Annotated in this window: 71 protein-coding genes and 2 pseudogenes (1 of these 73 running past the window's edge); 49 read left to right on the top strand and 24 right to left on the bottom strand. The window is 47.4% G+C overall.

Annotated elements, in window-relative coordinates; genetic code table 11:
- From ACK5NH_RS06970 to ACK5NH_RS07000, 7 genes and pseudogenes are all read right to left on the bottom strand, one after another.
- Positions 1–469: pseudogene (locus tag ACK5NH_RS06970) on the bottom strand (topoisomerase DNA-binding C4 zinc finger domain-containing protein); the annotation flags it as partial.
- 247 nt (positions 470–716) lie between these two features.
- Entirely contained in the window at positions 717–1,673 is a 957-nt protein-coding gene (locus ACK5NH_RS06975; protein WP_416918662.1) for a tyrosine-type recombinase/integrase, read from the bottom strand.
- Between the two features lie 35 nt (positions 1,674–1,708).
- Positions 1,709–2,449, bottom strand: a complete 741-nt coding sequence (locus ACK5NH_RS06980) for a hypothetical protein (RefSeq protein ID WP_416918664.1) — start codon at positions 2,447–2,449, stop codon at positions 1,709–1,711.
- Positions 2,450–2,813: 364 nt separating this feature from the next.
- Positions 2,814–3,290, bottom strand: coding sequence for a hypothetical protein (locus ACK5NH_RS06985; protein WP_416918666.1), 477 nt, complete (start codon positions 3,288–3,290; stop codon positions 2,814–2,816).
- Between the two features lie 168 nt (positions 3,291–3,458).
- Positions 3,459–3,719 (bottom strand): hypothetical protein, encoded by a 261-nt coding sequence (locus tag ACK5NH_RS06990; RefSeq protein ID WP_416918668.1) that lies wholly within the window; start codon positions 3,717–3,719, stop codon positions 3,459–3,461.
- Entirely contained in the window at positions 3,712–3,966 is a 255-nt protein-coding gene (locus tag ACK5NH_RS06995; protein WP_416918670.1) for a hypothetical protein, read from the bottom strand. Before ACK5NH_RS06995 ends, ACK5NH_RS06990 begins: the two co-directional genes overlap by 8 nt.
- Before the next feature lie 40 nt (positions 3,967–4,006).
- Positions 4,007–4,705: a helix-turn-helix domain-containing protein gene (locus ACK5NH_RS07000; protein WP_416918672.1), complete on the bottom strand. Its 699-nt coding sequence runs from the start codon at positions 4,703–4,705 to the stop codon at positions 4,007–4,009.
- 258 nt (positions 4,706–4,963) lie between these two features.
- Here ACK5NH_RS07000 and ACK5NH_RS07005 point away from each other — a divergent pair, with 258 nt between their 5' ends.
- The 3 genes from ACK5NH_RS07005 to ACK5NH_RS07015 are packed head-to-tail and all read left to right on the top strand — an operon-like array spanning position 4,964 to position 5,736.
- Complete coding sequence (locus ACK5NH_RS07005; RefSeq protein ID WP_416918674.1) at positions 4,964–5,215, top strand: helix-turn-helix domain-containing protein; 252 nt, start codon at positions 4,964–4,966, stop codon at positions 5,213–5,215.
- 10 nt (positions 5,216–5,225) lie between these two features.
- A complete protein-coding gene (locus ACK5NH_RS07010; protein ID WP_416918676.1) occupies positions 5,226–5,510 on the top strand; it encodes a hypothetical protein in 285 nt (94 codons plus the stop codon).
- Positions 5,503–5,736 (top strand): hypothetical protein, encoded by a 234-nt coding sequence (locus ACK5NH_RS07015; RefSeq protein ID WP_416918678.1) that lies wholly within the window; start codon positions 5,503–5,505, stop codon positions 5,734–5,736. Before ACK5NH_RS07010 ends, ACK5NH_RS07015 begins: the two co-directional genes overlap by 8 nt.
- On the opposite strand, the gene ACK5NH_RS07020 is transcribed toward ACK5NH_RS07015, so the two are convergent.
- Entirely contained in the window at positions 5,730–6,044 is a 315-nt protein-coding gene (locus ACK5NH_RS07020; protein WP_416918680.1) for a DUF1889 family protein, read from the bottom strand. The genes ACK5NH_RS07015 and ACK5NH_RS07020 overlap by 7 nt on opposite strands.
- An 81-nt stretch (positions 6,045–6,125) precedes the next feature.
- Here ACK5NH_RS07020 and ACK5NH_RS07025 point away from each other — a divergent pair, with 81 nt between their 5' ends.
- From ACK5NH_RS07025 to ACK5NH_RS07080, 12 genes are all read left to right on the top strand, one after another.
- Positions 6,126–6,371 carry a hypothetical protein gene (locus ACK5NH_RS07025; RefSeq protein ID WP_278892141.1) on the top strand — a complete coding sequence of 82 codons (246 nt, stop codon included), beginning with the start codon at positions 6,126–6,128 and terminating at the stop codon, positions 6,369–6,371.
- Positions 6,372–6,393: 22 nt separating this feature from the next.
- Entirely contained in the window at positions 6,394–6,591 is a 198-nt protein-coding gene (locus ACK5NH_RS07030; protein ID WP_416918682.1) for a hypothetical protein, read from the top strand.
- A 39-nt stretch (positions 6,592–6,630) separates the two neighbouring features.
- Positions 6,631–6,987: a hypothetical protein gene (locus ACK5NH_RS07035; RefSeq protein ID WP_416918684.1), complete on the top strand. Its 357-nt coding sequence runs from the start codon at positions 6,631–6,633 to the stop codon at positions 6,985–6,987.
- 16 nt (positions 6,988–7,003) lie between these two features.
- Positions 7,004–7,219 (top strand): hypothetical protein, encoded by a 216-nt coding sequence (locus ACK5NH_RS07040; RefSeq protein WP_416918686.1) that lies wholly within the window; start codon positions 7,004–7,006, stop codon positions 7,217–7,219.
- Between the two features lie 259 nt (positions 7,220–7,478).
- Complete coding sequence (locus tag ACK5NH_RS07045; RefSeq protein ID WP_416918688.1) at positions 7,479–7,724, top strand: hypothetical protein; 246 nt, start codon at positions 7,479–7,481, stop codon at positions 7,722–7,724.
- Complete coding sequence (locus ACK5NH_RS07050; RefSeq protein ID WP_416918690.1) at positions 7,721–7,990, top strand: hypothetical protein; 270 nt, start codon at positions 7,721–7,723, stop codon at positions 7,988–7,990. Before ACK5NH_RS07045 ends, ACK5NH_RS07050 begins: the two co-directional genes overlap by 4 nt.
- Complete coding sequence (locus ACK5NH_RS07055; RefSeq protein ID WP_416918692.1) at positions 7,987–8,226, top strand: hypothetical protein; 240 nt, start codon at positions 7,987–7,989, stop codon at positions 8,224–8,226. Before ACK5NH_RS07050 ends, ACK5NH_RS07055 begins: the two co-directional genes overlap by 4 nt.
- Positions 8,223–8,522, top strand: coding sequence for a hypothetical protein (locus ACK5NH_RS07060; RefSeq protein WP_416918694.1), 300 nt, complete (start codon positions 8,223–8,225; stop codon positions 8,520–8,522). The genes ACK5NH_RS07055 and ACK5NH_RS07060 overlap by 4 nt, the downstream gene beginning before the upstream one ends.
- Positions 8,523–8,608: 86 nt before the next feature.
- Positions 8,609–9,823 carry an exonuclease domain-containing protein gene (locus ACK5NH_RS07065; RefSeq protein ID WP_416918696.1) on the top strand — a complete coding sequence of 405 codons (1,215 nt, stop codon included), beginning with the start codon at positions 8,609–8,611 and terminating at the stop codon, positions 9,821–9,823.
- Positions 9,823–10,104, top strand: coding sequence for a hypothetical protein (locus tag ACK5NH_RS07070; protein WP_374927484.1), 282 nt, complete (start codon positions 9,823–9,825; stop codon positions 10,102–10,104). Before ACK5NH_RS07065 ends, ACK5NH_RS07070 begins: the two co-directional genes overlap by 1 nt.
- 19 nt (positions 10,105–10,123) lie before the next feature.
- Complete coding sequence (locus ACK5NH_RS07075) at positions 10,124–12,409, top strand: replication endonuclease (protein ID WP_416918698.1); 2,286 nt, start codon at positions 10,124–10,126, stop codon at positions 12,407–12,409.
- Positions 12,406–12,636 carry a PapB/FocB family fimbrial expression transcriptional regulator gene (locus ACK5NH_RS07080; RefSeq protein ID WP_416918700.1) on the top strand — a complete coding sequence of 77 codons (231 nt, stop codon included), beginning with the start codon at positions 12,406–12,408 and terminating at the stop codon, positions 12,634–12,636. The genes ACK5NH_RS07075 and ACK5NH_RS07080 overlap by 4 nt, the downstream gene beginning before the upstream one ends.
- Before the next feature lie 68 nt (positions 12,637–12,704).
- Here ACK5NH_RS07080 and ACK5NH_RS07085 read toward each other — a convergent pair whose 3' ends face one another.
- The 5 genes from ACK5NH_RS07085 to ACK5NH_RS07105 form a co-directional block, all read right to left on the bottom strand.
- Positions 12,705–13,400, bottom strand: a complete 696-nt coding sequence (locus ACK5NH_RS07085) for a hypothetical protein (RefSeq protein WP_416918702.1) — start codon at positions 13,398–13,400, stop codon at positions 12,705–12,707.
- Positions 13,375–14,367 carry a hypothetical protein gene (locus ACK5NH_RS07090; protein WP_416918704.1) on the bottom strand — a complete coding sequence of 331 codons (993 nt, stop codon included), beginning with the start codon at positions 14,365–14,367 and terminating at the stop codon, positions 13,375–13,377. Before ACK5NH_RS07090 ends, ACK5NH_RS07085 begins: the two co-directional genes overlap by 26 nt.
- Positions 14,368–14,505: 138 nt before the next feature.
- A complete protein-coding gene (locus ACK5NH_RS07095) occupies positions 14,506–15,078 on the bottom strand; it encodes a hypothetical protein (RefSeq protein WP_416918706.1) in 573 nt (190 codons plus the stop codon).
- 459 nt (positions 15,079–15,537) lie between these two features.
- Positions 15,538–16,584 (bottom strand): phage portal protein, encoded by a 1,047-nt coding sequence (locus tag ACK5NH_RS07100; RefSeq protein WP_416918708.1) that lies wholly within the window; start codon positions 16,582–16,584, stop codon positions 15,538–15,540.
- Positions 16,584–18,341: a terminase ATPase subunit family protein gene (locus ACK5NH_RS07105; RefSeq protein WP_416918710.1), complete on the bottom strand. Its 1,758-nt coding sequence runs from the start codon at positions 18,339–18,341 to the stop codon at positions 16,584–16,586. Before ACK5NH_RS07105 ends, ACK5NH_RS07100 begins: the two co-directional genes overlap by 1 nt.
- A 152-nt stretch (positions 18,342–18,493) precedes the next feature.
- Between ACK5NH_RS07105 and ACK5NH_RS07110 the strand changes: the two genes are divergently transcribed.
- The 12 genes and pseudogenes from ACK5NH_RS07110 to ACK5NH_RS07165 all read left to right on the top strand — a co-directional run bounded on the left by ACK5NH_RS07110 (position 18,494) and on the right by ACK5NH_RS07165 (position 24,799).
- Positions 18,494–19,303: a GPO family capsid scaffolding protein gene (locus ACK5NH_RS07110; RefSeq protein WP_416918712.1), complete on the top strand. Its 810-nt coding sequence runs from the start codon at positions 18,494–18,496 to the stop codon at positions 19,301–19,303.
- Positions 19,304–19,312: 9 nt separating this feature from the next.
- The gene (locus ACK5NH_RS07115; protein ID WP_416918714.1) at positions 19,313–20,317 is read left to right on the top strand and encodes a phage major capsid protein, P2 family; all 1,005 of its coding nucleotides are present in this window, start codon (positions 19,313–19,315) and stop codon (positions 20,315–20,317) included.
- Between the two features lie 2 nt (positions 20,318–20,319).
- The gene (gene gpM, locus ACK5NH_RS07120) at positions 20,320–21,021 is read left to right on the top strand and encodes a phage terminase small subunit (RefSeq protein ID WP_416918716.1); all 702 of its coding nucleotides are present in this window, start codon (positions 20,320–20,322) and stop codon (positions 21,019–21,021) included.
- A 100-nt stretch (positions 21,022–21,121) separates the two neighbouring features.
- On the top strand, positions 21,122–21,583 hold the full coding sequence (locus ACK5NH_RS07125; RefSeq protein ID WP_416918718.1) for a head completion/stabilization protein: 462 nt from the start codon (positions 21,122–21,124) through the stop codon (positions 21,581–21,583).
- Entirely contained in the window at positions 21,583–21,801 is a 219-nt protein-coding gene (locus ACK5NH_RS07130; RefSeq protein ID WP_278891855.1) for a tail protein X, read from the top strand. The genes ACK5NH_RS07125 and ACK5NH_RS07130 overlap by 1 nt, the downstream gene beginning before the upstream one ends.
- Before the next feature lie 2 nt (positions 21,802–21,803).
- Complete coding sequence (locus ACK5NH_RS07135; protein WP_109285748.1) at positions 21,804–22,181, top strand: putative holin; 378 nt, start codon at positions 21,804–21,806, stop codon at positions 22,179–22,181.
- Positions 22,181–22,480 carry a phage holin family protein gene (locus ACK5NH_RS07140; RefSeq protein WP_317520617.1) on the top strand — a complete coding sequence of 100 codons (300 nt, stop codon included), beginning with the start codon at positions 22,181–22,183 and terminating at the stop codon, positions 22,478–22,480. The genes ACK5NH_RS07135 and ACK5NH_RS07140 overlap by 1 nt, the downstream gene beginning before the upstream one ends.
- A gap of 10 nt (positions 22,481–22,490) precedes the next feature.
- Positions 22,491–23,318 (top strand): N-acetylmuramidase domain-containing protein, encoded by an 828-nt coding sequence (locus tag ACK5NH_RS07145; protein ID WP_416918721.1) that lies wholly within the window; start codon positions 22,491–22,493, stop codon positions 23,316–23,318.
- On the top strand, positions 23,302–23,772 hold the full coding sequence (gene lysB / locus ACK5NH_RS07150; protein WP_416918723.1) for an Rz-like lysis system protein LysB: 471 nt from the start codon (positions 23,302–23,304) through the stop codon (positions 23,770–23,772). The genes ACK5NH_RS07145 and lysB overlap by 17 nt, the downstream gene beginning before the upstream one ends.
- Positions 23,672–23,896 (top strand): annotated as a pseudogene (lysC, locus tag ACK5NH_RS07155) (Rz1-like lysis system protein LysC); the annotation flags it as partial. The gene lysB and the pseudogene lysC, both read left to right, overlap by 101 nt.
- The gene (locus ACK5NH_RS07160; protein WP_416918725.1) at positions 23,889–24,359 is read left to right on the top strand and encodes a phage tail protein; all 471 of its coding nucleotides are present in this window, start codon (positions 23,889–23,891) and stop codon (positions 24,357–24,359) included. The pseudogene lysC and the gene ACK5NH_RS07160, both read left to right, overlap by 8 nt.
- Positions 24,344–24,799, top strand: a complete 456-nt coding sequence (locus ACK5NH_RS07165; protein ID WP_416918727.1) for a phage virion morphogenesis protein — start codon at positions 24,344–24,346, stop codon at positions 24,797–24,799. Before ACK5NH_RS07160 ends, ACK5NH_RS07165 begins: the two co-directional genes overlap by 16 nt.
- 92 nt (positions 24,800–24,891) lie before the next feature.
- Here ACK5NH_RS07165 and ACK5NH_RS07170 read toward each other — a convergent pair whose 3' ends face one another.
- The 3 genes from ACK5NH_RS07170 to ACK5NH_RS07180 form a co-directional block, all read right to left on the bottom strand.
- Positions 24,892–25,452, bottom strand: coding sequence for a YkgJ family cysteine cluster protein (locus ACK5NH_RS07170; protein ID WP_416918729.1), 561 nt, complete (start codon positions 25,450–25,452; stop codon positions 24,892–24,894).
- Between the two features lie 93 nt (positions 25,453–25,545).
- Positions 25,546–25,779: a hypothetical protein gene (locus tag ACK5NH_RS07175; RefSeq protein ID WP_416918731.1), complete on the bottom strand. Its 234-nt coding sequence runs from the start codon at positions 25,777–25,779 to the stop codon at positions 25,546–25,548.
- 114 nt (positions 25,780–25,893) lie between these two features.
- Positions 25,894–26,367, bottom strand: coding sequence for a GIY-YIG nuclease family protein (locus tag ACK5NH_RS07180; RefSeq protein WP_416918733.1), 474 nt, complete (start codon positions 26,365–26,367; stop codon positions 25,894–25,896).
- A gap of 214 nt (positions 26,368–26,581) precedes the next feature.
- Between ACK5NH_RS07180 and ACK5NH_RS07185 the strand changes: the two genes are divergently transcribed.
- From ACK5NH_RS07185 to ACK5NH_RS07255, 15 genes are all read left to right on the top strand, one after another.
- A complete protein-coding gene (locus ACK5NH_RS07185) occupies positions 26,582–27,208 on the top strand; it encodes a phage baseplate assembly protein V (protein ID WP_416918735.1) in 627 nt (208 codons plus the stop codon).
- On the top strand, positions 27,205–27,561 hold the full coding sequence (locus tag ACK5NH_RS07190) for a GPW/gp25 family protein (protein WP_416918737.1): 357 nt from the start codon (positions 27,205–27,207) through the stop codon (positions 27,559–27,561). The genes ACK5NH_RS07185 and ACK5NH_RS07190 overlap by 4 nt, the downstream gene beginning before the upstream one ends.
- Complete coding sequence (locus ACK5NH_RS07195; RefSeq protein WP_416918739.1) at positions 27,554–28,483, top strand: baseplate J/gp47 family protein; 930 nt, start codon at positions 27,554–27,556, stop codon at positions 28,481–28,483. The genes ACK5NH_RS07190 and ACK5NH_RS07195 overlap by 8 nt, the downstream gene beginning before the upstream one ends.
- Positions 28,476–29,228, top strand: coding sequence for a phage tail protein I (locus tag ACK5NH_RS07200; RefSeq protein WP_416918741.1), 753 nt, complete (start codon positions 28,476–28,478; stop codon positions 29,226–29,228). The genes ACK5NH_RS07195 and ACK5NH_RS07200 overlap by 8 nt, the downstream gene beginning before the upstream one ends.
- Positions 29,228–29,764: a hypothetical protein gene (locus ACK5NH_RS07205; RefSeq protein WP_172587210.1), complete on the top strand. Its 537-nt coding sequence runs from the start codon at positions 29,228–29,230 to the stop codon at positions 29,762–29,764. The genes ACK5NH_RS07200 and ACK5NH_RS07205 overlap by 1 nt, the downstream gene beginning before the upstream one ends.
- Positions 29,761–30,993: an SUMF1/EgtB/PvdO family nonheme iron enzyme gene (locus ACK5NH_RS07210; protein WP_416918744.1), complete on the top strand. Its 1,233-nt coding sequence runs from the start codon at positions 29,761–29,763 to the stop codon at positions 30,991–30,993. Before ACK5NH_RS07205 ends, ACK5NH_RS07210 begins: the two co-directional genes overlap by 4 nt.
- Before the next feature lie 28 nt (positions 30,994–31,021).
- Positions 31,022–31,300, top strand: a complete 279-nt coding sequence (locus ACK5NH_RS07215) for a hypothetical protein (RefSeq protein ID WP_416918746.1) — start codon at positions 31,022–31,024, stop codon at positions 31,298–31,300.
- Positions 31,301–31,418: 118 nt separating this feature from the next.
- A complete protein-coding gene (locus ACK5NH_RS07220) occupies positions 31,419–32,588 on the top strand; it encodes a phage tail sheath protein (protein WP_416918748.1) in 1,170 nt (389 codons plus the stop codon).
- A 9-nt stretch (positions 32,589–32,597) separates the two neighbouring features.
- Entirely contained in the window at positions 32,598–33,113 is a 516-nt protein-coding gene (locus ACK5NH_RS07225) for a phage major tail tube protein (protein WP_261737741.1), read from the top strand.
- Between the two features lie 92 nt (positions 33,114–33,205).
- Positions 33,206–33,487: a phage tail assembly protein gene (locus ACK5NH_RS07230; RefSeq protein ID WP_278891491.1), complete on the top strand. Its 282-nt coding sequence runs from the start codon at positions 33,206–33,208 to the stop codon at positions 33,485–33,487.
- A gap of 26 nt (positions 33,488–33,513) precedes the next feature.
- On the top strand, positions 33,514–33,642 hold the full coding sequence (locus ACK5NH_RS07235; RefSeq protein WP_416918750.1) for a GpE family phage tail protein: 129 nt from the start codon (positions 33,514–33,516) through the stop codon (positions 33,640–33,642).
- An 8-nt stretch (positions 33,643–33,650) separates the two neighbouring features.
- Positions 33,651–36,977 carry a phage tail tape measure protein gene (locus tag ACK5NH_RS07240; protein WP_416918752.1) on the top strand — a complete coding sequence of 1,109 codons (3,327 nt, stop codon included), beginning with the start codon at positions 33,651–33,653 and terminating at the stop codon, positions 36,975–36,977.
- Positions 36,978–36,979: 2 nt separating this feature from the next.
- Positions 36,980–37,429, top strand: a complete 450-nt coding sequence (locus tag ACK5NH_RS07245) for a phage tail protein (protein WP_416918754.1) — start codon at positions 36,980–36,982, stop codon at positions 37,427–37,429.
- Positions 37,426–38,553: a phage late control D family protein gene (locus ACK5NH_RS07250; protein WP_416918756.1), complete on the top strand. Its 1,128-nt coding sequence runs from the start codon at positions 37,426–37,428 to the stop codon at positions 38,551–38,553. The genes ACK5NH_RS07245 and ACK5NH_RS07250 overlap by 4 nt, the downstream gene beginning before the upstream one ends.
- 138 nt (positions 38,554–38,691) lie before the next feature.
- On the top strand, positions 38,692–38,976 hold the full coding sequence (locus ACK5NH_RS07255) for an ogr/Delta-like zinc finger family protein (RefSeq protein ID WP_416918788.1): 285 nt from the start codon (positions 38,692–38,694) through the stop codon (positions 38,974–38,976).
- Positions 38,977–39,151: 175 nt separating this feature from the next.
- On the opposite strand, the gene ACK5NH_RS07260 is transcribed toward ACK5NH_RS07255, so the two are convergent.
- From ACK5NH_RS07260 to ACK5NH_RS07270, 3 genes are all read right to left on the bottom strand, one after another.
- Positions 39,152–39,628, bottom strand: coding sequence for a DUF494 family protein (locus ACK5NH_RS07260; protein WP_011620868.1), 477 nt, complete (start codon positions 39,626–39,628; stop codon positions 39,152–39,154).
- A gap of 2 nt (positions 39,629–39,630) precedes the next feature.
- Entirely contained in the window at positions 39,631–40,647 is a 1,017-nt protein-coding gene (gene dprA, locus ACK5NH_RS07265) for a DNA-processing protein DprA (RefSeq protein WP_416918758.1), read from the bottom strand.
- 83 nt (positions 40,648–40,730) lie between these two features.
- The gene (locus ACK5NH_RS07270) at positions 40,731–41,855 is read right to left on the bottom strand and encodes a LysM peptidoglycan-binding domain-containing protein (protein WP_416918760.1); all 1,125 of its coding nucleotides are present in this window, start codon (positions 41,853–41,855) and stop codon (positions 40,731–40,733) included.
- A 125-nt stretch (positions 41,856–41,980) separates the two neighbouring features.
- Here ACK5NH_RS07270 and def point away from each other — a divergent pair, with 125 nt between their 5' ends.
- Genes def through ACK5NH_RS07295 form a run of 5 tightly spaced genes read left to right on the top strand, consistent with a single transcriptional unit; the run spans position 41,981 to position 47,627 of the window.
- Complete coding sequence (gene def, locus ACK5NH_RS07275) at positions 41,981–42,487, top strand: peptide deformylase (protein WP_416918762.1); 507 nt, start codon at positions 41,981–41,983, stop codon at positions 42,485–42,487.
- Positions 42,488–42,502: 15 nt separating this feature from the next.
- Positions 42,503–43,459: a methionyl-tRNA formyltransferase gene (gene fmt, locus ACK5NH_RS07280; RefSeq protein ID WP_416918764.1), complete on the top strand. Its 957-nt coding sequence runs from the start codon at positions 42,503–42,505 to the stop codon at positions 43,457–43,459.
- 2 nt (positions 43,460–43,461) lie between these two features.
- Positions 43,462–44,748: a 16S rRNA (cytosine(967)-C(5))-methyltransferase RsmB gene (gene rsmB / locus ACK5NH_RS07285; protein ID WP_416918790.1), complete on the top strand. Its 1,287-nt coding sequence runs from the start codon at positions 43,462–43,464 to the stop codon at positions 44,746–44,748.
- A gap of 15 nt (positions 44,749–44,763) precedes the next feature.
- Positions 44,764–46,173, top strand: coding sequence for a Trk system potassium transporter TrkA (gene trkA, locus ACK5NH_RS07290; RefSeq protein ID WP_011620862.1), 1,410 nt, complete (start codon positions 44,764–44,766; stop codon positions 46,171–46,173).
- Positions 46,174–46,184: 11 nt separating this feature from the next.
- Entirely contained in the window at positions 46,185–47,627 is a 1,443-nt protein-coding gene (locus tag ACK5NH_RS07295; protein ID WP_416918766.1) for a TrkH family potassium uptake protein, read from the top strand.
- Between the two features lie 46 nt (positions 47,628–47,673).
- On the opposite strand, the gene hemG (ACK5NH_RS07300) is transcribed toward ACK5NH_RS07295, so the two are convergent.
- Positions 47,674–48,228, bottom strand: coding sequence for a menaquinone-dependent protoporphyrinogen IX dehydrogenase (gene hemG / locus ACK5NH_RS07300; protein ID WP_416918768.1), 555 nt, complete (start codon positions 48,226–48,228; stop codon positions 47,674–47,676).
- A gap of 199 nt (positions 48,229–48,427) precedes the next feature.
- Here hemG (ACK5NH_RS07300) and ACK5NH_RS07305 point away from each other — a divergent pair, with 199 nt between their 5' ends.
- The gene (locus ACK5NH_RS07305; protein ID WP_011620859.1) at positions 48,428–48,736 is read left to right on the top strand and encodes an ArsR/SmtB family transcription factor; all 309 of its coding nucleotides are present in this window, start codon (positions 48,428–48,430) and stop codon (positions 48,734–48,736) included.
- Between the two features lie 54 nt (positions 48,737–48,790).
- Here ACK5NH_RS07305 and hemG (ACK5NH_RS07310) read toward each other — a convergent pair whose 3' ends face one another.
- The 4 genes from hemG (ACK5NH_RS07310) to pepQ form a co-directional block, all read right to left on the bottom strand.
- Positions 48,791–49,315: a menaquinone-dependent protoporphyrinogen IX dehydrogenase gene (gene hemG, locus ACK5NH_RS07310; protein WP_416918770.1), complete on the bottom strand. Its 525-nt coding sequence runs from the start codon at positions 49,313–49,315 to the stop codon at positions 48,791–48,793.
- A 1-nt stretch (position 49,316) separates the two neighbouring features.
- Positions 49,317–50,774, bottom strand: a complete 1,458-nt coding sequence (locus tag ACK5NH_RS07315; RefSeq protein ID WP_144346140.1) for a TrkH family potassium uptake protein — start codon at positions 50,772–50,774, stop codon at positions 49,317–49,319.
- A 77-nt stretch (positions 50,775–50,851) separates the two neighbouring features.
- On the bottom strand, positions 50,852–51,466 hold the full coding sequence (locus ACK5NH_RS07320; RefSeq protein WP_416918772.1) for a YigZ family protein: 615 nt from the start codon (positions 51,464–51,466) through the stop codon (positions 50,852–50,854).
- A 15-nt stretch (positions 51,467–51,481) separates the two neighbouring features.
- Positions 51,482–52,801 carry a Xaa-Pro dipeptidase gene (gene pepQ / locus ACK5NH_RS07325; protein ID WP_416918774.1) on the bottom strand — a complete coding sequence of 440 codons (1,320 nt, stop codon included), beginning with the start codon at positions 52,799–52,801 and terminating at the stop codon, positions 51,482–51,484.
- Between the two features lie 443 nt (positions 52,802–53,244).
- On the opposite strand from pepQ, the gene fadB reads away from it, so the two are divergent.
- Positions 53,245–54,137, top strand: the 5' end (the start) of a protein-coding gene (fadB, locus tag ACK5NH_RS07330) for a fatty acid oxidation complex subunit alpha FadB (protein ID WP_089066599.1). Its footprint extends 1,258 nt past the window's final position; 893 of the gene's 2,151 nt are visible here — the first part of the coding sequence; its start codon is at positions 53,245–53,247; its stop codon lies beyond the right edge, outside the window.

A 54,137-nucleotide genomic window follows, 5' to 3' on the forward strand; every position in this document is an offset into this window, starting at 1 on the left:
TCGGGCAAGTTTCGGCAACGGGAGGATAATTCACGATGAATTTGCATTTGGGATACGCACTGCAAGCATAAAAACTCTTACCAAAACGGCTGGTGCGATGCTCAAGCTTACCGGTTTTGCATTCGGGACATGCCACCTCAGGTTTACCGCTCTCCTGATCTGGCCTTTCTATGTGGGTACAACTGGGATATAGAGTGCAACCGATAAAGATACCAAAACGCCCCGATTTGACCGCTAACTCATGGCCACATTCATGACACTAGGAACCTTCAAACACTTGTGTTTCAATCGATTCATGCTGCACTAAGGGACGGGTATATTGGCAGGTGGGATAGTTGTTACAACCAATAAAACTCCCATGTTTGCTATGTTTTACCGACAACTCGCTGCCACACTCAGGGCATAGCTCAAATTCTTTTTCCAGTGCGTGCTCATGGGCACTAAATAGTTGTTCATCGATCTTAGACATAATCATTACCACCAGTCATTGCGTCTAATCCGCAGATAACTCACCACACAGGTATTAACAAGCTTATGGCATCAAAAAAGGAGGGCTAGCCTCTTATTACACCATTTAGCGTATAAAACATAAATACATGATTTTAGACAACTTATGCTTTTATAACAGCGAGTTAATTCATTTTATCGCAAACAACAAAACCAATCTAAATCAAAGCAAATCAAACTAACAAAAACCAATGTGGGCATTTTGTGGATCATGCCAACGGATTAAAGCGCGTTGCTTCGAATAAGTGGTCAGGTGCCAAATGGGCATAGCGCATAGTCATTTGAATCGAACCATGCCCCAGAATTTTTTGCAATGTGAGGATATTGCCACCGTTCATCACAAAGTGCGATGCAAACGTGTGGCGCAATACGTGACTTGCTTGACTCTTGGGTAGCTCAATACCTGAGGATTTTAACACAGCTAGAAACGGCTTGTAGCAATCAGCAAACAAACGGCCATTGCCACTGGGTAGTTCTGCGCGCAGCTCGCGAGTGATCGGAACAGTGCGATTTTTGCCATTCTTGGTATCTATAAAATTAATACGGTCTTTTAGCACCTGTGAGCTGGTAAGGTTCTGCGCCTCACTCCAGCGCGCTCCCGTGCTCAGGCAGATTTTTACAATCAGCAACATATCACCAGAGAGCAAACTGAGCAGATGTTCAATTTGCGGCTTAGTCAAAAATGTCATGTCTCTGGCAGGAGTTTTAACTAGCGATACCGATTTGAGGGGATGCTCACTAGGGTATTCGCCTGCTGCAATGAGCACGCTGTATAAAGAGTGCAGGCGCTCAAACTCCAGATTGGCGGTTTTAGGGGTAATTTTATCTAACCGCCGCGCCCGATAGTTTAAATAAAAGTTGGTGTTAACTTGCTGGCTTTGCGGGTTACCCATCAGCTTACAAGTGGCAATTAACTTTTTACGGGTGTTCTCACCCTCTTTTAAGTTTTTGCCATGCAAATGAAACCAGCGCTCAATTAGCTCCAATAATGGGCGCCTATCGATAGGCGCATCTAGCCATTCTTTATTATGGTGCTGCGACAATATGTATTTTTCATACTTCGCAGCTTCGGTCTTGGTCTCAAACGTGCGTCGATAACGTTTACCATTGCGGCCGGAAGGGCGAACATCAACACGATAGCCGCTATCAACTTTAGTAATGCTCATTTAAAACCTTAACCTATTGGTGCAATTAGTCACGACTACTGAGCTATATCATCACGCTCAACCCAAGGAAGGGTGATCTTATCTGGAGTGGTATCAAACTTTTTAGCAAGAAATTCTTTTAGACGATCTTCATCTACGTAGCCATCTGGCATAAATTTTTCACGATTATCAATCCACGCCTTCCAAACCGCCATTTGTGTATCTGTTAGCTGTGTAGCTGAGGCGCTAACCTCCCATTTTTTACCAGTACAATCCTTACCAGTAACACCGCAGCCGTCAGGCGCATATGTGACAATCGCTAATACATTGCCAAAGCCAGCCGTAAATTCAGCTGCTTCAAGGAATATATGGGTAAAATCGGCACCTGTTTTTTCTTGAAGATCTTTAGCCGCAGCCTTTGCTGTTTCAGCCCTATCTAATTGTGTTAAGGCAGTCGGAGCAACAATGCGCCAGCGTAGACGTTCTCTACCAGGCATGCTGGTATTTTCCTCTGCAATAACTTGATACTCATGTGCAACAGGTTTGGTAATTGCTGGGGCTTGCTCGATTGGCGCTTTCACCTCTGGCTTTTGTTCTGCTTGAACTGTTGATGTATCTGGAGAAGATTCAACAGGGTTCATAAAAACAGCAAAGAGGAATAAGAAGGCGATGGCGCCAAGGCCATAGAATTTAAAAACTTGCCCGCGAGTTGCTTTGCCTGCCCAAGAGGGTTTAAGAAACCCAATCACACAAATAGTTGATGACGCTAAAAACAATAATGCTAGAACGGTATCCATTCGTTTAATTCCTTTAACTGCATGTAAATAATACGGGTTGCTTACGAGGCTATTGCATTACTCACTTAAGCGGTAAGCGCCCGCCACAAGCTCCGCAGCACTGTTTTTGTAGATGTGGATTTTTACGTAGAACTAAATCATAAGCAACCAAAAGCAACCCAATTAAAGGGAATTTGTGTTGACCTATGGAACCATTTTTACTATAGTGATGGCGTTGATACAGACCGGAACCACGGCTATTACGTGGGGTATCGATGTCGGTTAACGTGAGTTAACCCCTAGTCTGAGAACAGGATAATCAAAGACCAGACCGATAAAGTTTAAATAAAAAAGCACCATAGGGTGCTTTTTTATTGTCTTAAATTCACTTAATCTTCAACTCGTTCATTTTAGCATGTGCGATAAAATCCCACTTATATCTCTTACCTCTGGGTAAATTCCCCCAACGATCTTTAATGTAAGCAGACACTACATGGCATTTCAATGTGTGTTGATCGGCTTTTCGTAACTCAAAAAACACTGTGTAATCATGTATATCTAAATAATAAAACTGCTCTTTGTGTTTATTTGCTAAAAAAAGCACCACATAAGCGTCAGTCATTTTCGTTTCGATAAGCTGCCGTAATTGAAAACTAGCATCATATCTATCAATACAAAAATAGCGTTCCTCATATTTGTATCTTATTAGGTCGCCATCAGCCTTTTCATCCGTGAACACATGAAAGCCATAAGTCACTCTCACAGTGATGGCCAAATCATTGCGCTGGTATCTGAACTCGTGCGGGTGAATGTGGGAAAGATCGTAACGGTTCCCTTTGCTTTGCACTGCCTGCCAGTGCATTACAGCGCCTTACCTGTAAACACGACTTTGCCGACGATGGTGCAATTACCATTGATCTCGACAAATTTATTCGGCCAGTCGGGGTTTAAGGCTTTAAGGTATTTTTTTATTGCCATCGATGATGAGCTATTTAAAGGTGACTTAAATTTCATTTCATAGGGGGTAATGTCAAAGATACTTAATGACACCGATAATTAATCCAGTGCATGTCAGTACCGTTCCGAAAAGCCATAGCTTTAGGCTTATAAATTCTAGCTTGAGATCTGACAGTGATTTTTTCACATCTTTCATATCAGTTTTAATTTCACCGATATCGCGTTTGATGTATTCAACATCGGATTCAAGCCTTGCGATTCTTTCTTCCATACCGCCACCGCCCCCTGAATGCTTAGATTTTGTGTCAAAATTAACGTGATGGATATTACTCATTATCGGGTAACTCCTTGGCTGAGTCTAAGATATTTTTGACATACTGGCCGTGAAAATCCATCACATAACCACATCTGCCACACAAGATACGAATACGCTCATCAGTGGGTTGATTATAAGGTACGCCCCAACCTGCATCGTTATGGCATATAGGACAGATAAGACCGCGCTGGAACTGCGACTCTAACGCTATATGGAAGCGGAAAAGATTGTCGCTAACCCATTCGTCTTTTGTTTGTTTACTCATAAAAACATCCTTATTAAAAACCACCAACACATGAGGCGACTTATTGCTTTACTGGCTGTTCTTTAGCGCGGTAACGCAGTGGGTTAATGCGCTGGATGCGGCCTAAGGCGAGCATGGCCTCGCCAATAATCTCAACTTGATTTAAGTCTTCACCTTTAATGGTGAAGCTACGGTAAAAATCGTTATCACTGTCAACCTGTAGGTAGGCTTCAAACTTGTTGAACTGGATGCGCTTAATAAACAGTTCGCCACCAATGCGCAACACATAAACCCCTTCAAGCACTAACAGCGGAGGCTTGATGCGTTTGACCATAATAATGTCGCCTTCAAATAATGCCGGCTCCATCGAGTCACCTTTAACCGCAATCGCAAATAACTCCGTCGGCGGCACGCCAAAGTTAAGCAAAATTTGCGGGGAGATATTAATACCGTGGGGTGAATATTCGCCTTCGCTCGGGATCAACCCTGAGCCAGCAGAGGCGTAAATCTCATAATAGGGGATGCTAATCGGGACTTCTTCTGAAAGAGGTTCGTTAGACGTTTGACCTTGCTGTAAAAAATTTCTAGTTTTTTCAGGAAGAGACTTGATGCTGTACTCAAATGTTACTCCTTTAACACCATCTACTTGTCTTTTTTCCCAGTTTTCTAAAGATGCTTTTCTACTAACGCTTGAAAGCGACTTTGGCATTCCTTCAATCCCAGCCAAATCTTTTGCTAAAAACCACTCTTTTGATGACATTTAAGTTCCTCTTGTCATGTCAAATTACATTTTTTACTTATCGACTATCAGATAAGTCATATCTCAATACAAAAAAACACAAGCCCACCAAGTGCCACGTCAACACAACAAATAAAAACCAAATTAATCAAGCACATAAAAATATTAAATAAATTATTTGATTTCATGTGTTGACACGAGGTGTATTCAAAAGCATTATTTATGTCATCAAATGTATTTACAGCAAGACATTACAACTTAATGTAAGAGGGTACACCAATGAAAGCGAAAAAAACAGCAGAAACAGCTGATTGGCATCGTGCTGATATTAAAGCTGAGCTCGAAAAACGCGGCTTAAGCCTTAACCAGTTAGCGGCTGAGGCGCAGTTAAAAGCGGGCACGTTAAACAACGTCTTTCGCGTTAAGTATCCAAAAGCTGAGCGCATTGTGGCCGAGGCGATAGGGGTAGCCCCTGAAGTGATTTGGCCTAGCCGCTACCCGCAAACCACAACTGAACGACTAGGGGCGTAAGGAAAAGATGATGGAAACACAAACGCAAGCGGCGATTGATGATGCAGCCGCGCAAATATCCCCCGAGCAAGCGGCGTGGGATGAGGAAGAGTTCCGTGGTCGCCAATGGTTGTTGCGCCTTGCGGGTAGCCCGTTACAGCAACAGGTTTGCCGTGCGGCATCGGATTATTACTACGCGGTACAAGACCCTGAATTTGCTGAAATGTACGGCGGGGTTGAGCGGTTTAAGCGTGAAATGTTTGCGCTAGTTGACCAGTGGTACAGCGCATTAAATGAGGAGGCGCTCAATGAGTAAATCACCTGCGGATGCGGACTATGTTGAGGATGTGGCAGAGCGTACTGCCGCGTTAAGAGCCGTGCACCACCCACTAGACACGATGATTTGTTTTGCAGTGTCTGATTTTAAAGCCGCAACAGAGCACCCACAGGGAGAGTTTGTCCGCTTTTACGGTGGGATTGCAGGGTTTGAGCAGCAGTTATTTTTGCTGCTCGATGTGTGGCGCAGCGGAGCACGTTACTGATGTTCGGCAATCACTTGGTTAACCGTCGGTTCGCCCCAGTTACGCGGGGGCTTAATGACGACACGCTTGCCAGCACCAATGTGAGCCGCCAGTTGAGCCAGCGTTCTAGCGTGTTCACTAGGCCAGCCGTCAACAAGGGCAAGGCTATAAATGTGATGTTCATGCAAAGCAAAACCTTTTTTATGCAGGGCTTTAAACAGTTCTTTGGCTCTGACGGTATCAACGCTGTGGCTTATTCCAGCGTCTTTATTGGTGATTATTTTAAACAGTTTTTCAACACAGGCTTCGACGATGGGATCAGTTGACATGGGCACTCCAAGGTTACGGTTTTATCAAGGCGTTACCACCGATTGTTACAAGCAGCGGTTGTTTATACAAGGGAATTAGCAATGACACCTATCACCATTGGCGCGGACTTTGTGCCATTTCTTTCACCAGAGCGTTATGCCGAGCGGATGGGCGTGGAGTTATCCACGGTTAAAAGCTTGATGGATAACGGCTTATTACCTGTGTATCAGCCCGTTGCCCGCGGTAATCGCTATATCAACATGATTGGCGCGATAAAGCTGGCCGACGAAGTGTACGAAACCCAAAAGCGTACCGCCCCTTGGGCAACGCTTAACGGCATTCGCTAGGCCTATTTGTAAGGAGAGTGCAATGAGTTATCGGCAAATAGAGGGCACCACGATTGAAGTGCCAGATTGGGTACAAGTACCGGCTTTCGCAGAGTTCAGTGAAGCCAAGCTGGCTAAGAGCCGCCTCGCGATTGCGTATATACGCAACAAGTATTTTGGGAGTGACGTAAAAGCAAGACCAACCAGAGCCGCAGAAAAAACAAAGCCACAACCGCTGTAACGGTTATGGCTTCCATCATTCGGAGAGAGGATCCCGCAAATGACTAAATCAAGCATAGCAGTAACTTTTACCCCTGTTCAAGTTCCTACCCCAATTTTGTCAGCGCTGACTACTGCGCAGGAGGCTAATGCCTTTATGAACCAATTCAATTTCGACCTAAAAAACCATTATCACGTCAGCATGCGCCGGCTAATGGTGGATGTGCATACCCGCCATGGTGATGCATTGGCGGATGCTAACCCCATCAGTGCCGCGCGTTATCGCGGTATGGCCCAAGGGCTTGAGCGCGTGGCGCTACAAGTGTTGAACGATTCAGTGCTTTACCACGCCTGTAGCGAGTTGGTTGATGAACTTGAGCGGCTGCATGAAGACATGATGGCCGAGCCAGAGCACTAGAGCAGGGAGGTGACCAATGAAAATTTTAAAGCTGACAGAAGCGGAGCTGGTTGCACTGAATCAATTCAATAGCACAGCCGTGATTATTGGCATGTACGACTTGTTGGATGAGTTAATTCAGTCTCTTGAAGATGAGAGCGCATCAGAGATTTACGAGGAACTAAAGCAGCGACTTGACGAGGTTAATCGACACGCGAGAAGCCAATTTAGCATTGAGCAGGTGGAAGCATGAGCCTTTTTGAGCCTAAGTTCGACTTAAATAATCCACAGCATTTACAGCTACGGTCGCTAATGGCGGAACTGTTCGCAAATCACGCCGGAGCCATAAGCCAAAAAGCATATCGGGTGGCTGAGCACTATGAGGCACAAGCAATAGGCATCTCGAGGGCGGCTGCTCGTTTAACAGATGGATGTGATTGCATGCACCTCGCAAGTGAACTTGCTTTTTCAATGATGGCACTCTCTCGCGCCGCAATGGCGAGGGAGGTTGCATGATCACCTTTACCACCAAACACGGCACTGTGGTGCTTAAGCATGTCCCGCAAAGTGTATTTCATCCTGAGCATATTGAGTTGGCATATACCCCAAGTGATAGCCAAGGATGGGGCGTAACTAAAACATTTACCTGTGCAGAACTGAGTGATTTTACTCAGCAAGATGCGGAGGTGTTTGCGCTGAATGCAGAGCAAAGGCTGCGTGTGCCAGCTGGCAAAACCACAACAGGAGACAGTGTATGAGTACGTTAGCAGCCGCTGAGCGCATGTTAGCTACGGGCAAGTTTTATAGCGCGGGGATGTTAGCCGCTGAGCTTGGTATTACCGCCGTTGATGCGTCAGGCAAGTTATCCAATATCCGGACATCGAAAAAGTATCAGTGTGTGGTGACGCCTTTGCCCAATCGCAAAGTCAAGGTGATCGCCATTAATGGCAAGTCGATTTCTAAACAATCGTTATGGGACTTGGTGTTATTTAACCGTCCATTACAAAGCGGGGTACATGCATGAGCCAGCCGCATTCAAATCAGCGCGAAATACTCGCCGAACTCGGCTATAAGCCACGCCCCGTTTTTAACGGTCGTCACCCTGCAGGTTTGCGCAGTGACGGTTTGCCTTATGCCAGCCGTAGCCAAGTAAGTGAAGCAAAGCGAGCGCAACGTGCCCGCGCACGGCGCATTGAGGACATTGAGTTAGCCAGAGAATTGGGCATCAGCCTAAATGAGTTACATGAGGGGGCGGTATGAGTACAGAAAAGTGCAACTGTTTTGATGATGTTTTGAATCGCGCTAAAGCTAAATTAAAGGAAGAGATAAAAGGCCCAATCACTGATTTTAATGTTGAGTGGATGAACTATTCCTATTTCTTTTCTGGCGACCGCTGCCCAGTCAATCCAAAGCTTGAAATCTCATATCGAGAACAGAAACGCAATGGTGAACCTAAAGCAAACCTTACCAAAAAGCAGGTCAGCATCCTATGTAGCTATTGCCCAATGTGTGGCCGAGAGCTGGAGAAAGACGGGGTGCAGAATGAGCAACTTTAAATGCCCTGTGTGCAACAAGTACAAAGTGCCTAACCCTGCCTCTTTTGCCGTGGGTGACAACGTTAAGTTTATGAGAATTAAACCGGGTGTTCGCACTACAAGCTTTCATTCTGTGTCAGGAAAAATCATTGCGCTTGATGGTGATGATGCCGTGCTGGTGCGGTCTCGCGGTAAAAACACGAGGATATTACGAACAGGCCTTACTCGTGAAGACCAACCAAGCCCTGTCACTTATCAGTTGTTTGGCGTTTGCCATTGTGGGGGCTTCATCTATGAGCAACCTTAAAAAACTTATTCAATCTGAAATCAGTGATTTTTTCGCGGGATTTTGCTCGCCAGGTGAACCAGCCTCACCAGAAGAAATGCAAACAACATTGCTGGCGAATATCGATCGCTGCTTTGCTGATTACCAGTCGGATTTAGTCAGTGCCTATGGCGATGGCTGGTATGACGGCTTTTTAGAGGCCGTAAAACGTGTAAAAGCTGACGACGAAATTGAGTGTTATTCAGAAGATGATGTTAGAGAGCTTTCTGAGGCGGCAGAGGACCAATCGCAGCTAGCTAAAAGCTTTGAAGGTACAAGCACTGAACTTAAACCTGTGTTTATTAAGCCAGAGTTTATTGGGATTGACTTGGGCAGAGCGGAAGCTGAAAGAAAACTAATTTTTTTAAAAAGTGGGGCAAAAATGAAACCAATAGGACACGGAAAAACGATGCATCAGCATATCCAAGAGCATAACCATGCAGCCCATTTTGTTGCTCAGTCGTGGATAGTCAATGATGCGCTGATCCTCGATACCGAAACCACAGGGCTTGATTGGGGCAGTGAAATTGTAGAAATCAGCATTATCGAAGCGCGTACCGGCTTAATACTGCTTAACACCCTCGTTAGACCAGTAAAGTTGGGTGGCATCCCGCCTGAGGCAACCGCCATTCATGGCATCAATAATGAAATGGTTGAAAATGCACCTTCATTTGTTGAGATCGCCGACAGCATTGTCAGCATTTTACAAGGTCGGGTGGTTGTTGCTTATAACGCCCCATTTGACTTTGACATGCTGCATTCTTCGGCAGCTTACTTCGCAAACTACGTTTTAAGTTTTACCTGTGATTTGTACTGCGCAATGCGAGTTTATGCCCAGTACAAAGGCGACTGGAACCACGGCCATGGTGATTTTAAGTGGCATTCGCTCACTAATGCCGCAAAGCAGCAGGGCATTACGCTGGAAGGAACGGCGCACCGTGCGCTGTATGACTGCCAGCTTACCCGCGAACTGATTTTAAAGATGGCGGCTGAGTAATGGCTAAAAAGTCGCACCGTTTCGCGCATTTGTTGCAGCACTTTAGGGCTAATCGGGCGGATTTATTGATCCGCCTGAGACAGTACCAAGAAGACCCTACAGAGCTAAGCCTCGCAAGATTAGCTGCGGTATTGGGCGCGCTTGAATGCCTTTACTGGCAGGCGCTTGGTTGTGACGAAGTGTTATTGGCTAAAAAGATTGCACGTACTACTGAGGCGACAGCGGCTTACACCGCTGACGCTATTGGTTGTATCACGAGCATTTTTTCAGCAAAACGCTGAGCTGGAGCCGTATTACCCAATGAGCGCGCGCACCTCTTCTCCTTTTCCTTTCAAACGGCGTTTGCAGCATTTGCCAACGCCGCTCACTGATGCTGTGCTGGATATGTTCGCGACTGCACCGCAGTGCCAAGGCGCTGCGGTGGATTTATGGGACGATGGGATTGATAGCCAGCCGACGCAACAACGTGTTGATACCGTAAGGCTGTATCAAGATATTTTTGATGCTGAGATTGAGCCTTTTACCGTTACCAAGGGCTTTACTGCAATTGCGCCACTGTCGCACCATGTGCGCAATCACGTTAAACATATCTATCAGCAGCGAGTTAACCATGGCGGCACAGTTGCAGGGATTGAGTATTTACGCGAGACCATTAAAAAATTAACCGTGGTTTGGCATCAGTATCCGTTTTGCAAAATATCGGGCATGAAGTTTGTTAAGCACTCAACGCAGGAGCTTGATGATAATGAGGATTTGGACCCTGAAAGCCGCTCATTAGTTGCGGCCTCGCCATTTAGTGCATTTAGATTATTACGGCATCGCAAATCCAAGGAACTTAAGCAGGTAGCCGCACAAATGGCTGACGCTTGTATGATGCAGGTTAAAGCGATTGCCGCTGCCGACCACAGTGACATGGCCTATTTTAACGCCTATGACGCTGCCGCCGAACTGTGCAAAACATGGCGCATCGAGCCGCCATACTGGCAAGCGGCACACATTGACCACATTAGCGAAGCGGCTGAGTGCGCAATATTGCGGATGACCTGCCCAAAATGGTGGGGCAAGAAGCTATTAAAACTGCGCGACCAGTGCTGTGAACATCTTTGTTTAGTGGTTGGCCTTGTGACCAAACAAACCCCCTTTGTCAGCGATGAGTGCTTTAGTGAGTGGCAGTCACAGCAAAAGACGGCCATGCAGTGGCTTGAAAGCACCATGATTGAAAATGATGATGGGGTGATCTTACCGCTGATTGAGGCGGCAATGGCAGGTAACGCCAACCCGACAAACCGTGTCACAGAGCTGATTGTGCGTAACCGCGGCTTAGAAGAAATCGCCGATGCCGCGGGCATGATTGCGCTGGCAGTAACGCTTACTTGCCCGAGTAAATACCATTCCAATTCGCATAAGTGGGATCTTGGCAATGCCAAGCGAGCACAGAAATACCTCGTTGATACCTTTGCCAAAATGCGATCGGCATTGGGTTATCGCAACATTCCATTTTTAGGGTTTCGTGTCGCTGAGCCGCACAAGGACTCGACGCCACACTGGCATATGGCGTGGGTAATTAAGCCTGAGCATGAAGCGGCGGTGAGAGCAATTATTACCAAGTACGCCTATCAGGTTGATGGCGATGAACCAGGTGCGGCAGAGCACAGGCTAAAGATAGAACCCATCAGGAAAGACGCGAACGGCAAAAGCGGCCTTGCTGGTTACTTTATCAAGTACTTGCTTAAAGGCATCCCCGGGGATCACATGCATGGCCAACAAGAGCTTGAACTGGAATCAGGCCAAACCATCGAGGCGGCTTCCGCCCGCGTAGCCGCATGGGCCAGTAGATATGGCATTCGCCAATACCAGTTTTATGGCGCTGAGTCGGTGCAGATATGGCGCGAATTACGCCGCTTAAAGATTGGCCCGCAATCGCCTGAGATTGAGGCAGCAAGGGCTGCGGCTTGTAGCTCGGATTGGAAAGGCTATGAAGAGGCCATGAAACACGCCCAGCTATCGCTCAATTATGACGTGACACCAGAGGGCAACCAATACGGCGAGGCCACTAAGCGCGTGCAAGGCATTAGCGGCATTGCCTTTGGTGAAAAGCGCTTGCTCATTACCCGAGGCGAGCGCTGGAAGTTGCGCAAGGCAACCGACGAAGAACAAGACGCATACAAGGCACTTAAGCAGCGCCGCAAAGAGTTATTCACAGTTAACCGCGCCATGAATGCCGAAAGCCGCCTTTCACGAAAAGAACTCAAAGAAGCTATGCCGAAGTGGAGTATGGCGCTGTTGCCTTCGGCTTTTGGCTCTCCTTGGACTTGTAGGAATAACTGTACAGACCCTATTTTGGAGGAGGTTGACAGCCGAATTATCAGGCACCTTGCGCAGGTGGGGATTACTGACCCAGTTAATATTGAGCGTTTACTGTTCGATGGTTGTCGGGTGATGGATGCCGATGGCGGGGAATGGTGGGTTGATGATGGCCAGCTGCGTAACAAGCCGTATCGATATCACGAAATTAGGGATCTTCCGCTTGATGAACTCGTCTCAGAAATGCAGTCGTGGGGGAAAACGATGGAGTATTCAGCATGAAAACACTGATTCAAGGTTGTGAAAGCGCAGAGCAGTTTGAGGTATTGCTACAGTTGACGGGCATCACCAGCGAAAATAAAAAAAATGCGCTCCGCGCTCACTTAGTTGAAGGCTTGCCAGCAAAAAGAGCTTACGCTCGCTTTCATGTTACCCAGCAGCATTTTAGCCAGGCATTAAAACTACTAAATAAAAAAGCAGACTTGGCCGTACTGTACTCGGCGCTGTAAGAGAATAAAGTCGGACAGAAATTCGACGAAGTTATTCTTATGTGCCCAGATGCTGGGACTATTACACATTAGTCGCAATAGGTTGCCCTAAATGTTCCTTGTATGTCTAATTTGGGGGTGCCAAACCATTCCGAACCAGAAAGTTTAACTTCTTTTATTCCAAAGCGTTTAATATCATCTATGGAATAATCGAACCCTTTTATATCACTGAACCCTAAGGTATATAATAGAGATAACCAGTTTGGTACCTGCGTAAGTCCACAAGTTGTAATTTGATGTTTCACCCCTATTTTTTTAAAAAAAAACTCTTCTTGTTCTCTCCATTTTTTTGCGAACTCGTTTCCTGACTTTACCAAGTCATCTATGTTTTTCTGATAAGAACTTCCGTGCCAGAGTAAAATTGAATTTTCTTGTAAGTACTTTTCCTTTGCAGCGGGGAATACATAGTTTGCACAAGATGATGCACATATATCGCCAACTTTGATGTCAATATTATGCTCGTGAACCCAAGTGCCAAGCTCTATCCCATCTAACACATCCCCACCTAACGAGTTAATTTCAATTATGGTTATTTTATTGGATTTAAATAAGGAGAAAACCAGTTCGTTTTTTTCGTGAGTAATATCTCCTGAGTAAGTCACTCGATCCTTAAATAAGAAAACCCCATCTGAGACATTACTTTCATTACCTGGGGTTACTGCGCATGCGCTTAGCAAAAAAATGCTTAACGCATATATACTACTTAATTTCAATAAATTGTTCATTAAAGTCAATTTCCTTGAACAATGAAGATATCAAATCCCTTCCTACAGTTATATCACAGTGAAACCAAGGAGTTCTATCGATAAACATTGGGATATTAACAAATTCAAAGCTAGAGTTCCCGAACTTAATCTTAAGGCTCTTTAGTATTTTCCCTCTAGATTTGAGCTCTCCATGGTTGTTGCTAGAATTTATTGTTATTGTTTCTATATTTTTAAATCTTACGTGGTGTTTTCGAAAGAACTTGAAGTTTACTGAGCTTGTTAATGAACCAGTATCAACACATGCATTTACTATGTCATTGTCAAAATCTGTTTTTGCTTTAAAAAATATTGTATCAAAGTCAAAATTCAATTTAATCTTATCTATAGATGGTGATAATTCATCAAGAATTACATGTTTGTAAGATGATGTATGTATAAGTCCAATTATATTTTTTGGGTATAAAATGTAAGGCACTCTCATTTCTGCATCGTCACAGATATCAAACTTTTCCGCATCGCCAGTTATGAAATACACTTCGGAGTTTGCTATTTTTTCAACGCAATTTCTATTTTGAGCATTAAAGATACTTCCAGTGTCAATAATAAAACCTTTAAATACAAACTCACCAATTATATTTTTTGACAGGTGAATTTTTTCTTTTTTCTCAACTCTTGTATTGTTTAAATAGTTACTTAAAGACTCCAAGCTATGTAAATCTAACCCAAGCTCGGTTAACTTTTTAGATAAATTAAGTATTTTTTCTATTTCTTTGTGAGCTGAATCATATTCTCCCATCCACATGTATGAAGAAGCAGCTATTCTTTTACAGTAATAATAATTTACATGCTTGTTGATGCTTCTACAGATAGGGCATGTGTTTATTTGGTTTAAAGATTGTTTGAAATTTCCTTCTGTAAGGCTTATGTATGATTTATATAAACAATTAGGAGCAACATCTGAAGTCAGTTGTTGCTCTCCAAACATTATACTTCTTAATATTCTGTCTTCATTAGTACTCTGGCTGGCTTGCACATAATTACTAAAAATAAATAGAAAGTTAAAAACTATAATTGTTATACGCATAATACCCTGTCCCTTTACGAGGAAAAAGGAGGGCACTATTTATTTTTCTTCATAGCAAATTGGACCATCGCAATAAGCTGTTCCTCTATAGTATGTAGAGGCAGATGCTTTGGTTACATTATTTTCTTTTGCTGCAATTGATACTGTGCCTGCTGAGTTTTTAATCAAATCAAATTTAACATCTACATAGTCAGAAATATCTATGAAGTCATAGGCCCAGTTTTTTACTGATGTAGGGTTAGAGAAATAATATTGATCACCTTGTCTGTAGACAGTGAAGCTCTTGTTACCAATTGCAGCGGAATCTTGATAGATAACAACATTGACTATGTTGTTTTTTACGCTAACAGTTGAGTCATTAACCTTCAGGGAAAATTGACTAAAATCACTTGTTGACCAATCTTCAAAGGTAAACCCCAATGATTCTGCCAACATGTTAATTGATGGCCGTAAGTGGTTCATTGCTTGTTGATACCAAACACCTTTAATTTTACAAGAGCCACCGACTCCAGACCTTTCTCCAGTTATTTGGCATTCCCAAGTACCGGAAGTGACACATGCTGTTAATGACATTGAAACTAAAGCGAGTGAAAGTATTTTTAGGCTTTTCATGTGATCCCTCAACTGTGTGGTTTTTTCCATGATATAGAATATCGGTTAACATGCTACCAGTGAACAACCCAAAAATCAACAATTGCAAAACAATATTATTACAATCATTTTTTAGACTCACGACTTCGTAGTAGAGAGATATTTGGGATGATTTTTCTTTTTATTACTCGCTCAACGTTCATTGTATGAGTTCCAATAGAGTTGCAGTTAATAGTTAGGATCTAATGTGATCGCTCAATGATCGCAATTGCGTATTTTTGCGTTTTTTGTAACTGGTTCACATCGCTGAAAGCCGCCAGAGCTGGAACGGTTTTAGATGATCGCATTATTGCGTTTTTTCCACCCGATAAAGCGGGCAGGCGTGGCGGGGGTCTGACGGCGCGCGCAGGGTTAAAAGTGTGTAGAAACTGCAGGCAATAAAAAACCGCCCGAGGGCGGTTGATGGGGATGGGCCGATAGTTACTTGGCTTCGGTTGAGACAGCAAGCTGGTATGGCTTAAAGCGGATGATCTCTTCGCCTGCCCAGTCATTGATAGACAGTAGTGACTGGCGAATGCATTCCAGCTCGTTTGCGTCGAATACCTCAGCAGCTTTACCTGCATCACCAAAGCCGCCGGTATTGTTGGGGATGATCCCCATCAGTTGCGGTGGTGTACGGTGTGCTGCTAATTGATCATCGCGGGTAACATTCTTAATCACCAAGAACTCATCATTGGCCGCAACCTCTGCTACAGGGATTAATTTGATCCCGTCCTTATTGCCACCTGGTGCATGCAAAAACAAGTTGCGGAAGTTACCCGGGCCTTTGCTGTTTCTAAGCGATTCGCGCAACTTGCTCACATCGTTCTCATTCACGGTTGAGTCAGTGAGGTACATGATAAAGCCAGCGTGATTGCCGTTTTCATAGTATCGACGTCTAAATAGCGTCGCACTCTCGTTTAGCAGAGTCGAGTTCATGCTAGCCACATAGTCAGGAATACCATAAACCTCTTGGCCTACGTCATAATCCTTTAGATGAAAGATTGATGACTCACGAAACTCCATCTCTTCGTGAAAGTTAGGTACCCACCAATACTGATTAGGTTTAATACCTACACGGGTATATTTAGCTGGCGAGGCTTGATACTTCAATGCACCACCCAAGCGATTCTTAATGACCTGCACATAGGCATTATTAAAGACCAGGTAATCGAGAACAATGGCGCTGAACTCATACAGGCTAAGCTTGGGATGCGGAATAAAGCAGCTTTTAAGAATATTGCGCTTTACCTGAATCGCGCTGGCATGGTGTACCGACGCCCGATAAATCCGGCTTAGGCCAGTCAAGGACAACGGCGGCTCGTAGTACTTGCCGTTAGACATGGCCTCAAGATAGTCGAAGATCTCCCGTTGGCTTAGCACTGGCATGGGCTCACCAAAGGTAAAGGTCTCAATTCGTTGCTCTTGCGACCCTTGCTGCACTTGCGGTTTGGCTGCCATGGTTCGAGCCTTTCTATATTTTGCCATTATTCGTAAATCTCCAAAGTCGAAGTACTCGAGCCGCTGGTATCCAATGGCTCATTGTAAAGTGCGTGCATTGCTGCCCACGCGATGTCGGCGTGGCTGATTTCTTCACTGCGAGCGGACTCATAAGTCACTTGTTTGCCGTTGGCGGTTAAGGTTTTGCGGATGCTCATAAAGGCTTGGGCGAGGTCAGTCCAGCCCGCGTCATATTCCAAGCGGCCCTTGCTGATGACGTCATAGGCTTTGATCACCATTTGGCTTTTCAGTACTGGGTTGTATTGGAATGGCGTAACCTGCGGGAAGAACTTCTTAACCAGCTGATACACAGCCTCACCAAGGCCAGTGGTATCGATACCGATAAAGGTCACGTTGTATTTAGCGCAAACATCCTGAATCGCCTTGGCCTGCGCCTCAAAGTCCATGCCGTTCCAGCGGTGTTTCTCGATGACGCGGAATTTACCGCCAGGCACTGCAGGCGGACACATCACAATGCAGCCAGCGCTATCACCTTTGCCGCCCTTATTCGGGTCGTAACCAATCCACACTTCGCGGTGGGCGAGCGGTCTTGGGGCAAAGGGTTTGTAATCAGTCCACACCTCCCAAGAGTCAACCATGCAGCGCTGCATCATCACCATCGGGAACACCGACATAGTGTCGTCGATGAACTCGCACATCAGCAGGTTTGAATACTCATCAGGGCTGTACTCTAAGTGCAGCGTATCGGGATCGAATAAATTACAGCCCTTGCGGATAGCATCATCAACAGTGACCACTTGGCGCCACTGGCCATCTTCACACTTGCGGCCTTTGGCCAATGCTTGATGACTCACATCTATCTCAATGCGATCCGCCTTAGGTCGGCCACGGTTAAATAGCGCTCCTGTCCAAAACGGATAGGCATCATGGGTAATTGATGATGGGGTGGATATATAGGTTTGGCGCCATTTGGCATGAATGGCCATACCAGAGGCGACCTTGCGAAACTCTTGGAACTTGTGGATCCAGAAGTACTCATCCAAATACAGGTTGCCATGGTAAGACTGCGCTGTTCGTGCGTTCGTCCCCAAAAAGTACAGAATGGCGCCATTATGCAGCACAATCGGGTCGCCCTTGAGTTCGATACCGGTCACATCCTTCACAAACTGAATGATGTACTGCTTAAACACATGGGCCTGCGCTTTACTGGCCGATAAAAAGATTTGGTTACGGCCAGTAACCAGTGCATCGATAATAGCCTCATGGGCAAAATAGTAAGTTGCCCCAATTTGGCGCGACTTTAAGATGTTGCGAATACGCTGGGTTAAGCCTGCGGTGTACCATTCTTTTTGGTAAGCAAACATCGAGTTTTGGAAGGCTTCAATCAGCTTTTCCAAATCCTCTTCGCTCACATAGTTCTTCACCGGCTGCTTTTTCGGTCCCGCATTGCGGTTATGCACATTCGGGTTTAAGTCGGCTTCATTGCCGCCATTCTGATAACGAGTAATGCGGGCGATGCGCTCCAGCTGCCGCCCGAGCAAATCAATCTCTTTAAAGTCTTTGCCGTCTTTATTCTCTTTGCTGATGAGCTGTAACAGACGCATTTCAAGTGCGCTGTCCACGCGGTCGATGGGTTTGGCATCTTCCCAAGCATCACGTTTTTTCCAACTCGACACGGTACTTTCGGGCAGCTGCAAATGCTGACTAATCTCGCGGACGTGCCAGCCTTGCCAAAAGAGATTCTTGGCGTATTGACGTTGATTAGTTTCGGGATTCAGTTTCATGGCGCCAGTGTAAATAGGCCAAAACCGAAAACCCTGTTGTTTAAGCGGTATCGGTTTCCTTATACCGCCCTAAGCCGTTGCAACAAAAAGCCGCGCTCTTGACCATAAAGGCAGCAGTTAACCGACCTCATACAACCCTTAAGGGCGACAAAATGGCTAAGAAATCGAAATTTTTCCGCGTATTCACCGAAGGACATACGACAGACGGCCGTGTCGTTGAGCGCCAGTGGATCAAAGACATCGTTGACACCTACAACACCGCCAAATATGGCGCCCGAATTTGGCTAGAGCACATTCGTGGTATGACGCCAGATAGTCCCTTTAGAGCCTATGGTGATGTCACCGCCGTCAAGGCCGAAGAAGTGGACGGCAAACTGACACTGTTTGCCCAAATTGATCCAACCGAAGAACTGGTGGCAATGAACAAGAACCGCCAAAAGGTTTATACCAGTGTCGAAATTGATCCCGACTTTGCCAAAACCGGCAAATGTGGGTTAGTGGGCCTAGCGGTGACAGACTCCCCTGCATCCTTAGGCACCGAAATGCTAGCGTTCTCAGCAACCTGCAAAGACAACCCGCTCACATCCCGCAAGCAGCGCCCAGAAAACCTGTTTACCTCCGCCGTTGAAGTGGAGCTTGAATTTGACGACGTCAGCGACGAGCCAGGGCTGTTCGCCAAAGTCAAAGCGTTGCTAGGTAAAAGCAAAGCCGACGCTAAAACCGACTTTGCGGACGTACATCAAGCCGTTGAAGAAATTGCCAAAACAGTTGCCGACACAGGCGAGGATTTCACCAGCAAGCTTGATAAATCTGTTAACGACTTCAATAAGTTGCAAACCGACTTCAACGAGCTCAGCAGCCAATTTAATGAGCTTAAAACGCAGCTCGAAAAAGAAGAGCCAACAGGCCAACGACGTTCGCCCGCAACCGGTGGCGACAACAACATTAAAACCGATTGCTAAGGAGCAAACATGCGCAATACCACCCGTACCCTTTACAATGGCTACTTAGCTCAGGTCGCGACGCTAAATAGTATTGAAACGGCAGAAACAAAATTCACCGTTGCCCCAAGCGTTCAGCAAACGCTTGAAACACGGATGCAAGAAAGCTCGCAGTTCTTGGGGATGATTAACGTCGTTCCAGTTACCGAAAAGTCAGGTGAAAAGTTAGGCTTAGGTGTCACAGGTACGATTGCCGGCACAACCGACACAACCCAAGGCGATCGCCAAGCTATTGACCCAACTGATTTAGATGCGCTGGGTTATGACTGTACCCAAACCAACTTTGATACAGCGTTGCGTTACAGCAAAATCGATATGTGGGCTAAGTTCCCGGACTTTCAGGCGCGCATTCGCGATGCCATTTTGAAACAACAGGCACTCGACCGCATTATGATCGGCTTTAACGGCACTAGCCGTGCGGCCACCTCTAACCGCGCAAATAACCCATTGCTGCAAGATGTAAACATCGGCTGGCTACAAAAAATTCGCCAGCATGCACCGCAGCGCCATTTAGCAGAAGTGGTTAAAGATTCAGGCAAGATCGTTATTGGCACCGATTACGCCAATCTCGATGCATTGGTGTTCGACATGGTTAACAACATGATTGACCCATGGCACCAAGATGATACTGAGCTGGTTGTAATTTGTGGCCGTAAGCTGCTGGCTGATAAGTACTTCCCGATTATCAACAAAGACAACGTCCCTACGGAAACCATGGCCGCCGACATGATCATCAGCCAAAAACGCATTGGCGGTTTAGGCGCGGTGCGTGTGCCACATTTCCCTGCTAACGGCTTGCTTGTAACTCGCTTGGATAACTTAAGTCTTTACTGGCAAGAAGGCGCCCGTCGTCGCAGCGTGATCGATAACCCTAAACGCGACCAAATTGAAAACTACGAATCATCAAACGATGCCTATGTAGTGGAAGATTATGGCTGCACAGCGTTTGCCGAAAACATCGAGATGGGGGCCTAATCATGACATCACCCGCCCATAAGCGCTTTCATAGCGTATTGGCGGCAGCGCGGGGGACAGAGTCCCCCTTAGCGGTTCGCTCCGAAAATACCTATGAACTCATGCTCATGCAGCTCACTGAACATCGCCGCATCTTAAAAACCGTGCAGGCGCTATCACGTAAGCTACAGGCAAAATCGCAATTCTTACCCGAATACGATGCCTATATCGATGGCACCATTGAGGGCGATAGTGGCCTGCAAGATGAAGTGTTCGTCACTGTGCTGTTATGGCATATCGATGTCGGCAATATTGACCGCGCATTAGTGTTAGCTGCCTACGCCCTCAAGCATGACTTAGTGATGCCTGACCGCTTTGAGCGCAACCTGGCTTGCACCATTGCCGAAGAAATTGCCGAAACCGCTGCGCGCTTGATTGAGACAGACGCCCCAGTCAAAAGCGAGCAACTTAACGCCACGCTTCACCTGACCGCCGAGTGCGATATGTACGACGAAGCGCGCGCTAAGTTGTTGCGTCAACTGGGGCATGCTTATGAGGCAGAAGGGCGACCTGATGCAGCACTCGATGCCTACCAACAGGCGCTGGCCTTAAACGATAAAGTGGGTGTGAAAAAGTTTATCGAGAAACTCACTCGAGAACTAAAAAACGCCGACAAACAAACAACCGAAAGCACCGCGCCGGCAACGGCAGGCAGTGCTGGTTAACCGAGCGACCCTCGCAACCCGTGCGGCGCTGGCCAGTAGCGATAGTTAATACCACTACTTACGCCAGCCCACCGCACAACCTAGCCGCAAGCAGGTCAACATGAGCTTTATCGCACCAGCCACAAGCGCCACTGCAAACACCATTACCAACGGTCCATTTTGGCCAGATATTGAGCCAGATGCGCTACGCCAAACAATGCGCCTCGATGGCACAGTGACCAATGAACGGCTTGAGCATGCACTAATCAATGCTGCATTGCAGGTCAACAGCGACCTCAAAAATTGGTGTATTGGAAATCAACTCTTGGGGTTTGACAGCCTAGTGCAAGTGCCTGCCGAGCAAATCAACGGCCAGAGTATCTATTTGCAATTGTATTTACGGGCGGTGTACTGCCTCACCAAGGCCAATCTTATTGAGCGATACAGCGATTTTGATAGCACGGCCAAAGGGTTAAAGGCGGGTGAAGAACTCACAGACAGTATTACTGATCTGCGCCGCGATGCGCGTTTTGCTATCCGCGACATCTTGGGTGAAAGCCATGTCACGGTGGAATTGATTTAATGAGCAGCTTGCAGGCAGTGCGCAGTATAGAGGGCGATACCGTCGATAAAATTTGTTATCGCTACCTTGGCGCCACGGGTGAGATCACAGAGCAAGTCCTCGATAGCAATCCGCACTTAGCAGCACTTGGACCCGTTTTACCTAATGGCACCGTGGTGCAATTACCAGTGCAGGCAGTGACACCCACCAAGCCTAATTTTATTCAACTATGGGATTAATGATGAGCGAGCCAATTTCAGCAACTTCAGCAACATCGGCAGTGGCAACTGCCAGCATTCTGACATTAGTCCCAGGAGCCGAACCCGCGGTGATGATTGGCGCTTTTACTGGGGCGGTGTTGTTTATTATCACCAACGATACTTCAGGCAATTTACAGCGAGTGGGCTTATTTGTGGTGTCGTTTTTAGGCGGTGTGTTATGCGCAAATTGGGCGGCGAACGCGCTCAGCGCAGTGCTACCAGATTCGCTGCAGGTCAACATGGGCATGGCAGCGCTTATCTCATCGGCGTGTGTTGTTCGCATGCTGCAGTACCTGATGAAACTCACCAACAACCCAGAGAGTTGGCTCAATGCCCTGCGTGGGCTTAGGGGGAAATGATGCTGATCATCAACGCCATTATTTGCAGTCTGATTGTATTGCGTCTGGCCTTGTTTGTACGAACTGGCCGGCACCGTCTCTTTATCAGTATTTGTGCCTATCTCATCACCGTCGCTGCTGGGGCCGAGGTCATCCTCACTCTTTATGGTGTGACCTCTACGCCCAGTTATGCGGAGGTGTTTTTAAAAGCCATCCTCTGCATAGCCATCTTTCAGGCGCGGGGCAATGTGGCCAGCTTACTGAAATTGGCGCCAAAGCCAGAAAAGCGCGAACGTCGTCAAACATTAAAACTTCAATGAGGGAACTGACATGAGCCTAAGAAAAGGCAGTAACGGCACTGCAGTGCGCGATTTGCAGCTAAAGCTTAATGCTGCAGGCGCATCATTAGTTGTTGATGGCTGGTTTGGCGATGCCACCCAAAAGGCTATCGAGCAATTTCAAGATAAACACGACTTACCCCGCACCGGCTACGCGGGGGTAAGAACGCTGGCATTACTCGCCGGCGAAAGCCGCAGCAAGTTTATTCAAAACTCTCAACTCGCTGCCGCCGCAGTTGTGTTAGGCGTATCGTTTGCCGCCATGGCCAGCGTGGCCGAGGTCGAATCAAACGGGTTTGGCTTTTTCACTTGCGGCAGGCCAAGCATTTTATTTGAGCGTCATGTCTTTTATCGCGAGCTATTAGAACAAGGTGCCGCAGCGGCAGAACTTGCCGCTAAGTATCCAAATATTTGCAGCCAAGCTCGTGGCGGGTATACCGGAGGCAGTGGCGAATATCAGCGGTTTGCTATTGCGTACCAGCTAAATCCAGAAGCGGCGATTTGCGCATGCAGCTGGGGCATGTTTCAGATTATGGGCTTTCATTGGCGAGCCTTGGGCTATCCATCGCCGCAGGCATTTAAGCAGGCCATGGATACCTCGGAGGGTGAGCAGCTTAATGCCTTAGTTAAATTTATCGAGGCGGATCCTGTGCTGCATAAAGCACTCAAAGCGCGTAAGTGGGCAGAGTTTGCCAAGCGCTACAACGGTCCCGCCTATAAAGAAAATGACTACGACATTAAATTAGCGCGGGCATACCAGCAGTTTAATACCGTTTTTCATGCAAACACGCAGGATGCTGGCAATGTGGACGTGGCTTAGTCGCGCTGCTCAGCCAATTATGCCTTATCTTATGGTCGCCGCACTGGCGACCTTATTGGGCTTAGTGGCGGTTATCCGTTATCAAAGCAATCAATTATCAACACTGCAACAGCATCAAGGCGCCTTGGTGCTATCACTTACACAAACGTCACAATCCTATTTCGACCTCAAACAACTCGCTGCAGATAACCAACAAGCACAGGCGGAGCTGCGCGCAAAACTCGCTGCCGTCAGCAGCACTAGCCAATACCGGAAAAATAAAATTGAGGAGCTAAAACGTGAACTTAGCGATGTTAAAGCTTGGGCTGATGCTCAGTTGCCTGATGCTATTCGCCGGCTGCACCAGCGCCCCGCCATTAGTGGCAGTGCAGAGTACCGTCGTTGGTTGTCCACTCGTGATCCAGTGCCAGTTACCCGCGAGCAACCCCATCAGCAATCAGGGGATCAGCAGTGAGCTCGACACCTGTGAAGCCGCATGGCATGAGTGTGCCGCGCAAATCGATATGATCATCGACTGCCAAAATAAACAGAAAGCTAAAGCCAACGCCTTGCAGACAGAAGGTAAACGCCATGAATAAGCCAGCGCAACTGCGCGAGTTACTATCCAAACAAGTGCCGCATTTGCAGCGTAACCCAGATTGCTTGCACGTATTCATTGAGAACGGCAACATCATCGCCACCGGTGCTGGGAAAAACCTCAGCTTTGAATATCAATTTAACTGCGTCTTAGTGGTGACCGACTATGCCGCCCATGCCGATACGCTTATTGTGCCAATTTTAGGCTGGCTGGCCACGCAGCAGCCAGAACTGTTATTTAACCCGGATAAGCGCGAGTCAGGGTTTAAATTCAAGGCCGAAATCATTAATCACTCCACTGCTGATATTGAGATAGTTCTAGCACTTACAGAGCGCGTTAAGGTGGTAGCGGGTGAAGGGATGCAGCTTGAAGTAACTCACTTACCTGAGCCAGTTTTCAATGATGAAGCAATCGATTGGACGTTATACACCAACGGAATTGAAGTGCCATGGCCACCGATTTAACCCGACTAAATGAACTGTTTGACGGACTCATACAGCAGTTATCCCCAGCAGCGCGCAAGCAACTCAGCCGCGATATTGCAAGACGACTGCGCGCCACCCAAGCGCAGCGGATTAAGCAAAATACCGCGCCAGATGGTGCGGCATTTGAAGCGCGAAAACCTCAGCCTGCATGGGCAAAACGTATCGGTGCCATTAAACGAAAACTGATGTTCCAGAAGATCATCAGGCAAAAATACCTAAAGCCTGAGTATTCATCCCAAGCGGCCAGCGTGGGCTTTACTGGGTTTATTTCTCGCATAGCGACCGAGCATCAATACGGGCTAAGGGGCCGGATCAACGAGCGGATATCGGCACAATATCCGCAGCGGGAGTTGTTGGGGTTCACTCAAAATGAGATGGATATGATAGAAGAGGCAATCGTTAATCATGTAGCACGTTAATGGTTAAAACTTTTACAATCAATATTTTAGATTTGACGTTACACAAGAAAACACAAATGTTTGATATTACCTTTTGAATAGTCGATACGCTTTTAACGAAACCAAATTCGAATATCTTTAACCTCACTCCGTGCTGCAATTGCATAAAATGCCTTAGACAATTCAGAGAATTCTATCATTGGAACTTGGATATCAAGACTAATATCTGGATGACACCAATACTCGGAAGGCATCACGGAAACCTGTCTTCTGCATACAAATGGACGTACAGAATAAATTGAGCACTTATCATCAATTAAGAACGGGCATGGTGTACCGTGGAAATCAGGCTTAGTCGTAGTAAAAAATAAACTCTTGGTTATTAATTTACCTGTATGAATGGAAATCATCTGTGCTTCGTGCTCAGTGATTGACACATTGATTTTACAACAGTTTCCACAGCCAGCTTTACATATGGTAATCGGTGTCAATTTAGAGGTGAGTTCATCGGCTAGCTTGTATAACTGCTGTAATTTCACCATTTCACTATCTGAACTTTTTGCCTGTTTTTTAGCTATTTTTTCTTCTTTAACAGCAAGCTTTTTGGGTATTAAAGGTTGTAGTCTCAGGATTTTCTTTTGTGCAACTTTTTCATCATCTGCCAAATTTCTCATTTATCCTCCGTGATTATCGGGTATAGCATTTATTTAGATTTAAACTTATGTATAGCAAAATGCATTTTAAGTTAAGTGGGGAATTGTTTGTTATCAATCAGTACGCTTAAGCCCATATTCGGCAAATAGGTCATCCGCACCATAAAATGTTGCTTTACCTGTCCATTCATATGATATTTGAACTTGGTTTTCACTTTCTGACACAATTTCAGGATCTGTTATACCGTCGATTAATGACAGAACATTTAGTGCGTCGGTACCAACGGTGTGGTTTGAGAGAAAGCCAAATAAGCCGTCTCGCTTTAATGTTATGCTTCGTTTAGACATAAATTAATACATTAGTTAATGTAAGTTCTGATTTTGAACAATGTATGTGACAAAGGCTATAGCTCCATAGCTTAAATGTTTAACCTATGTATTGATTCAATAATTTATATGTTTTTAACTCATGATGCCAAGCTCTGCTTCGATCATCACTCTTAGTTTCGGAGCAAGTTTTTTAGGTGGTATTTTACAAAACTCTTCTCTTGTGATTTGAGCATGTTGATGAATTGCCCATAACACATAACGCTTTTTATAGCAGCCATGTTTACGCCGGATATGGGCTGTTGCGACTTTCCAAAGTTCACAGTATGTCAGACCATTTTGACGAGAGCTTGGTTCGTGCCAGTTATATCTTGCGCGGTAACTCTCAAAATAATGTAAGAATTTTCTTTCTAAATTAGCATTGTTATAGGCAAGTAATAGACGAAACCGTTTGTCTCCTCTTGAGTTTGCGGACCTAACTCTTGCTTGTAGTTCTGCATTTGTTTTTCCAATTTTCATATAACGCATATCTTCACTTATTAGAAAGTAAACCCAACCATGACGATCTCGATAAAAGTCATTCAAATCATAAATAATTTGTGGTTTCATAAAGTCTCCATTTCTAACAAAATCCACTCAAATTAGGTAGCTGGAACAGCCGAGAACACAAAACTAGTCAGTTGGATGCTACCTAAACTGTTTCATTTATAATATTGCTTCAGCTAAAAGAGCAGAAAAGTCATATTTTATCTCTTGCGCTATAACTTCCCACATACCACCCAAACCGCTAGCGGCTAGCCATACAACTGGCAACCATAGCCGCATGAACACGACCGCCGCGCTTGCCGAACTTACACGCCGTATCGATAACCTTTTACGTATTGGCACCGTTGCCGAAGTAAAGGGTGATTCGTGCCGCGTAAAAACCGGTGAGTTACTTACCCAGTTTCGCCCCTTTTTTACCCGTCGTGCCGGCACAGCAAAAACCAGTTGGCGCCCTACAGTAGGCGAGCAAGTCATGCTGTTATCGCTTAGCGGCGATCTCACCAACGCTTACATTCTGCCTGCGCTTTATAGCGATGAAAACCCAGAGCCAGACGATAACAACAATCGTGAACGCACAGTTTATCCAGATGGTGCGGTAATTGAGTACGACCCAGATACTAGCGCGCTTAAGGTCACAGGCATTAAAACCGCCAACGTACAGGCCAGCGAGCGGGTGACTATCGATTGCCCAAATTCGGAGTTTACGGGCAATGTACTGGTTAAGAAAAAACTCACTGTAGAACAGGGCGCCAAGGTTACTGGGGCGATGGATCATTCAGGCAAGCTGACCAACAACGGCGGGATGGCGATTACTGGCGGCGCCAATATCGACGGCATTAATTTTGGCACCCATAAACATGGCGGTGTCGATACTGGCTCGGGCACTTCTGGAGGCCCGCAATGAGTACCAATAAAAACTGGCAAGGTATGAATCGCTTTACGGGAAAAAGTATTAGTGAGTCGCAGCATATCAGCCAAAGTATCCAGGATATTTTAACCACACCACTGGGTTCGCGCGTGATGCGCCGTGACTACGGCAGCGCCATTTTTGAACTTATCGACCAGCCACAAAGCGCCGCGGTAAAGCTGCAGCTTATGGCGGCGGCAGTTATCGCGCTAACCCGCTGGGAGCCGCGTATTAGCATTACTGAGATTGAAATTATCAGTGGCGGCAGCGACGGCAAAGTGCAATTCAACCTAGTGACCGACCGCATCGACACTCAACGCGCCCAATCATTCGAGGTCATCTATGGCTGAGCTAATCGATCTATCTAAAGTCCCTGTGCCTGACATTATCCAGCCGCTGAGCTTTGAGCAGCGCTTGGCCACTCTCAAGCAGTTACTGATTAATATCGACAAAAGATATGAAGCGGTGTTGGCGTTAGAGTCGGACCCTATTACTAAATTACTGCAGGTATTTGCCTACCGTGAAATGCACCTGGTTGCGCAAATTAATGACGCCACTCGCGGCAATATTTTAGCCTCATCAACGGGCAATAACTTGATTGCACTTGGCTCACGTTATGACCTCGCGCCATTAGTTATCCAAGCGGGAGATGCGACTGCAGTACCGCCCATCCCTGAAATTTTAGAGGATGAACAATCCTTTAAACGCCGCGTGCAAATGGCATTTGATGGCTTAAATACGGCGGGCAGTATCGATGGTTATATCTTTTTTGCGCTGGGCGCCGATGGTCGCGTGGCTGATGCAAAAGCCGTGAGTCCTGAACCCTGTGAAATGGTGGTCACAATTCTATCTATCGAAGGTGATGGCACAGTCAGCAATGAACTGCTTATTAAGGTGCGTGACGTCTTTGGCGTGAGTGCCGACGGTTTATCACAGTCAAATACGCCGTCAAAAGTGCGGCCGCAGGGCGATAGAGTGACTATTCAAGGCGCGAGTATTGTTAATTATAGTGTGCAAGCTGTGCTACAACTGTTGCCGGGGCCTGATTCTCAAGTGGTGTTAGCCGCTGCTAATCAAGCGTTAGCACTCTACCAAAAAGAGCAGCGTCGTTTAGGGGCTGATATTACCCGTTCAGGAATATATAAAGCGCTGCACCAAAGTGGCGTCAATAACGTCAATCTGATTAGCCCATCCGCTGATATCACCGTGCTTGACCATCAAGCGGCCTATTGCACCAGCGTTAATATTTCGATTGGGGGCGTCGGTGAATAATCGAGTTTCCTCATTACTGCCACCTAATGCATCCCAGCTTGAGCGCGATATTGAGCAAGTGATCGCCAGTTCGCTGGATTTGCCATTGTCTATTGCAGATCTTTGGGACCCGTTCAGCTGCCCGTTATCTTTATTGCCATGGCTCGCATGGGCTTATTCAGTTGACCAATGGGCGGACAGTTGGCCTGAAAGCGTTAAGCGACAAGTGGTTAACGATGCGTTTGGCATCCATCGATTTAAAGGCACTCCTTACGCTGTGCAGCGGGCACTTAACAGCCTAGGTATTAAAACCAACATCCTCGAATGGTGGGAAAGTGCCGGCAGCAATGTGCGTGGCACTATGAAAGTGCTCGCCTTGGTGAATGACAACATCACCGATGATAACGATGGACTGATCACCGCCAAAATGCTCGCCATGGTGACAGAGGCCATTCGCAACTCAAAGCGCGGCTCAATTCACTTTGATGTTGAGCTGGGTATTGCATTTGAAGAGTCGCTTACTGTAGCTGTAGGCATTAGCCCTAGTGTTGGGATATCTGATATTGATGCCGATTCGAATGGCGTTCGCCCTGATGATGTTATTGCTTTAGCTGGAGTATTTGGCATCGAACACCGTATCGACTGCATCGATACCGATTACCTGTTATCCCCAGTGCTACCTGACGAATTGTTAATTACCCATAGGCTTGCGGCGGTGTCGCATCAACTAATCATCTCTGAACACGAATTAACGGGAGTTGTGTAATGGCACTCACACTGCAATTTACCGAGGCAGGCCTTGCCGCTTGCTTATCAGCAAAAGACAAAGGGCTTAAAGCCGAAATCACTCACATGGCATTTGGCTCAAACGCCTATACGCCATCTAAAACCCAAACCAGCTTGAGCGCTGAAAAAGAGCGCATTGCCATTTCTGACTATCAAGACGGTGGCAAAAGCCTGCGAATGGCCGGCGTGTTTGATGGTGAGCTTGAATACGCCATCAAGGAGATCGGTTTTTACATTGGCACGACTTTGCTTGGCGTATATAGCGCGCCGAACAAGACACTAGGCTACCGAACCCCATCGGTAAAAGTGGTGCAGTGGTTTACGTTAAATATTGAGGCGCTACCAACCGACAGTATCACTGTGGTAGTGGGCGCTGAAAACCTCAACCTGATTTTAGATAAAGAGTTTATCGCGGGCTGTGCAGCATTTTTACACAATGCGGCGGCAGTTATTAAAAATGCTCACTGGAACATGCAACTCAGTGAGCGTATTCGACAACTAGAGGGAACAGTATGAGTTCAATTGCTGAAGAAATTGCGGGGCTAAAAGTCGCGTCCGCTGCACAAACTGCCGCATCACAGGCGTTATCGCAAGAAGTCGCTGGCAAGATGGCGGCTATCGATAAAAAAACCAATGACTCCATTGCTAAGGTCGAATCAACCTACGACCAAAAAGCGGCGGGACTGACCATTATCGCCACTGACGGCTACAAAAAAGCCATCGAACACAATTCAGGTGGCCGCAATACCGTGGTATACGATGCCCAAGGTAACCCAAATATCATGGTTGTGATCCCGCGCTTCAACATTGAGGATTTGGGATTGACCGATCTCAACCTTGGCACAGGCGTTCACCCAGCGTTTCAGACTAACGGCGTACCGCGCGGCGAGATATTAATCGGCAAGTATTTAGCATCAGCGGCCGCCAATGGTAGTGCAGTGATTGGCGGAGTGCAGCCGCGCACATCCGTTAACTACGATGCAGCAAAAGAGCTGTGCACGCGAAAAGGTGCAAATTGGCACATGATGTCAGTGCACGAGTGGGCGGCTATTGCGCTATGGTCCCTCGCTAATGGAACCGTACCGCGCGGCAACACAAACTACGGTCGCTCGCACGAGAAGAAATGGGAAACCGCTCGGCGCTCTGATAATGGCGCACCCGGAGACGTAAGCGGTACAGGTAGAACGGACACGGGCAAAGGTCCAGCTACTTGGAACCATGACCATACCAATTTTGGCGTGTGCGATTTGGTGGGCAACGTTTGGGAATGGTTAGATCAAATGAAGCTAGACGATGGCCAGATTATTACCACGCTGGACAATAACCCAGCCGTAGCTGAAGCCAATTGGCACAAACACGCTGCTTATTTTGATTCACCCACTGATAATCAAACTGGCACCGGTAGCGCTGGAGCCCCCATCCTCAGTAATGCAGTGAATAAACGCAACGGTCCGATGAATGACGATTCAAACGATTACCCATATCTAACCGCTTCGCACTTTGCGGCAATTACTAAGGCCGTGGGTTACGTGCCTAACGAGCTATTGCGCAAGCTGTTAATTGAATCGGCCACTACAGTTACCGTTGGTGGCTGCATTGGTTTAAGGAATTATGGCGACAGATTACCAATCAGAGGTGGTGACTGGAACAACAGTTCAGAAGCTGGATTGGGGGCGATCTACTTGTATCATCCGCGTTCGGTTGACAACACTAGCTTTGGTTTCCGTCCAGCTTTCTTTGTGTAGTGCCATTTAAGTTTTTGGAGTAAAAACAATGAACTTTACTTATATTTTTAACGGCGTATCGCACACTGATGTGTCGCGTGAATACATGAACAACCTAGGCATGACCAATGAGCAGGTTAATTCTGTGCTCGCTCAGCGTGACTTTGAGTTGTCACAAAACATCGAAAAACGTAAAGCTGCGTATCGAGAAGAGTCAGACCCGCTTTATATGGAGTGGCAATACGACCAAACGCCAGAAAGTGAGCAACATTGGCGTGATAAGGTGGTCGAGATCAAGCTGCGTTACCCTGTTACAACTGATGAATGATCTCAGGTTTTTAGGTCAATAAACGACTCTTACCACTCAAACCGCTAGCACCGCTCCGGTGTGCTCTGCAAGCTTAGCCCTGCTTAGTTTTGCAAAACCCACAGCACCGGAGCTTATTATGGATTATCACCACGGGGTACGCGTCATTGAAGTCAATGATGGCACCCGCACCATTCGTACAGTATCAACTTCCGTCATCGGCATTGTCTGCACCTCGAGCGATGCCGATGCAACACTATTCCCGCTAAACACCCCAGTATTGCTAACCAATGTGATGCAAGCCATTGGTAAAGCTGGCGTTCAGGGAACATTAAAACCCACGCTCGAAGCCATTGCAGCTCAAGTAAACACGCTCACCGTTGTGGTGCGTGTGGAGCAGGGCGCGGATGAAACTACTACAACCGCCAATATTGTCGGTACGGTAACCCCGCAAGGGCAATACACCGGCCTTAAGGCGCTGCTGGCTGCACAGTCTTTATTGGGCGTTAAGCCGCGCATTATTGGTGTGCCAGGATTAGACACCTTACCCGTTGCCACCGAACTTGTTGCAACCGCTAAAAAGCTGCGCGCCTTTACCTATGTCAGCGCCTATGGCTGCGCCACCAAAGAAGAAGCTGTTGCCTATCGCGAAAACTTTGGCGATCGTGAAGTCATGGTCATTTGGCCTGAATTTGTGGCCTTTGATACCGTTGCGACCGCAAATGTCAACGCGGCAGCGACCGCTCGCGCCCTTGGCCTACGCGCCCGTATCGATAAAGAAGTCGGCTGGCACAAAACCCTATCAAACGTCACCGTTAGCGGCGTTACCGGTTTAAGCAAACCCGTGTACTGGGATTTACAGGATCCATCAACCGATGCCGGCTACCTCAACAGCAACGAGATTACCACCCTGATTAATCAATCAGGTTTCCGTTTTTGGGGCTCGCGTACCTGTTCGGAAGATCCATTATTCCAGTTTGAAAACTACACCCGCACCGCGCAAGTGCTGGCTGACACCATTGCCGATGCGCATATGTGGGCAGTGGATAAACCGCTAACCCCAACGCTAGTTAAAGACATCATCGAAGGCATTAACGCCAAGTTCCGCGAGCTAAAGGGCCTTGGCTATATCGTCGATGGCCAAGCGTGGTACAGCGAAGACGTTAACGACGTTAGCACCATCAAGGCGGGCAAGTTGTATATCGATTACGACTACACCCCAGTGCCTCCGCTGGAAGACTTAACCTTCCGTCAAAAAATCACCGACCGCTATTTGGTCGACTTCGCGTCCGCAGTAGCAGCGGCCTAAGGATAAACCATGGCGTTACCAAGAAAACTCAAGCACCTCAACCTATTCGGTGACGGTGAAAACTGGATCGGTGTGGCGGAAGAATTTACCCCCGCCAAACTCAGCCGCAAGTTTGAAAAATACCGTGGCGGCGGTATGCCAGGTGCGGCTGATATCGACATGGGGCTAGACGATGACGCCCTAGGCGTTGAGTTCACCCTTGGCGGTTACGAGGCCAAGCTGGTTAAGCAAATGTCAGCCAGCAAAATCGATGGTGTGATGCTGCGCTTTGCCGGTTCATTCCAACGTGACGACACCGGCGAAGTACAAGCGGTCGAAATCGTTTGCCGTGGCCGTTACAAAGAGCTTGATCGCGGCACGTACAAAACCGGCGACAACAGCCAAACCAAAGCCACCATGACCTGCACGTACTACAAAGAAACCGCAGGCGGCGAAGTGCTGGTTGAAGTCGATACCGTTAACGGCATTGAGCTAATCAACGGCGTCGACATGATGGCCGAGCACCGCAAAGCCATTGGGTTATAACTCGGGCTTAACGCGTTAATACCAACCTAAGCCCGCAATACATAGCCGTATGCGGGCATTTTTTAATTAGAAATTAGACAGAGGGTCTAACTATGTCAGAAGCAACTCACAAAACAGTCACTTTAGATAACCCAATCACTCGCGGCAAAGAAGTGATCTCCGAAATTCAATTACGCAAGCCTAAAACAGGCGAACTGCGCGGCCTCAACGTAGTGGATATTCTCAACATGGATGTTAACGCCGTATCCAACTTACTGCCGCGCATCACTTCGCCATTGCTCACCAAAGAAGAGGTGCAAGAGCTTGCGGCCGAGGACTTTGTGCAGCTCGCGGGAGAAGTCACCAGTTTTTTGATCCCAAAGAAAATGCGCTAGCCCTCCCAAGCTGCGTAGACGATACCATGGCGGATATCGCCATGGTATTCCATTGGCCTCCTAGCGAAATGTATGCCATGGACATCAACGAGCTAATGCGCTGGCACGAAAAGGCCATATCCCGCTGGAACCTGCAACACTCCCCATCAAAGTGAGGCCATGAATGTCAAAAAAACTTGAGTTAAAACTGCTGCTGGACATGGTTGATAAAGTCACTGGCCCACTTAAAAAAATCCGCGAAGCCAGCGGCGGTGTATCGGGGGAGTTAAAAGCCACACGCGATAAACTCAAAGAACTCAATAAACAGTCAGCACAAATCGACGGCTACAAAAAAGTAAGCCGTAGCCTAAGCATCACCTCTCAAGATCTCGTCAAGGCGCAAAAGAAAATGCAGCTCCTTGATGAACAAATGAAACAAAGCCAGAACCCCAGTAAAGCGCTGCGCAAAGAACACGAACAATCCATCCAAACCTTGCGAAACCTTAAAGGGGCGCGAAGCAAGTTAGTCGCCAGTCATAAGCAAATGCGCGAAGAACTGCGTTTATCTGGTATCGATACCAGAAAGCTCGGCGACACCCAAAAAGAGCTTAAAGAAAAAATACAGCAAACAACCGACGTAATGGAGCTGCAACGGAAAAAGCTAGAAGCTGTTTCAAGGAAACAAAAGCAACTAAACGATGCTGGCGCTAGTTATCAAAAAGCCAAGGCATTACAGAGCGATCTTGCTGGCAAAGGTGCTGGCATGGTGGCCACGGGTGCGGCCGTTGGTGCAGCCTCAGCCATTCCTATCATTGAGTATTCAAAAGCAGAAACCGCCGCCACGGGGCTTAAAGTCTCGATGATGGGGGCGGGTGGTGTTGTTCGTAAAGAGTTTGCCGAGATTAATGCACTAGCAACTCAGCTCGGTAATAAACTCCCAGGCACTACTGCCGACTTTCAGGACATGATGACAACCCTCATCCAGCAAGGTATGTCATCAAAAGCGATTTTAGGCGGGCTAGGTGAAGCGACCGCTTTTTTAGGCGTTCAAATGAAGCTGCCATTTAATGAGGCGGCAGAATTTGCAGCTAAATTGCAAGACGCCACAGGCACAGCCGAAAAAGACATGATGAGTCTAATGGACGTTATCCACCGTTCATATTATCTCGGTGTTGATAAAACCAATATGCTGCAAGGCTTTAGTAAGCTGAGCTCTGCATTACCTGTGCTTCGTAAACAAGGGCTTGAAGCTGCCAAACTGTTAAGCCCGCTGATTGTAATGGCAGACCAAGCTGGTATGGCGGGTGAAGCCTCAGGTAACGCTTACCGTAAAGCATTTCAGCTTTCAATGGACGCAGGCAAAGTTGGTAAAGCTAACAACATACTGGCAGACATGGGGATTAAGCTCGACTTTACTGACGGTAAAGGTGAGTTTGCTGGATTAGAAAACATGTTTAGCCAGCTACAAAAGCTCGGAGGGCTAAATACTGAGACCCGTCTATCTGTACTCAAACAGATCTATGGTGACGATGCCGAAACCTTGCAAGTGATGAACATAATGATCACCAAAGGTATTGCCGGCTACCGAGAAGCAGCAGCAAAGATGGAGGCGCAAGCATCGCTGCAACTCAGGGTTAACGAGCAGTTAAATACCCTGACAAACCTATGGGATGCCGCAACGGGAACCTTTACCAATGCGCTTGTTAACGTTGGCGAAGCCGTGGCACCGGAGCTTAAGCAGCTGGTTAACTGGCTGAGCGAAATGGCCGAAAAGCTCGGCACATGGATAAAAGCCAACCCCGAACTCACTGGCACTCTATTTAAAGTTGCTATGGGCGTGGGGGCGCTAGCAGTTGCCGGCGGTACGCTGACGCTAATGCTAGCGGGTATCTTAGGGCCGATCGCTTTACTCAAGTACAGCACATCCGTGCTGGGCATTAATTTGATGAGCGCTGTAGCGCCAACAGGATTATTAACAACAGCCTTTGGCGGATTATCTAAAGGTGTCACAGGGATCATTAGTAAAGCCACTAACTTTAAAGGCGCATGGGCAGGTATCGGTGCGCTATGGAAGCAAAGCGATCCAAAGACGCTGCTCATATCGATGGGTAAAGGTGGTGGGATAGTCGACAGATTTAAAGCATCGTTCGCGTCATTGAGGGGCACCTTATCGACATTAATCCCAAGGCTAACCTTTATGTCTGGCGCCACAATGGCGTTGATGAAATCACAGATGCTCGCAGTAGTATCAGGCGCAAAATTAGCAGCTGTAAATGCAGGAAAAGCTATCAAATCGACTGCAAGCGGTATACAGAGTTCCGCTGCGGCAATGCGCACTTATGTCCAAGCCCATGGCCCACTAGGCACTTTGTGGAATGGCTTTATTGCCAGCGCAAAAGGCATTGGCCGAGTACTTATCTCCAGCGTAATGAGTCCGCTTCGGCTAGTTGGGCAAACCTTACTATTTGTGGGCCGCGCCGCCTTACTTAACCCCATCGGCTTACTGGTAACAGCCATCGGTTTAGGTGCGTTGGCCGTTTATAAATATTGGCAACCAATCAAAGCCTTTTTTGTCGGATTTTGGCAAGGCCTGCAAGAAGGACTCGCACCAGTAGCAGAAGCGCTTAGCCCTGCATTTGTTGCATTTGGCAGCGCATTAGCTCCACTCAAACCCATTTGGGACGGTATCGCCAGCGCAATGGGTACGGTTTGGAAGTGGGTAACTGACTTGCTTACCCCAATTAACTCGACCGCCGCAGAACTTGATAATGCCACCAATGCCGGCAAGCGATTTGGCTTATGGCTAGCTGACCTGATAAATATCATTCCAAGATTGGCGGGTGATTTTGTCGGCTTTGGTGCCAACTTAATGGAAGGTTTCAGCAAGGGCATTATGAGCATGGGGCACCTGATTAAGGAGTCACTCGGTAGCACGATAAGCGAAGGTGTTGACTACTTTAAAAACCTACTGGGTATTGCCTCGCCAAGTAAAGTGTTTGCGGTAATGGGCGACCAAACCATGCAGGGCTTAACCGTGGGCATTAATCGCAGCCAGCAAGCACCGCTGAATGAAGTTGGCAAGCTCGGTAAACAAATGGCAGGCGCGGCGTTCGTGCTCGGCGTCACAGCATTACCAGCAGCGGCTATCACCGACCAAACTCGCATCATTAGGGATGAATACCAAAGTGCTGATTATTCAGTTCCGGATGCAATACGTTTGGTCAAAGAGGGAGAACTGCCAGCCAGAAAACCGAAGAGTGACAACTTATCACCTGATGATAACGGCTTAACCCATAGCGCAGCGCCAGACAGGTTAGGCACATTTGCACAACGCCAAGCGCCACAGCCTCAAACAGTTCATATTGATGCCGGTATTCATGCACCCATTACCGTTTATGCCACTGCCAATATGAATGCACAGGATGTCGCGCAGTTAATCGCCATAGAACTAGAAAAGCGAGAACGTGCCCAGCAAGCACGCTTACGCAGCAGCCTAAAGGACCTTAACTAATTATGATGATGACACTCGGCTTTTTTGTATTTAGCCGGCTGACTGTGCCATATCAAGCATCACAGCATGACATGGTATGGCGCCACCCAACCAACAGCCGCGTTGGTGCGCGTCCATCCGCGCAGTTCTTGGGGGTTGGCGATGAAACGCTAACGCTATCTGGCGTGCTAATGCCAGAAATCACGGGTGGAGAGCTCAGCCTAGAGGCGCTGCGTAAAATGGCCGACACCGGTAAAGCTTACCCACTGATTGAAGGGCGCGGCACTGTGACAGGCTTTTTTGTGATCGAGAAAATCAGCAAAGGCCGCAGTGAGTTTTTTAGCGATGGCGCCGCACGGCGAATCGAGTTCACTATTGAACTAAAGCGGGTGGATGAAAAGAACACTAGCCTTATCGCCAACGAGAACTTGATAGGCATGGGCATCAGTAAACTGATTAGGGGGATCTTGTGAGCCTCCTAGAGCAGTTTAACCCGCTGGCCAGTGGCGACCAGCCAACGCCAGATTTTCAAATTCTAGTCAACGGCACTGATATCAGCCCCAAAGTGAAATCGCGACTTATGTCGCTGCGCCTCACGGATAATCGCGGCTTTGAAGCCGATACTGTTGAAGTGCAGCTCGATGACGCAGATGGCGAACTGGCGATGCCACCCAAGGGCGCTAGCATGCAAGTGCGTATTGGCTGGAAGGGCAGCGCGCTGGTTGATAAAGGCACATACACCATTGACGAACTTGAGCACAGTGGCCCGCCGGACAGCCTAACCATTCGCGGTAAATCCGCCGATATGCGCGGCACCTTGCAACAAAGCCGCGAGCAAAGCTATCACCAGCAAAATATCAGCAGCATTATCGATACGATTGCAGCGCGGCATCAGCTTAAAGCCAAAATTAGCGACAAGCTCAAAGCTGAAGTTATCGAACATATTGACCAAGCTAACGAGTCGGATGCCAATTTCTTAACCCGCCTCGCTGAGCAATTTGACGCTATTGCCACGGTAAAAAACGGCAACTTACTCTTTTTGCAAGCGGGACAATCGAACACCGCTAGCGGTATGGCGCTAGAGGGTGTTGAAATAACTCGCCAGTCGGGCGATAGCCATCACTTTGGTGTAGCCGATCGCGATGCCTACTCAGGAGTCGTCGCATACTGGCAAAACGATAAAGGCGCTAAGCGCCAGACTGTTAAAGCGAAAAAGCCAAAAGCAGCCAAGCCAGACGATATAACGATAACCGTCGGTGAAAAAGAGATCATGGTCGGCAGTAACGACAACGTCAAAACCCTGCGCCATATCTATGCCAACAAGCAGAACGCTGAGCGCGCAGCCCGTGCCATGTGGGATAAATTGCAACGCGGCGTAGCTACCTTCACCATCACCTTAGCCATGGGCAGGCCAGAGCTATTCCCTGAGCAACCGGTTAGCGTCAGCGGTTTCAAACCGCCCATTGATAACAGCGCCTGGATACTTACCCGCGTCGAGCACAATATCAACGACATGGGTTACACCACAGGGATAGAACTAGAAGTTAAAAACAGTGAAGTGGCAGATGTCAGCGATGAAAATGACTCATCGGAATAACAGCACCTGCAGCAAAGACGGCAATGACTATGTTGGCCACAGAGGAGAAAATTTTTAAATAGCGGCAATGTCTTGTGTATATAACCCCATAGTCACCCTTTAGAATGATTGCACGCAGTCAATTAGGAGTTGGGTATGATGTCAGAAGAACCAAAGAAAACCACTCGCAAGAGCTCAGCGCGCGGAGCTGGTATTACCTGCCCGCATTGTGACAGCCGCGCACTGCTGAGACGAACACGAGCAATCACCCTATTAACCAGAGAAAAAACCTATCGATGCGATAATGATGAATGTGGACACATATTCGTTAGCATTGAAGAAATTCAACGAACCGTTGTCCCTCCAAGAGTAAGTCGCGAGGGAGTAAACCTGCAGATAAGCAGAATATCAAAACCACAAAATCAACCACTTAACCGCACTTAGCAGCAAGCATTTACTGCAAAACAAAAGCCCACATCAGCGTGGGCTTTTTGTTGTCAAAAACAGCACTGTGGTCAATATGTGGCAATAATTTAAATAAATAAAACAAAAACAACGCCTTAAATCATCAAAAAAGGAGGGCTAGCCTCCTTTCTCATTATTCATCACATCGCAACGCTTAAGAATGTAGCCGACCTTCTTCAGGCTGCTCAAAAATTAAATCTTCCATTTGCTCATAAGCGGACTCATGGCCGGGCGCATTGAAGAGCACCATCAGAATCACCCACTTAAGATCTTCGAGGATCAAGGCAGGCTCATCGAGTTCCATGACTCTGTCGATCACCATCTCACGGGTTTCGACATTCAGCACTTTAACTTGCTCTAAAAATAGCAGGAATCCACGGCATTCCACGTCCAGCTTTTCCATTTCTTCTTTGGTGTAAATCCGAAATGAATGCTGATCATGATTGCACAGATAAGGCTTATCTCCTTCCTGCAACTCAGCCAGACGCTCCAACCAAGTTAAGGCTTTCAAAATCTCTGACTGGTGGAAACCAGCACGAGTGAGTTCCTTGGTTAACTCGTCTTCATCCACTAACAGTTCAACTTCACTGTGAACATAGTTTTCAAATAGATACATGAGGATATCAAACATGGCTAGCTCCTCTTTACTCTGACGTAACCACCGGGTACTGCAACAACCCAACCTTGCAACTCAAGTTCAAGCATTTGTTCTAACACCAGATCTATCGTTTTCCCACTATGTTCGACTACAGCATCAATTGTTGTAGTTTCATAACCTACACTAGCTAACAGCGATGAAAATGGCAAATCACTAATCTCACCTTGCTCTATATGGTGGCGAGTGTTGACTTCTTCAAGGTGAAAAGCCGTCAAACTTACCAGCTCTTCCACTATATCGGCCGCACTCTCCACAAGTTTTGCCCCGTCCCGCAATAAATCATGGCAGCCTTGATGAAAGCCGCCAAGAATCGAGCCCGGAACTGCAAAGACCTCACGCCCCTGCTCCATGGCCAACCTAGCGGTGATAAGTGAACCACTCTTACGGCAAGCCTCAACCACCAGCGTACCTAAAGAAAGACCGCTAATAATGCGGTTTCGTTTCGGGAAATTGCCCGCAAATGGCCCGATATCCGGCCAAAACTCGCTTATTATACAGCCTTGGTGCTGAATATCCTCATAAAGCTGCTTATGTCGACGCGGATAAACGATATCAATCCCAGTACCCAGCACGGCAAGCGTTCTTCCTCCGCGGTCAACACACGCTTTATGGGCCGCGCCATCAATCCCCATCGCCATGCCGCTACAGATGCTAAATCCTAGTGCAGACATCTCTCGAGCTAACTGATAGGCAACCTGTAATCCACCGGGAGACGCATTACGACTCCCTACTATCGCGAGCGATGGGAGCAACAGCGCCTCAACACAGCCTTTGATAAATAAGACGCTTGGAGGATCAGATAACTGTTTAAGTAATGGAGGATAAAGGGGATCAGTAAAACAAACGAGGTGATGCAGTTCAGACTGCTGTTGCCATTCGAGGGCAGCATCGACCCTTTGATAATCAATGACTAGGCTATGGAGTAGATTGTCAGACAAAGGAAGCGAGTGTCTCTCATGCTCCAATCTTTGCCTGAGGTCGTCCACATCCATGTGCGTTAATAATTGTTGTGTCCGAGCGGGTCCTAGCCCAGATACCGCATTAACAATTAACCAATCGACCAAATGTTCAGGGATTATTCACCTCTAAAGGCTAAGGAGTCCGGCGCAATTAATTTATCGTCGACCCGTACAGAACGTTCAGTCGAGACAATCAAACCTAAGCTCGCTTTATCAAACACTTTAAAGACTAAGAGTTTGCCATGGTAAATATCGGGCATCTTGATGGCGCGATCTGACGACAGTGATGCCACCACATTATCATAGGCGGTGCGCTCGGTCGTAGGTACGGGTTGACCATCATTATTAATCACAATTTCTTCGCCATCGCGGTAAATCGAGAACACCTCACCTGGCTCAACACCATCCTGCGTGCCTTTATCTAAGTACACCACATTTAGCTTACCCGCCTCGCGCATTTTCGACTCAATAGCTAGCACGGTCGCCGGAGTCTTAAGCTCTGCAGGTTTTGGAGTAAAATAGGCTGACATTAAGGCTTCATCTTCCATCGGTAACGCCCTAAAACCCGCCTTGGTTTCACGGTAGTTGCTGAGGAGCTTAACCTTAGACACTTTACCAGATTCAATAACTTGGCCAGTGGATGCCAGAATTGCTTCTTGCCCTAAGGCTTCACCCGTTTGCTTATTGAAGAAGTCACGGCCGCGTTCATACATACCCAGCTTTTGGTTCAAGGGCAGTTCGCTATCGATATAAATCACATCGCCAACCACATGGTGACGTGAAGGGCTTTCCCCCGCGAGTACCATAGGTTGTTTTGCAAACCAGTCGGCATCCACTACACGGTTTTGCACGAGATAATTTTGGATTAAAGCTAAGTCTACAGCAGGAACCGCATTGCTCTTGGCAATCACGCGTCCCTCTGGTGTTTTGCGAATATGGGGTTTTCCTTCACCAGTGCCATTACGCACTAATCTGGGTTGGCCATCGATAAAGACTAAAGTGAGTTGATCGCCGGGGTAAATTAAATGAGGGTTGGCAATTTGGGGGTTCACATCCCATAAACGTGGCCACTTCCACGGATCACTTAAAAAGGTTGCCGAGATATCCCAAAGGGTATCGCCCTTCTTTACCACATATGACTCGGGATGCCCTGCTTTCAGCGTGAGAGTATCAGCGGAAACCAACGTGCAATTAAATGTCATTAACGCAAGTAAAATTAGCCGTTTCATGGTGCGGTCCATGTTGTTTAGCTCTTAAATCGAGCTTTTACTGTTATTGATAGGCACTAAAGATTAAAATTAACCCATTAGCCTCAGTCAGTATAACCAACTGATTGAGATTTGACAGACTTGTTAAGAGTTTAAGTATGGCACTATTAAAAGTTTTACGCTTTCCCGATGAAAGATTGCGAACTCAAGCGACCCCGATCACAGAGTTTACTGCTGAGTTGCAAACGCAAATCGATGATATGTTCGAGACCATGTACCAAGAAAAAGGGATTGGTCTGGCAGCAACCCAAGTCGACTATCATAAACAACTGATCGTGATGGATTTACAAGACGAGGTCGATCGTCCTAAAGTCTTTATCAATCCCGAAATTATTACCAGTAGCGGTGATTTCTGTAACGAAGAAGGTTGTCTGTCGGTCCCCGGTATCTATGCCAAGGTCGACCGCGCCGAGTTTGTTACCGTCAAGGCACTGGATAGACAAGGTAATGAATTCACCGTTGAAGCCGATGAGCTTTTTGCTATTTGTATTCAGCACGAAATGGATCACCTGAAAGGTAAGTTATTTGTCGATTACCTGTCGCCATTGAAGCGCCAACGGATCAAACAGAAACTTGAAAAAGCGGCCAGACAGGACGCCAAATAAGCATTAGGATCAGATTTGAAACCACTCAATATCATCTTCGCCGGAACACCGGATTTTGCAGCTCGCCACTTACAGGCGCTGATCAGCTCACACCACAATGTGATTGCCGTTTACACTCAGCCGGACAGACCCGCAGGACGCGGTAAAAAACTCACCGCCAGCCCAGTTAAAGAACTCGCACTCAGCCACGACATTCCGGTTTATCAGCCAGGCTCACTGCGTAAAGAACCTGCGCAGCAAGAACTTGCCGCCCTCAATGCCGATATTATGGTGGTGGTCGCCTATGGCTTAATCCTGCCTAAAGTAGTGCTCGACACGCCGCGGTTAGGCTGCATCAATGTTCACGGTTCTATTCTGCCACGCTGGCGCGGTGCGGCGCCGATTCAACGCGCGTTGTGGGCAGGCGATAAAGAAACCGGTGTGACTATCATGCAAATGGATGTCGGCCTAGATACGGGCGACATGCTGCTGAAAACCTACTTGCCGATTGAAGATGATGATACTTCTGCCACCCTTTACGAGAAGTTAGCTCTGCAAGGGCCAAACGCGCTACTGCAAGCTCTCGAAGGTTTAGCCAACGGCACTCTAGCGGCTGAAAAACAAGATGAAGCCTTAGCCAACTACGCCGAAAAACTCAGTAAAGAAGAAGCAAGACTCGATTGGACTAAATCCGCGACCCAATTGTGGCAAGAAGTTCGAGCCTTCAATCCCTGGCCAGTAAGCTACTTTGAACACCAAGGCAATACCATCAAGGTATGGCAGACCCAAGTCAGCACCACCAGCAGCAATGCCGCACCAGGCACTATTATCAGCGCCAGTAAAAAAGGCATTGAAGTCGCCACCGGCGATGGTGTGTTGACTCTGCTCAGCATGCAATTACCCGGTAAAAAACCACTAAGCGTGGCCGACATACTCAATGCCCGCGGCGATTGGTTTACCCCAAACATTCGTCTTCATAACGAGGCGCAATAATGATGAACTTGCGTGCACTGGCGGCCAAAGCCATCTTCGAAGTCTTAGAGAAAGGCGTGTCACTTTCAGTTGCCCTGCCAGAACAGCAAAAGCATCTTGCCAGTGGTAAAGATAAAGCCCTGCTCGCAGAGCTCTGCTACGGCGTGATGCGCACCTTGCCGCAGATCGAAAAACGCGTGGCCGAATGTTTAGCCAAACCGCTGAAAGGTAAGCAAAGGATCATCCACCAGCTATTAATTGTTGGCTGTTATCAACTTTACTTCACCCGCATTCCAAGCCATGCCGCCATCTCCGAAACCGCCGAGGCCTGTCGCCAGTTAAAATTTGAGGGCATGGTAAAGGTCGTCAATGGCGTGCTGCGTAATATTCAGCGCCAATTAACGCCGCTAAGCACTGAATCAGAGACCTTAAGCTACAACACGCCGGGCTGGTTAATTAAACGCTTAAAAGCCGCTTATCCCGATAATTGGCAAGAGATAATCCAGCAAAGCCATGAGCGTCCACCTATGTGGCTACGTAACAATCGCCTCTCCCAAAGCCGCGATGCATATCTTGCCGCCCTGAATGAACTTGAGATAGAAGCGAGTGCGGGCCTGAGTGATGATGCCATTCTACTTGCCCATCCCAAGGATGTGGCAACATTGCCGCGCTTCCACGAAGGTGCGGCATCGGTGCAAGATGGCGCCGCCCAATGGGCAGCGACCCTGCTGGCTCCGCAAGCCAACGAACTGGTCCTCGATGCCTGTGCGGCGCCGGGCGGTAAGAGTTGCCATTTACTCGAACTTGAACACAGCATCCAACTGGTCGCCGTCGATTTCGATGCTAAACGACTGGAACGCGTGCAACAGAACCTTGACCGCTTGTCATTAAAAGCGGAAGTTATTCATGGCGATGCGGCCAACATCGACTCATGGTGGCAGGGCGAACAGTTTGATCGTATCTTACTCGACGCGCCTTGCTCGGCGACAGGCGTAATCCGCCGTCATCCCGATATCAAGTGGTTACGCAAAAACCATGACATCGAAGAACTGGCTGAGCTGCAAAGACAAATTCTCGATCACTGCTGGAAGTGGCTCAAGCCCGGTGGCACACTCCTGTATGCAACCTGCTCTATTTTGCCGCAGGAAAATCGAGACCAAATTAGTGCATTTTTAGCCAGAACCGCAGATGCTAAGCTAGACACTCTTGCCCAGCAGGCTTCAAGCCAAGATATTGGTTGGCAAATCACGCCGGGACAATACAACATGGATGGGTTTTATTACGCCCGTTTATTGAAAGCGACCCATTAGGAAGTAAGCAAGGCCATGAAAATTATCATATTAGGTGCGGGTCAAGTCGGGGGAACCTTGGCCGAAAATTTGGTGGGTGAAAACAACGATATCACCATAGTCGATAGTGACAAATCCAGATTACGCGCCCTGCAGGATAAATATGACCTTCGCGTCGTGGCGGGCCATGGTGCCCACCCCGATGTACTCAAAGAAGCAGGCGCCGAAGATGCCGACATGTTGATTGCTGTGACCAACAGCGATGAATGCAACATGGTCGCCTGCCAGATGGCCTACAGCCTATTTGGTACACCGACTAAAATCGCCCGTATTCGCTCCGAACCTTATCTCGCGATGCGCGATAAATTATTTATCGACAGTGAAACCAAGAATAGCGAGGGGCGCCCCCGCGGCGGTTTTGTGATCGATGAACTTATCGCACCTGAGCAGTTAGTGACCGCTTACATTCAACGTTTGGTTGAATATCCTGGTGCGCTGCAAGTGCTCGAATTTGCCGAAGGTCGCTTAAGTTTGGTTGCGGTTCGCGCCTATTACGGCGGACCTTTGGTCGGTAATGCCTTGGCTGCGCTTCGCGAGCATATGCCAAATATTGATACCAGGGTGGCGGCGATTTTCCGCCAAGGTCGCCCTATCATGCCCCGCGGTACGACTATTATCGAAGCCGATGACGAAGTGTTTTTCGTGGCCGACAGTCGCCATATCCGCGCGGTGATGAGTGAGATGCAAAAGCTGGATAACTCCTACCGCAACATCATGATTGCTGGTGGCGGAAACATCGGCTTAGGCCTCGCTAAACGCCTCGAACGCACCCACTCAGTCAAGCTGATTGAACATAAGTTTGAACGCGCCGAAACGCTCTCAGAACAGCTTGAAAACACTACAGTATTTTGTGGTGACGCCTCAGATCAAGAGTTGCTGCTCGAAGAACATATCGACCAAACCGACGTGTTTATTGCCGTCACCAACGACGATGAAGCCAACATCATGTCTGCCCTGCTCGCTAAGCGTATGGGAGCGAAAAAAGTGATGGTGTTGATCCAACGCGAAGCCTATGTGGATATTGTGCAGGAAGCGAATATCGATATCGCGATTTCACCCCAGCAGGCGACGATTTCAGCCCTACTGACCCACATCCGCCAAGGCGATATCTGTAACGTGTATTCCTTACGCCGCGGCGCCGCCGAAGCGATTGAAGCCATTGCCCATGGCGACTCCAGCACTTCTAAGGTTGTTGGCAAGGCGATTGGTGATATCAAGCTGCCGCCGGGAACCACCATTGGCGCCATAGTGCGTAACGAAGAAGTGCTGATGGCCCACGACAAGACAGTGATAGAACAAGGGGATCACGTGATCCTGTTCCTCGTGAACAAAAAGTTTGTCGGCGAAGTCGAGAAACTGTTCCAACCTAGCGCCTTCTTCTTCTAAGTCATCATCTTATGCTGAACTTTAGACCGCTACTGTTTATTTTGGGACTGTTTCTGTCGATGTTAACAGCCTTTATGTTAGCGCCCCTGCTCCTTGCCGTATTCAACGGTGAGGAAACCGTGGGCGCTTTCATGCTGTCGGCTTTAGTCACTGGGATTTGCGCCAGCCTCTGTTTGCATAACGGCCAAAGTAAAACCATTAACCTCAATATTCGCGATATGTTTCTGCTCACTAGCCTAACCTGGCTGATCGTGAGCCTGTTTGCCGCCATGCCTTTTACCTTGTACCACGGCATTGGCTATACAGACGCCTTCTTCGAGACCATGTCAGGCATTACCACCACAGGTTCAACCGTGCTCTCGGGCTTAGATACTATGGACCACAGTATCTTAATCTGGCGCTCGTTGTTGCAATGGCTCGGCGGTATTGGCTTTATCGTGATGGCGGTAGCGATTCTGCCCTTCTTAAACGTCGGTGGTATGCGGCTGTTCCGCACCGAGTCATCGGATTGGAGTGATAAGGCTGTGCCCCGCACTCAAAACATGGCTAAACATTTATTTTTTATCTATATCTTGCTGACCATTATGTGCTGCGTTGCCTACCATATTGCCGGCATGACTTGGTTTCAAGCTATTAACCATGCGATGACGACGTTATCCACGGGCGGCTATTCAACCTCAGACAACTCGATGGCGGCATTTTCAAATTCCGCCCATTGGGTTGGTGTAGTGTTTATGGCGGCGGGCGGTTTACCCCTGCTGATGTTTGTGCAGATGATCCAGCAGCGAGATCTCACCGTCTGGAACGATGCACAAGTCAAAGGCTTCTTGTTTTTCCTTGCTTTTGTGTCTTGTTTTATTGGCTTCTGGCTGTGGCAAACTAGGGATATCGCCCTTATCGACGCGCTGCGCCTCTCCAGCTTTAACGTGGTTTCAGTGGTCACCACCACGGGTTATGGTTTAACCGACTACGGCGCCTGGGGTGCGTTTGCTAACATCGCATTTTTATTCTTAATGTTTGTCGGTAGCTGTTCAGGCTCTACCTCGGGTGGGATAAAAATCTTCCGCTTCCAAATTGCTGGCGCCATTATGCGCGAGCAGTTAAAGCAGCAATGTCACCCCAATGGCATCTTCCGGGAGCGCTATAACAACCGCCTGATCAGTGAAGATATTGTGCGCTCACTGATCACTTTTGTGCTGCTCTTTATGTTTGTGATTGTTGGGCTCTCGGTGATTCTGGTGCTGACGGGACTCGATCCCATGACCAGCTTTACCGGTGCTATTACCGCAGTCACCAACGTCGGCCCAGGGCTTGGCCCCATTATTGGCCCAGCGGGTAACTTCTCGACACTGCCCGACTTGGCTAAATGGGCGCTCTCTTTAGGGATGTTGCTCGGCCGCTTAGAGATTTTAACTGTGGCCGTACTATTCCATCCCAGTTTTTGGAAATACTAGTCGTATCAGTCATCAAATAAAAATGCGCTCACTGAGCGCATTTTTATTAGGCAGGTTCTGCAACCTCGGCCAAGGTCAGCAAATGGTCGGCATAGACCTTCACATCTTCCCAGTCGGTATAATCGATCACTGCCTTAGGATCCGTTGGTCCTTTGGTGATTTTCATAATCAGCTGGATCATCAGTCTGTCGTACCAAGGCCATGAGGGGTAATCCACTTTACCGGCGATAATCTTTAAATCGGCGGGAACCCAAGGTGATAAGGCAATGAATTTTTGCAGATATTTGTTGTTCTCAGGAATACGTTTCTCGGGATTACGCGCGACCACGTTAACGCAGAAGAAACTGTTTGGCAACGCACTCAAAGCTGGTGCATGTTGCTCAATAAATTGGAATACGCTCTTATCATAGGTGCCATAGAGTACGCAGGCACCGAAGGCAACGACATCATAATCGGGCCAATTAATACAAGTGGCGGCAGCACTATTGATATCGACGAGATCGACTTGCGCTCCCCGAGACATTAATTGGTCGGCAATGGCATTGGCAATCTTGGCCGTATGGCCACCACGGGTAAAATAAAGCACCAGAATGCGTGTCATGGGGTATTCCCCTTCAGTTAAAGTATGTCACCATTGTGGCAATCATCTGTTAAATAAACCCCTGATAGGATCACAAATCAGCGTTGTCTCATATTCTTAAATGCAAAAATTGAGATCTGAATTGCTGAGCAGTATGATTGCGTATAGAAATATGTTCAATTAGAATTATCTAATCAAAAGCGATAAAGTGAGTGACCTTATGCAAAATGATATAGATGTAAATGCAATGGTAACTAATGCGGAAAGTGCGGCTAAATGGCTCAAAGCCATAGCGAATCCTTATCGCTTAATGATTTTGTGCCTATTGCTGGACAAAGAACTGAGCGTAACCGAGCTAAATGCGACGGTCCCCTTGAGTCAGTCGGCGCTATCACAGCATTTAGCGGTATTGCGAGCCGAAGACTTAGTCGATACCCGTAAAAGCTCGCAGATTGTGTATTACAAGCTTAAGAATGAAGAAGTCACCCAAGTGATTTCCATTCTACACAGCCGTTACTGCGCCGTATAAATCGTCCCATGCAGTAACAATAAAGCCCTAGCTGAGACTAGGGCTTTATTGTTTTTATAGCTTGCTAAAGTGCGTTCCAAAGGCTTCGACTTTACCCCAGTCGGTAAACTCGAAGCAGCCCTTTAGATCGGTCGGCCCTTTCGTCATCCACATGATAAAACGGATCATAGTGCGGTCGAACAAGCCGTATTTAGGGTAATCAATCTTGCCTGCAAAGACTGCCAATTGCTGTGGCTGCCACAGGGATAATTTGAGGAACTTTTGCATGTAAGGATTGGTTTCTGGCGTGTTCTTTAACGGCTTACGCGCCACCACATTCACAGTGAAGAAGCCGTTGATTTTACTGTCCAGCACCGCATGGTTGCGATTCACAAACTGGTAAAGATCGGGTCTATGTTTGCCATAACGAATGCTCGCACCAATTAACACTTTATCGAAATCGGCAAGACTTAAGGCTTCGGCCTGTTCTAAGGTTACTAACGACACCTGCTCACCCGCTTTTTCGGCAAGCGTTTTGATTTTGCGGCAAATTTCCAGTGTTTGGCCATCGATTGTCGAATAGATTATTAATGTTTGCATATCAATCCTTCCAGAAAGTTGGCGTGAACAAAATCAACAAGGTAAAGACTTCGAGACGACCAAATAACATGGCCACCACCAGCACCCATTTGGCGCCATCACCAATACTGGCGTAGTTACTCGCTACTTCCCCTAGACCTGGGCCGAGATTATTTAAACAGGCCGCCGTGGCACTAAAGGCAGTAATATCGTCTAGCCCCATGGCCATCAACGCTAACATACACAGCACGAATACTAAGGCGTAGGCGGAGAAAAATCCCCACACAGCATCGACAACACGGTCAGGTAACGCCTTGGAGCCGATACGAATCGAGAACATCGCCTTAGGGTGAACGAGACGTTTAAGTTCGCGTGAACCTTGCAATAGCAACAGGATAACCCGGATAACCTTAATCCCGCCGGCGGTAGAGCCACCACAACCGCCGATAAAGCTTGAGAAGATCAACAGAATAGGCAGGAAAAGCGGCCACATATGGAAACTTTCGGTACCAAAGCCGGCGGTTGTCGCCACCGAAACCGCTTGGAATAAAGCGTGGTCTAAGGTTTCTTCTGGCGAGTCATAAATCCCAGAGTGATAAAGGGTTAAGAAGCAAATCGCCGTTAGCACCAGCTGAATCGCCACCAGCATCTTGAATTCGGTGTCTCGAAAATAGACTCTAAAATTGATACCACGGCGCGAAAATGCCGCGAAGTGCACACTAAAGTTCACCGCTGAGACAATCAAAAAGAACACACAAATCAGGTTGATCACTGAGCTGTCGAAGTATCCCATACTGGCATCGTGGGTCGAAAAGCCCCCGATAGCGATGGTCGAAAACGAGTGACACACGGCATCGAATACGCTCATTCCAGCCAGCCAATAGGCGCCAGCACAGGCAATTGTAAGTAGTAAATAGATATACCATAACGCTTTAGCCGTTTCGGCAATCCTCGGCGTCATCTTACTGTCCTTCACAGGTCCGGGAATCTCGGCGCGATACAACTGCATGCCACCAACGCCAAGAACCGGCAGAATCGCCACGGCTAAAACGATGATCCCCATACCGCCGAGCCATTGCAGCAGATGTCGATAAAACAAGATGGCCTTAGGCAAGGAGTCCAGTCCGACAATGACTGTGGCTCCCGTGGTGGTCAGTGCGGAGAAGGATTCGAAAAAACTGTCGGTCCAGCTAAGATCGGGTTGGCTTGAGAAGATAAAAGGTAAGGCACCGATAGAGCCAAGAACAGTCCAGAACAGGACCACAATCAGAAACCCCTCACGGGTTCGCAATTCCTCTTTGCAGCGGCGATTGGGATACCAGAGCCAAAAACCAATAAATAAGCTGACAAAAAATGCCTGAATAAAAGCAGTCCCACCGCCATCGTTATACCAAATGGCGATTAAGGCTGGCGGCAGCATAGTGATGGAGAACAGGCCGATTAGCAGACCTATGATTCTTATTATGGTTTTGTATTGCATTCCGCTTGTTCAATTATTCCATTGGCTGCAAAGGTATTTTCAGCATTTTGCATATTTTGGCACAATTTACGCAGGCATCACAGCTCAAACTCTGCTCGCAGGCTGCCCTGACTCAAAGTTGCCAGCGACTCATTCAATATGCCCTGCTGCTGTTTGCCAATTTTAAAATGGATATCAACGGCTTCGGCAAATTGTTTATCGATGATCACCGCCTCTAACTGCTGCAATAAATGCTCAACGTCCCTTAATTGAGTGTAATCACAATGCAATTTTGCCGGATAACGTAATTGCTTCACTCGCGTCGGCAATTGCCCTAAACCTTGGCGTAATCCCGAGGTATAGGCACGCACTAAACCGCCCACACCTAACTTAGTACCGCCATAGAAACGCACCACCACGGCACCGACCTCACCGAGATCTGCGCCTTGCAATACCGCGAGCATTGGACGACCTGCGCTGCCCGCTGGCTCACCATCGTCACTCGAACCGATAGCAATACTGTCGTTAGGCGCTCCAGCGATAAAGGCATAACAGTAATGGCTGGCGCCGGGATAATCTCGCTTTATGTCAGTAAGTACTAACTTCAATTGTTCTAAACTCGTGCAATGAAATAGAAAAGAGATAAAGCGACTATGCTTTATCTCTTCTTCTACCAGCACATTTTCACTCGGTATCTGATAACTTTCGAGCACTCGCTCTCCCTAAACTCACGCTAAGCCCAGTTCACGGGTCATATTTTCGTTTCGATCTTGATGCACAATCACATTATCCTCGATACGAATACCACCAAAAGGTCGCAGCTCATCAACGGTGCGCCAATTGATCTGCTGACCACGGCTATCTTGTTTTAGCTCATTGAGTAACGTGTCGATAATGTACAAACCTGGCTCCATCGTTAGCACTTGGTTTGGCGCCAAAATGCGGGTGCAACGCAGGAACGGATGAGCCTCTGGTGCCGGAATATGGGTACCACGCTCATCGAAGGCAAAACCTCCCACATCATGCACTTGCAAACCTAACATATGGCCGAGTCCGTGGGGGAAGAAGGCGCTGGTAATGCCTTGGTCGACTAAGCCTTGGGCATCGCCCGTGGCTAATTCAAAATCCAACAACATTTGCGCGACTTTGCCATGGGTCGCCAAGTGTAAATCGGGATAACGCACACCTGGGCGCATCATATCAATCAGTTCGAGCTGCGCTTTATTCATGGCAGCGATCAATTCGTCGAAACGATTCTTCTCAAACGCATAGGTACGAGTGATATCCGACGCATAGCCAAAGTAACTGGCACCCGCATCGATTAAAAAAGATAAACGACGCGCCGGATTTTGATGCTCAAGCGCGGTGTAATGCAAAATCGCCGCATTTTGGTTTAAGGCTATGATATTACCGTAGGGCACTTCATTCTCGCCCTGTCCCACGGCAGATAAATACTGCTGCTGAATTTCAAACTCGCTCGCACCGTTATAGAAGGCATTTTTAGCCGCTAAATGCCCTTGCACCGCAATCTGGTTCGCACGGCGCATACATTCGAGTTCATATTCGGTTTTAGTAGTGCGGTGGAAATGCAGGTAGCTCATCACAGAGTCAGGATTGCGACTGGTGAAACCCAGTACCTCAGCCACATCTAAATGCTCACCCAAATACGCCCAGTTGGTGATATCGCTAGGCAATAGTTCAGCAACCTTATCGGCCTTAGTGAGTAACTTGATCTCAAAATGCTCGGTCCAGAACATCTCCGGCACGTCCGACACCTTATGCCAAAAATCCACTGGGCGATAAAAAATCAGTTGCGGCTTATCGCGGCCATTCACCACTAACCAGCAGTTAGGGTTATCCAACACAGGTAACCAGGCCTTGAAATGGGGATTAGCTTTAAAAGGGTAATTAATGTCGTCCAAAAACATTCGATGTGGCTGACCCGAGTGGATCACTAAACCTGATAATGCTTCACGCGATACAATTTCAGCGACTCGACGATTAAGCTCGGCGATGTGGGCATGATAGTGATGAGCCAAGTGATCCATGTGTCATATCCTGTAATGAACGATCGTTAATAAAAAAACCGCAAATCTGACTAAGCCACACAGGCTCAGTGTTTTCCTTTGCTTATGCCCTATTATGTCGCAGGTTAGCAAATTCTCGATTTAAGCCTATGCTTTTAATTCTAAAAATAAAATTATCCATTTAGCCAGCGAGTAATACCGCTAAAGTACAAATTCCCACCACGTACTCTTTGGCGTAATCTGGCACTTCTACACTTTGTGCAGTGTATCACAAAGCTGAAAATTCACTCTAGCCGACAAGAAATTAAACAGTCGTTTAAATTGGGTGTTGTAATTTATCGAATTTCGAAGCACACTGGCACACAACTGGTCAAATGATGGCCGAAGCTGCTGTGAGATAGAGAGTCGTACTAACACCAACAGATAATGGTGGGTATCACTTTTAAGCCAAAAGGAAGCAAGCAATGATCTACCAAAGTCCTACAATTCAGGTTGAGTTACTCGAGGATAATATTGCCAAGCTGTGCTTTAACGCACCCGGTTCGGTGAACAAATTCGACAGAGAAACACTCGCCTCACTCGATGCCGCATTAGATAGCATTAAACAACAATCAAACATTCAGGCCTTAGTGCTGACCTCAGGTAAAGATACCTTTATCGTGGGTGCCGACATTACTGAATTTTTAGGCTTATTCGCACAGGATGATGCGGTACTGCTCTCTTGGGTTGAACAGGCCAACGCCGTATTCAACAAACTCGAAGATTTACCTTTCCCAACCGCTTCAGCGATTAAAGGTTTCGCCTTAGGCGGCGGTTGTGAAACTATTTTGGCAACGGATTTCCGTATCGCCGACACCACAGCCAAAATCGGTCTACCCGAAACTAAACTAGGTATTATCCCAGGCTTTGGTGGCACAGTACGTTTACCACGTGTGATTGGTGCGGATAACGCCCTTGAGTGGATCACCACGGGTAAAGATCAACGTCCAGAAGATGCCTTAAAAGTAGGCGCAGTTGACGCCGTTGTTGCGCCAGAGGCTTTAGAAGCCGCCGCCATTCAGATGCTAAAAGATGCAGTAGCAGAAAAGCTTGATTGGCAAGCCCGTCGCCAACGTAAGATGTCACCACTGACCTTACCAAAACTAGAAGCCATGATGTCTTTCACGACTGCTAAAGGCATGGTGTTTGCGGTTGCGGGTAAACACTACCCAGCACCAATGGCGGCAGTCAGTGTAGTCGAACAAGCTGCGACCAAAGGCCGCAGCGACGCACTGCAAATTGAACATCAAGCGTTTATCAAATTAGCGAAAACCGATGTAGCCAAGGCGTTGATCGGTATATTCTTGAATGACCAATT

The organism is Shewanella sp. (genome assembly GCF_047975355.1).
Taxonomy (GTDB): Bacteria; Pseudomonadota; Gammaproteobacteria; order Enterobacterales; family Shewanellaceae; genus Shewanella.

Coding starts and splice junctions, on each gene's coding strand:
- ACK5NH_RS06975 (WP_416918662.1), bottom strand. CDS start 1,673: ATGAGCATTACTAAAGTTGATAGCGGCTATCGTGTTGATGTTCGCCCT.
- ACK5NH_RS06980 (WP_416918664.1), bottom strand. CDS start 2,449: ATGGATACCGTTCTAGCATTATTGTTTTTAGCGTCATCAACTATTTGT.
- ACK5NH_RS06985 (WP_416918666.1), bottom strand. CDS start 3,290: ATGCACTGGCAGGCAGTGCAAAGCAAAGGGAACCGTTACGATCTTTCC.
- ACK5NH_RS06990 (WP_416918668.1), bottom strand. CDS start 3,719: ATGAGTAATATCCATCACGTTAATTTTGACACAAAATCTAAGCATTCA.
- ACK5NH_RS06995 (WP_416918670.1), bottom strand. CDS start 3,966: ATGAGTAAACAAACAAAAGACGAATGGGTTAGCGACAATCTTTTCCGC.
- ACK5NH_RS07000 (WP_416918672.1), bottom strand. CDS start 4,705: ATGTCATCAAAAGAGTGGTTTTTAGCAAAAGATTTGGCTGGGATTGAA.
- ACK5NH_RS07005 (WP_416918674.1), top strand. CDS start 4,964: ATGAAAGCGAAAAAAACAGCAGAAACAGCTGATTGGCATCGTGCTGAT.
- ACK5NH_RS07010 (WP_416918676.1), top strand. CDS start 5,226: ATGGAAACACAAACGCAAGCGGCGATTGATGATGCAGCCGCGCAAATA.
- ACK5NH_RS07015 (WP_416918678.1), top strand. CDS start 5,503: ATGAGTAAATCACCTGCGGATGCGGACTATGTTGAGGATGTGGCAGAG.
- ACK5NH_RS07020 (WP_416918680.1), bottom strand. CDS start 6,044: ATGTCAACTGATCCCATCGTCGAAGCCTGTGTTGAAAAACTGTTTAAA.
- ACK5NH_RS07025 (WP_278892141.1), top strand. CDS start 6,126: ATGACACCTATCACCATTGGCGCGGACTTTGTGCCATTTCTTTCACCA.
- ACK5NH_RS07030 (WP_416918682.1), top strand. CDS start 6,394: ATGAGTTATCGGCAAATAGAGGGCACCACGATTGAAGTGCCAGATTGG.
- ACK5NH_RS07035 (WP_416918684.1), top strand. CDS start 6,631: ATGACTAAATCAAGCATAGCAGTAACTTTTACCCCTGTTCAAGTTCCT.
- ACK5NH_RS07040 (WP_416918686.1), top strand. CDS start 7,004: ATGAAAATTTTAAAGCTGACAGAAGCGGAGCTGGTTGCACTGAATCAA.
- ACK5NH_RS07045 (WP_416918688.1), top strand. CDS start 7,479: ATGATCACCTTTACCACCAAACACGGCACTGTGGTGCTTAAGCATGTC.
- ACK5NH_RS07050 (WP_416918690.1), top strand. CDS start 7,721: ATGAGTACGTTAGCAGCCGCTGAGCGCATGTTAGCTACGGGCAAGTTT.
- ACK5NH_RS07055 (WP_416918692.1), top strand. CDS start 7,987: ATGAGCCAGCCGCATTCAAATCAGCGCGAAATACTCGCCGAACTCGGC.
- ACK5NH_RS07060 (WP_416918694.1), top strand. CDS start 8,223: ATGAGTACAGAAAAGTGCAACTGTTTTGATGATGTTTTGAATCGCGCT.
- ACK5NH_RS07070 (WP_374927484.1), top strand. CDS start 9,823: ATGGCTAAAAAGTCGCACCGTTTCGCGCATTTGTTGCAGCACTTTAGG.
- ACK5NH_RS07075 (WP_416918698.1), top strand. CDS start 10,124: ATGAGCGCGCGCACCTCTTCTCCTTTTCCTTTCAAACGGCGTTTGCAG.
- ACK5NH_RS07080 (WP_416918700.1), top strand. CDS start 12,406: ATGAAAACACTGATTCAAGGTTGTGAAAGCGCAGAGCAGTTTGAGGTA.
- ACK5NH_RS07085 (WP_416918702.1), bottom strand. CDS start 13,400: ATGAACAATTTATTGAAATTAAGTAGTATATATGCGTTAAGCATTTTT.
- ACK5NH_RS07090 (WP_416918704.1), bottom strand. CDS start 14,367: ATGTTTGGAGAGCAACAACTGACTTCAGATGTTGCTCCTAATTGTTTA.
- ACK5NH_RS07095 (WP_416918706.1), bottom strand. CDS start 15,078: ATGAAAAGCCTAAAAATACTTTCACTCGCTTTAGTTTCAATGTCATTA.
- ACK5NH_RS07100 (WP_416918708.1), bottom strand. CDS start 16,584: ATGGCAAAATATAGAAAGGCTCGAACCATGGCAGCCAAACCGCAAGTG.
- ACK5NH_RS07105 (WP_416918710.1), bottom strand. CDS start 18,341: ATGAAACTGAATCCCGAAACTAATCAACGTCAATACGCCAAGAATCTC.
- ACK5NH_RS07110 (WP_416918712.1), top strand. CDS start 18,494: ATGGCTAAGAAATCGAAATTTTTCCGCGTATTCACCGAAGGACATACG.
- ACK5NH_RS07115 (WP_416918714.1), top strand. CDS start 19,313: ATGCGCAATACCACCCGTACCCTTTACAATGGCTACTTAGCTCAGGTC.
- gpM (WP_416918716.1), top strand. CDS start 20,320: ATGACATCACCCGCCCATAAGCGCTTTCATAGCGTATTGGCGGCAGCG.
- ACK5NH_RS07125 (WP_416918718.1), top strand. CDS start 21,122: ATGAGCTTTATCGCACCAGCCACAAGCGCCACTGCAAACACCATTACC.
- ACK5NH_RS07130 (WP_278891855.1), top strand. CDS start 21,583: ATGAGCAGCTTGCAGGCAGTGCGCAGTATAGAGGGCGATACCGTCGAT.
- ACK5NH_RS07135 (WP_109285748.1), top strand. CDS start 21,804: ATGAGCGAGCCAATTTCAGCAACTTCAGCAACATCGGCAGTGGCAACT.
- ACK5NH_RS07140 (WP_317520617.1), top strand. CDS start 22,181: ATGCTGATCATCAACGCCATTATTTGCAGTCTGATTGTATTGCGTCTG.
- ACK5NH_RS07145 (WP_416918721.1), top strand. CDS start 22,491: ATGAGCCTAAGAAAAGGCAGTAACGGCACTGCAGTGCGCGATTTGCAG.
- lysB (WP_416918723.1), top strand. CDS start 23,302: ATGTGGACGTGGCTTAGTCGCGCTGCTCAGCCAATTATGCCTTATCTT.
- ACK5NH_RS07160 (WP_416918725.1), top strand. CDS start 23,889: ATGAATAAGCCAGCGCAACTGCGCGAGTTACTATCCAAACAAGTGCCG.
- ACK5NH_RS07165 (WP_416918727.1), top strand. CDS start 24,344: ATGGCCACCGATTTAACCCGACTAAATGAACTGTTTGACGGACTCATA.
- ACK5NH_RS07170 (WP_416918729.1), bottom strand. CDS start 25,452: ATGAGAAATTTGGCAGATGATGAAAAAGTTGCACAAAAGAAAATCCTG.
- ACK5NH_RS07175 (WP_416918731.1), bottom strand. CDS start 25,779: ATGTCTAAACGAAGCATAACATTAAAGCGAGACGGCTTATTTGGCTTT.
- ACK5NH_RS07180 (WP_416918733.1), bottom strand. CDS start 26,367: ATGAAACCACAAATTATTTATGATTTGAATGACTTTTATCGAGATCGT.
- ACK5NH_RS07185 (WP_416918735.1), top strand. CDS start 26,582: ATGAACACGACCGCCGCGCTTGCCGAACTTACACGCCGTATCGATAAC.
- ACK5NH_RS07190 (WP_416918737.1), top strand. CDS start 27,205: ATGAGTACCAATAAAAACTGGCAAGGTATGAATCGCTTTACGGGAAAA.
- ACK5NH_RS07195 (WP_416918739.1), top strand. CDS start 27,554: ATGGCTGAGCTAATCGATCTATCTAAAGTCCCTGTGCCTGACATTATC.
- ACK5NH_RS07205 (WP_172587210.1), top strand. CDS start 29,228: ATGGCACTCACACTGCAATTTACCGAGGCAGGCCTTGCCGCTTGCTTA.
- ACK5NH_RS07210 (WP_416918744.1), top strand. CDS start 29,761: ATGAGTTCAATTGCTGAAGAAATTGCGGGGCTAAAAGTCGCGTCCGCT.
- ACK5NH_RS07215 (WP_416918746.1), top strand. CDS start 31,022: ATGAACTTTACTTATATTTTTAACGGCGTATCGCACACTGATGTGTCG.
- ACK5NH_RS07220 (WP_416918748.1), top strand. CDS start 31,419: ATGGATTATCACCACGGGGTACGCGTCATTGAAGTCAATGATGGCACC.
- ACK5NH_RS07225 (WP_261737741.1), top strand. CDS start 32,598: ATGGCGTTACCAAGAAAACTCAAGCACCTCAACCTATTCGGTGACGGT.
- ACK5NH_RS07230 (WP_278891491.1), top strand. CDS start 33,206: ATGTCAGAAGCAACTCACAAAACAGTCACTTTAGATAACCCAATCACT.
- ACK5NH_RS07235 (WP_416918750.1), top strand. CDS start 33,514: ATGGCGGATATCGCCATGGTATTCCATTGGCCTCCTAGCGAAATGTAT.
- ACK5NH_RS07240 (WP_416918752.1), top strand. CDS start 33,651: ATGTCAAAAAAACTTGAGTTAAAACTGCTGCTGGACATGGTTGATAAA.
- ACK5NH_RS07245 (WP_416918754.1), top strand. CDS start 36,980: ATGATGATGACACTCGGCTTTTTTGTATTTAGCCGGCTGACTGTGCCA.
- ACK5NH_RS07255 (WP_416918788.1), top strand. CDS start 38,692: ATGTCAGAAGAACCAAAGAAAACCACTCGCAAGAGCTCAGCGCGCGGA.
- ACK5NH_RS07260 (WP_011620868.1), bottom strand. CDS start 39,628: ATGTTTGATATCCTCATGTATCTATTTGAAAACTATGTTCACAGTGAA.
- dprA (WP_416918758.1), bottom strand. CDS start 40,647: ATGGATGTGGACGACCTCAGGCAAAGATTGGAGCATGAGAGACACTCG.
- ACK5NH_RS07270 (WP_416918760.1), bottom strand. CDS start 41,855: ATGGACCGCACCATGAAACGGCTAATTTTACTTGCGTTAATGACATTT.
- def (WP_416918762.1), top strand. CDS start 41,981: ATGGCACTATTAAAAGTTTTACGCTTTCCCGATGAAAGATTGCGAACT.
- rsmB (WP_416918790.1), top strand. CDS start 43,462: ATGAACTTGCGTGCACTGGCGGCCAAAGCCATCTTCGAAGTCTTAGAG.
- trkA (WP_011620862.1), top strand. CDS start 44,764: ATGAAAATTATCATATTAGGTGCGGGTCAAGTCGGGGGAACCTTGGCC.
- ACK5NH_RS07295 (WP_416918766.1), top strand. CDS start 46,185: ATGCTGAACTTTAGACCGCTACTGTTTATTTTGGGACTGTTTCTGTCG.
- hemG (WP_416918768.1), bottom strand. CDS start 48,228: ATGACACGCATTCTGGTGCTTTATTTTACCCGTGGTGGCCATACGGCC.
- ACK5NH_RS07305 (WP_011620859.1), top strand. CDS start 48,428: ATGCAAAATGATATAGATGTAAATGCAATGGTAACTAATGCGGAAAGT.
- hemG (WP_416918770.1), bottom strand. CDS start 49,315: ATGCAAACATTAATAATCTATTCGACAATCGATGGCCAAACACTGGAA.
- ACK5NH_RS07315 (WP_144346140.1), bottom strand. CDS start 50,774: ATGCAATACAAAACCATAATAAGAATCATAGGTCTGCTAATCGGCCTG.
- pepQ (WP_416918774.1), bottom strand. CDS start 52,801: ATGGATCACTTGGCTCATCACTATCATGCCCACATCGCCGAGCTTAAT.